Source organism: Pseudoalteromonas sp. NZS71 (assembly GCF_015864715.1).
In the GTDB taxonomy this organism is placed as follows: Bacteria; Pseudomonadota; Gammaproteobacteria; order Enterobacterales; family Alteromonadaceae; genus Pseudoalteromonas; species Pseudoalteromonas arctica.
Genome location: NZ_JADYWS010000028.1, coordinates 1 through 57,671, shown reverse-complemented (window position 1 = coordinate 57,671; position 57,671 = coordinate 1). Strand labels below are relative to the sequence as shown.

General features: G+C 38.7%; 46 protein-coding genes and 1 riboswitch (1 of these 47 running past the window's edge). Of the genes, 23 read left to right on the top strand and 23 right to left on the bottom strand.

Going from position 1 to position 57,671, the window contains the following annotated elements; translation table 11 throughout:
* The 3 genes from I6E85_RS16855 to I6E85_RS16845 form a co-directional block, all read right to left on the bottom strand.
* Nucleotides 1–448 carry the 5' portion of a glutathione peroxidase gene (locus I6E85_RS16855; protein WP_101216222.1) on the bottom strand. Its footprint begins 50 nt before the window's first position, so 448 of the gene's 498 nt are visible here — the first part of the coding sequence; its start codon is at nt 446–448; its stop codon lies beyond the left edge, outside the window.
* Nucleotides 449–521: 73 nt separating this feature from the next.
* Nucleotides 522–821 carry an AzlD domain-containing protein gene (locus I6E85_RS16850; protein WP_004335020.1) on the bottom strand — a complete coding sequence of 100 codons (300 nt, stop codon included), beginning with the start codon at nt 819–821 and terminating at the stop codon, nt 522–524.
* Nucleotides 818–1,522, bottom strand: a complete 705-nt coding sequence (locus tag I6E85_RS16845; protein WP_024589490.1) for an AzlC family ABC transporter permease — start codon at nt 1,520–1,522, stop codon at nt 818–820. The genes I6E85_RS16850 and I6E85_RS16845 overlap by 4 nt, the downstream gene beginning before the upstream one ends.
* A gap of 107 nt (nt 1,523–1,629) precedes the next feature.
* Here I6E85_RS16845 and I6E85_RS16840 point away from each other — a divergent pair, with 107 nt between their 5' ends.
* The 4 genes from I6E85_RS16840 (at nt 1,630) to I6E85_RS16825 (ending at nt 5,800) form a co-directional block, all read left to right on the top strand.
* Complete coding sequence (locus I6E85_RS16840; RefSeq protein ID WP_197237171.1) at nt 1,630–2,286, top strand: cytochrome b/b6 domain-containing protein; 657 nt, start codon at nt 1,630–1,632, stop codon at nt 2,284–2,286.
* Nucleotides 2,287–2,374: 88 nt separating this feature from the next.
* Nucleotides 2,375–2,463: riboswitch (cyclic di-GMP riboswitch) on the top strand.
* Nucleotides 2,464–2,559: 96 nt separating this feature from the next.
* Nucleotides 2,560–3,123, top strand: a complete 564-nt coding sequence (locus I6E85_RS16835; RefSeq protein ID WP_197237170.1) for a chitin-binding protein — start codon at nt 2,560–2,562, stop codon at nt 3,121–3,123.
* A gap of 142 nt (nt 3,124–3,265) precedes the next feature.
* A complete protein-coding gene (locus I6E85_RS16830) occupies nt 3,266–5,341 on the top strand; it encodes a S9 family peptidase (RefSeq protein WP_197237169.1) in 2,076 nt (691 codons plus the stop codon).
* A 60-nt stretch (nt 5,342–5,401) separates the two neighbouring features.
* Nucleotides 5,402–5,800 carry a hypothetical protein gene (locus I6E85_RS16825; RefSeq protein WP_007579808.1) on the top strand — a complete coding sequence of 133 codons (399 nt, stop codon included), beginning with the start codon at nt 5,402–5,404 and terminating at the stop codon, nt 5,798–5,800.
* Nucleotides 5,801–5,822: 22 nt separating this feature from the next.
* On the opposite strand, the gene I6E85_RS16820 is transcribed toward I6E85_RS16825, so the two are convergent.
* A complete protein-coding gene (locus I6E85_RS16820) occupies nt 5,823–6,575 on the bottom strand; it encodes a LytTR family DNA-binding domain-containing protein (protein ID WP_007579810.1) in 753 nt (250 codons plus the stop codon).
* Between the two features lie 238 nt (nt 6,576–6,813).
* Between I6E85_RS16820 and I6E85_RS16815 the strand changes: the two genes are divergently transcribed.
* On the top strand, nt 6,814–9,756 hold the full coding sequence (locus I6E85_RS16815) for a TonB-dependent receptor (RefSeq protein ID WP_165722827.1): 2,943 nt from the start codon (nt 6,814–6,816) through the stop codon (nt 9,754–9,756).
* A gap of 283 nt (nt 9,757–10,039) precedes the next feature.
* Here the strand turns inward: I6E85_RS16815 and I6E85_RS16810 are convergent, their stop codons facing one another.
* A complete protein-coding gene (locus I6E85_RS16810; protein ID WP_004334993.1) occupies nt 10,040–10,513 on the bottom strand; it encodes a Dps family protein in 474 nt (157 codons plus the stop codon).
* 334 nt (nt 10,514–10,847) lie between these two features.
* On the opposite strand from I6E85_RS16810, the gene I6E85_RS16805 reads away from it, so the two are divergent.
* On the top strand, nt 10,848–11,057 hold the full coding sequence (locus I6E85_RS16805; RefSeq protein ID WP_007579816.1) for a hypothetical protein: 210 nt from the start codon (nt 10,848–10,850) through the stop codon (nt 11,055–11,057).
* On the opposite strand, the gene I6E85_RS16800 is transcribed toward I6E85_RS16805, so the two are convergent.
* Both I6E85_RS16800 and I6E85_RS16795 read right to left on the bottom strand, forming a co-directional pair.
* Entirely contained in the window at nt 11,054–11,659 is a 606-nt protein-coding gene (locus I6E85_RS16800) for an alpha/beta fold hydrolase (RefSeq protein ID WP_010554854.1), read from the bottom strand. The genes I6E85_RS16805 and I6E85_RS16800 overlap by 4 nt on opposite strands.
* Nucleotides 11,660–11,842: 183 nt before the next feature.
* A complete protein-coding gene (locus I6E85_RS16795; RefSeq protein ID WP_024593828.1) occupies nt 11,843–12,379 on the bottom strand; it encodes a YaeQ family protein in 537 nt (178 codons plus the stop codon).
* A gap of 504 nt (nt 12,380–12,883) precedes the next feature.
* On the opposite strand from I6E85_RS16795, the gene I6E85_RS16790 reads away from it, so the two are divergent.
* Genes I6E85_RS16790 through I6E85_RS16760 form a run of 7 tightly spaced genes read left to right on the top strand, consistent with a single transcriptional unit; the run spans nt 12,884 to nt 20,611 of the window.
* Nucleotides 12,884–13,126 carry a type I restriction-modification enzyme R subunit C-terminal domain-containing protein gene (locus I6E85_RS16790; protein WP_197237168.1) on the top strand — a complete coding sequence of 81 codons (243 nt, stop codon included), beginning with the start codon at nt 12,884–12,886 and terminating at the stop codon, nt 13,124–13,126.
* Nucleotides 13,123–14,868 carry a restriction endonuclease subunit S gene (locus tag I6E85_RS16785; RefSeq protein ID WP_197237167.1) on the top strand — a complete coding sequence of 582 codons (1,746 nt, stop codon included), beginning with the start codon at nt 13,123–13,125 and terminating at the stop codon, nt 14,866–14,868. The genes I6E85_RS16790 and I6E85_RS16785 overlap by 4 nt, the downstream gene beginning before the upstream one ends.
* Nucleotides 14,868–16,559, top strand: coding sequence for an AAA family ATPase (locus I6E85_RS16780; RefSeq protein ID WP_197237166.1), 1,692 nt, complete (start codon nt 14,868–14,870; stop codon nt 16,557–16,559). Before I6E85_RS16785 ends, I6E85_RS16780 begins: the two co-directional genes overlap by 1 nt.
* On the top strand, nt 16,546–17,328 hold the full coding sequence (locus I6E85_RS16775; RefSeq protein ID WP_197237165.1) for an HNH endonuclease: 783 nt from the start codon (nt 16,546–16,548) through the stop codon (nt 17,326–17,328). The genes I6E85_RS16780 and I6E85_RS16775 overlap by 14 nt, the downstream gene beginning before the upstream one ends.
* Nucleotides 17,328–18,410, top strand: a complete 1,083-nt coding sequence (locus tag I6E85_RS16770) for a PDDEXK nuclease domain-containing protein (RefSeq protein WP_197237164.1) — start codon at nt 17,328–17,330, stop codon at nt 18,408–18,410. Before I6E85_RS16775 ends, I6E85_RS16770 begins: the two co-directional genes overlap by 1 nt.
* Nucleotides 18,407–19,951 carry a class I SAM-dependent DNA methyltransferase gene (locus I6E85_RS16765; protein ID WP_197237163.1) on the top strand — a complete coding sequence of 515 codons (1,545 nt, stop codon included), beginning with the start codon at nt 18,407–18,409 and terminating at the stop codon, nt 19,949–19,951. Before I6E85_RS16770 ends, I6E85_RS16765 begins: the two co-directional genes overlap by 4 nt.
* A 39-nt stretch (nt 19,952–19,990) precedes the next feature.
* Entirely contained in the window at nt 19,991–20,611 is a 621-nt protein-coding gene (locus I6E85_RS16760) for a hypothetical protein (RefSeq protein ID WP_231621084.1), read from the top strand.
* Nucleotides 20,612–20,694: 83 nt separating this feature from the next.
* On the opposite strand, the gene I6E85_RS16755 is transcribed toward I6E85_RS16760, so the two are convergent.
* Nucleotides 20,695–22,155 carry an ATPase gene (locus I6E85_RS16755; protein WP_197237162.1) on the bottom strand — a complete coding sequence of 487 codons (1,461 nt, stop codon included), beginning with the start codon at nt 22,153–22,155 and terminating at the stop codon, nt 20,695–20,697.
* A gap of 216 nt (nt 22,156–22,371) precedes the next feature.
* Between I6E85_RS16755 and ylqF the strand changes: the two genes are divergently transcribed.
* Nucleotides 22,372–23,325: a ribosome biogenesis GTPase YlqF gene (ylqF, locus tag I6E85_RS16750; protein WP_197237161.1), complete on the top strand. Its 954-nt coding sequence runs from the start codon at nt 22,372–22,374 to the stop codon at nt 23,323–23,325.
* Nucleotides 23,326–23,982: 657 nt separating this feature from the next.
* Here the strand turns inward: ylqF and I6E85_RS16745 are convergent.
* A complete protein-coding gene (locus I6E85_RS16745; protein ID WP_197237160.1) occupies nt 23,983–26,961 on the bottom strand; it encodes a DUF3857 domain-containing transglutaminase family protein in 2,979 nt (992 codons plus the stop codon).
* 499 nt (nt 26,962–27,460) lie between these two features.
* On the opposite strand from I6E85_RS16745, the gene I6E85_RS16740 reads away from it, so the two are divergent.
* The 7 genes from I6E85_RS16740 to fusA all read left to right on the top strand — a co-directional run bounded on the left by I6E85_RS16740 (nt 27,461) and on the right by fusA (nt 36,355).
* A complete protein-coding gene (locus tag I6E85_RS16740; RefSeq protein WP_101163938.1) occupies nt 27,461–28,702 on the top strand; it encodes an OprO/OprP family phosphate-selective porin in 1,242 nt (413 codons plus the stop codon).
* An 11-nt stretch (nt 28,703–28,713) separates the two neighbouring features.
* Nucleotides 28,714–29,685 carry a tripartite tricarboxylate transporter substrate binding protein gene (locus I6E85_RS16735; RefSeq protein ID WP_024589481.1) on the top strand — a complete coding sequence of 324 codons (972 nt, stop codon included), beginning with the start codon at nt 28,714–28,716 and terminating at the stop codon, nt 29,683–29,685.
* A gap of 13 nt (nt 29,686–29,698) precedes the next feature.
* Entirely contained in the window at nt 29,699–30,166 is a 468-nt protein-coding gene (locus I6E85_RS16730) for a tripartite tricarboxylate transporter TctB family protein (RefSeq protein ID WP_008136528.1), read from the top strand.
* A 3-nt stretch (nt 30,167–30,169) separates the two neighbouring features.
* Nucleotides 30,170–31,690 carry a tripartite tricarboxylate transporter permease gene (locus I6E85_RS16725; RefSeq protein WP_008136529.1) on the top strand — a complete coding sequence of 507 codons (1,521 nt, stop codon included), beginning with the start codon at nt 30,170–30,172 and terminating at the stop codon, nt 31,688–31,690.
* Between the two features lie 11 nt (nt 31,691–31,701).
* Nucleotides 31,702–33,324 (top strand): sensor histidine kinase, encoded by a 1,623-nt coding sequence (locus I6E85_RS16720; RefSeq protein WP_024589480.1) that lies wholly within the window; start codon nt 31,702–31,704, stop codon nt 33,322–33,324.
* A 14-nt stretch (nt 33,325–33,338) separates the two neighbouring features.
* Entirely contained in the window at nt 33,339–34,064 is a 726-nt protein-coding gene (locus I6E85_RS16715) for a response regulator (RefSeq protein ID WP_024589479.1), read from the top strand.
* 206 nt (nt 34,065–34,270) lie between these two features.
* Nucleotides 34,271–36,355 (top strand): elongation factor G, encoded by a 2,085-nt coding sequence (gene fusA, locus I6E85_RS16710; RefSeq protein ID WP_010554859.1) that lies wholly within the window; start codon nt 34,271–34,273, stop codon nt 36,353–36,355.
* Nucleotides 36,356–37,208: 853 nt separating this feature from the next.
* Here the strand turns inward: fusA and mdoH are convergent.
* From mdoH to I6E85_RS16640, 14 genes are all read right to left on the bottom strand, one after another.
* Nucleotides 37,209–39,170, bottom strand: coding sequence for a glucans biosynthesis glucosyltransferase MdoH (gene mdoH / locus I6E85_RS16705; protein WP_024609386.1), 1,962 nt, complete (start codon nt 39,168–39,170; stop codon nt 37,209–37,211).
* Nucleotides 39,142–40,761: a glucan biosynthesis protein G gene (locus I6E85_RS16700; RefSeq protein WP_024589477.1), complete on the bottom strand. Its 1,620-nt coding sequence runs from the start codon at nt 40,759–40,761 to the stop codon at nt 39,142–39,144. The genes mdoH and I6E85_RS16700 overlap by 29 nt, the downstream gene beginning before the upstream one ends.
* A gap of 329 nt (nt 40,762–41,090) precedes the next feature.
* Nucleotides 41,091–43,823 carry an ExeM/NucH family extracellular endonuclease gene (locus I6E85_RS16695; RefSeq protein WP_024589476.1) on the bottom strand — a complete coding sequence of 911 codons (2,733 nt, stop codon included), beginning with the start codon at nt 43,821–43,823 and terminating at the stop codon, nt 41,091–41,093.
* Nucleotides 43,824–43,951: 128 nt separating this feature from the next.
* Entirely contained in the window at nt 43,952–44,962 is a 1,011-nt protein-coding gene (gene hemB / locus I6E85_RS16690) for a porphobilinogen synthase (RefSeq protein ID WP_007579839.1), read from the bottom strand.
* Between the two features lie 12 nt (nt 44,963–44,974).
* Nucleotides 44,975–46,828, bottom strand: a complete 1,854-nt coding sequence (locus I6E85_RS16685; RefSeq protein ID WP_197237159.1) for a diguanylate cyclase — start codon at nt 46,826–46,828, stop codon at nt 44,975–44,977.
* Nucleotides 46,828–47,613 (bottom strand): TatD family hydrolase, encoded by a 786-nt coding sequence (locus tag I6E85_RS16680; RefSeq protein ID WP_024589474.1) that lies wholly within the window; start codon nt 47,611–47,613, stop codon nt 46,828–46,830. Before I6E85_RS16680 ends, I6E85_RS16685 begins: the two co-directional genes overlap by 1 nt.
* Nucleotides 47,613–48,131, bottom strand: coding sequence for a hypothetical protein (locus tag I6E85_RS16675; protein ID WP_024589473.1), 519 nt, complete (start codon nt 48,129–48,131; stop codon nt 47,613–47,615). Before I6E85_RS16675 ends, I6E85_RS16680 begins: the two co-directional genes overlap by 1 nt.
* A 1-nt stretch (nt 48,132) precedes the next feature.
* Nucleotides 48,133–48,873 (bottom strand): twin-arginine translocase subunit TatC, encoded by a 741-nt coding sequence (tatC, locus tag I6E85_RS16670; protein ID WP_024609388.1) that lies wholly within the window; start codon nt 48,871–48,873, stop codon nt 48,133–48,135.
* Between the two features lie 48 nt (nt 48,874–48,921).
* On the bottom strand, nt 48,922–49,254 hold the full coding sequence (tatB, locus tag I6E85_RS16665) for a Sec-independent protein translocase protein TatB (protein WP_024609389.1): 333 nt from the start codon (nt 49,252–49,254) through the stop codon (nt 48,922–48,924).
* A gap of 5 nt (nt 49,255–49,259) precedes the next feature.
* A complete protein-coding gene (tatA, locus tag I6E85_RS16660; protein WP_007579853.1) occupies nt 49,260–49,508 on the bottom strand; it encodes a Sec-independent protein translocase subunit TatA in 249 nt (82 codons plus the stop codon).
* Between the two features lie 80 nt (nt 49,509–49,588).
* Entirely contained in the window at nt 49,589–51,193 is a 1,605-nt protein-coding gene (gene ubiB, locus I6E85_RS16655; protein WP_024609390.1) for a ubiquinone biosynthesis regulatory protein kinase UbiB, read from the bottom strand.
* 9 nt (nt 51,194–51,202) lie between these two features.
* Entirely contained in the window at nt 51,203–51,886 is a 684-nt protein-coding gene (locus tag I6E85_RS16650) for an SCP2 domain-containing protein (protein WP_197237158.1), read from the bottom strand.
* Between the two features lie 11 nt (nt 51,887–51,897).
* Nucleotides 51,898–52,653: a bifunctional demethylmenaquinone methyltransferase/2-methoxy-6-polyprenyl-1,4-benzoquinol methylase UbiE gene (gene ubiE, locus I6E85_RS16645; protein WP_024589468.1), complete on the bottom strand. Its 756-nt coding sequence runs from the start codon at nt 52,651–52,653 to the stop codon at nt 51,898–51,900.
* Nucleotides 52,654–52,736: 83 nt separating this feature from the next.
* Nucleotides 52,737–53,723, bottom strand: coding sequence for a GGDEF domain-containing protein (locus I6E85_RS16640; RefSeq protein ID WP_024589467.1), 987 nt, complete (start codon nt 53,721–53,723; stop codon nt 52,737–52,739).
* Between the two features lie 358 nt (nt 53,724–54,081).
* On the opposite strand from I6E85_RS16640, the gene I6E85_RS16635 reads away from it, so the two are divergent.
* Entirely contained in the window at nt 54,082–55,863 is a 1,782-nt protein-coding gene (locus I6E85_RS16635) for a DUF885 family protein (RefSeq protein WP_197237157.1), read from the top strand.
* 180 nt (nt 55,864–56,043) lie between these two features.
* Nucleotides 56,044–57,525, top strand: a complete 1,482-nt coding sequence (locus I6E85_RS16630) for an FMN-binding glutamate synthase family protein (RefSeq protein ID WP_197237156.1) — start codon at nt 56,044–56,046, stop codon at nt 57,523–57,525.
* Nucleotides 57,526–57,671: the final 146 nt, after the last annotated feature.

Here is a 57,671-nt window from a genome sequence, read left to right as displayed (position 1 = left end):
GCTTTTCGGGCTTAGTAAAAGGTGCATAACGTTTAATTGGCGTACCATCTGCGGCAATTAAAAATTTAGTAAAATTCCACTTTATTTTACGTGTTAAAAAACCAGGTAAAGCCGATTTCAAGTGACGAAATACAGGATGTGCATGCTCACCGTTTACATCTACTTTGGCCGCCATTAAAAAGCTCACACCAAAATTAATTAAGCACCCTTGCTCTATTTGCGTTGCGTCGCCGGGTTCTTGTTGACCAAATTGATTGCACGGAAATCCCAGAATAACTAAACCTTGGCTAGCATACTTATTGTGCAAAGCTTGCAGTGACTCGTACTGGTAGGTAAATCCACATTTACTTGCGGTATTAACAATAAGCACAACCTTCCCTTCAAAATCATTAAAGTTGATCGGTTGACCCTGTAAGCTTGTTGCGCTTAATTGATGAAATTCGTGCATATTGGCGTCTTTTTTATTGTTGTTAGCCGCATTTTAACCTGAGTGCAGTATTTCATAAAGTATAAAGATCGCACTAATTTAAAATTAGAAATAGCCCCATACCGGCAAGCGTAGTGTAATAAATATTATGTGTTTTGTAGGCAACAATAATGGCGACTATTGCTGCGCTTAAATAAGGGTTTTGCCAGTTTAAGTTAATGCCATCTTCATTCAAAAACACGATAGGCACCCAAATTGCTGTAAGCACTGCTGGTGCGCTAAAGCTTAAAAATTGCTGCATTTTAGGGCCTACTTTAAACGGCAAAGCACGGTGTAAAAATAAATAACGCGTAAAAAATGTAATGCACGCCATGAGTAAAATAGTCGTCATCATGGCGTTACTTCCTTTTTAGTGGTTAGTCTTGCTGTGCTGTAACCTGCGGCCATTGCCAGCAGCGCTGAGCAAACAAGCCATAACTCAAATCCTGTGCTTTTTAAAAGCGTTGCGCTAATGCCTGCTACAATTACCGTAACGAGTGAGGCCAAATTTTTAATGCCCGGAATAACCAAAGCTATAAACGTGGCAGCAATGGCAAAGTCGAGCCCTAAATTAGTTAAGTCGGGCAGCATTGTGCCTGCTACAATGCCAATTAACGTCCAAATATTCCATGCAATATAAAAGCTAAAACCAGCGCTCAATGCGTATATTAAACGTGTTTTTGTTCTGTACGCTTTTCTATGGTGAGAAAATGCAAATAGCTCATCGGTTAATACAAAACTTACTGGTAAGCGCCAACGCATAGGTTGGTCAATTACCTTATGACGCACAGCTAAACCGTATAAAAAGTGCCGAGAGCTAATAATAAATGTTGTGAATAAAATTGTGAGCAATGGTGTGTTGCCCGCCATAAGTTCAATCGCAACAAGCTGTGCAGAGCCTGCAAAGACTAATAACGACATTGCTTGGGTTTCTAGTGCACTAAAGCCATTTTGAATCGCTAAAGAACCACATAAAATGCCCCAAGGAACAACAGCTAAACACAGTGGTAGCATATCTAAAAAGCCTTTTAAAATAGCTTTTTTAACTGGTTGCATGATATTTACTCGCACGGCTTGTAGAATGGCTCATAAGGATACCTTAATATTATGATGTTAAAGTAGTTAACGAATTAGATAATACTGTTTTTTTAAGGATAGGCGCAATGACGACGTTAAAAGTGTGGGATGGGTTTATTAGATGCTTTCATTGGTTTTTGGTTGTAAGTATTGCGGTGCTTTATTTTAGTATTGAAGAGGGCATGATTGAGCTTCATTTTGTTGCTGGGTTCTTTACTTTAGCACTCATCGTAACGCGTTTAATATGGGGCATTATCGGAAGTAAAACCGCGAGATTAAGTGGGTTGCTGCACTCTCCTCGTGCTATTTTAAAGGCACTAAAGACACCAAGCGACTCGCTAGGTCATTCAGCACCTGGCAGTTGTATGGTAATGGTATTTTTTATAATTATAATTACGCAGCTTATTACCGGGTTAATGAGTAGTGATGGCATTTTAACTGACGGCCCGCTTGCTCAATATGTGTCTAGCGATACGATTGATTTTGCAAATTGGCTACATGAGCTGAATTTTGACATTTTACTTTATGCTATTGGTCTACATGTATTAGCTATTATTGTTTATAGAATAAAAGGTAAGCCGCTAGTTAAGGCGATGATCACAGGCTCAAAAGAGTTAAAAGCGGATGACTCTGTGGCTAAAGTAACAAAAGCGTCTTGGCCTGCGTGGCTAATATTTATATCTTTATTGGTGTTGCTGATATTTACGTGGGCGAAAGAACCTTTAACTTATTTATTTAGTTAAAAACACATTAAACCAACCTTAAAGGGTTGGTTTTTATTTTTTGTTACATTCTTTTGTTTGATTTTTATGCGGGGCCTAATTATAATCGCCGCATTGCTGGCAAACTAATCGAAAGATTAGGGCGCAAAGTTTCCGGTCTAAGGCTTTTTATAAAGCTATGGTAGCGGGACTACTGCATAACGTGTTGTTATGTATCACTTGCCCTCAGTGTATTTTTTGTGTATCCATAGTGTATGGATAAGATTTTGTAACTCTTAAGGTGTTGCCGTGTTTATGCATACGTCGTTGGCCTGTGGAAAGTGGTCAACAATAGGTTGCTTAAATCATCATACCCAATTGTTTATTGGCGATGTGGTGAGTGTAACCTTTTATGACATGCAAGGAGAGCTAGTTAGTTTATCATTTGATTACAAAATCACCTCGCTTGAACAAGGTGAGCCTCACGCATGGCCACGTTTAATTGCCGAGCATATTAACGTGCATGTACCTCTTGTTAGCGCAGGTAAAATGACCGAACAAGGTTTAATTGTTGCCTATAGAAACAATGAAATTTTTGCTTTGCAAAGCAGTGGTATATGTAAAGCGCATGTCGATTTTCATTGTATTGCAAAATGCGATGAGCGTGTTGTTAATAACCTTGATACTTATGATTACGTGTACCCTGAAAATTGTGAAAACTATAATGCGGGTACAAAGGTATTGCAGCCAAAAACAGGGCATATTTATCAATGTAGGCCTTGGCCATTTAATGAGTTTTGCCGCGCGAGTGACGATAAAAAGTTTATGTTCGAGCCCGGTATTGGACAAAGTTGGGCTATGGCTTGGCAGCAAATATAAGGCTGTTAGTGAATTATCTTCCCAAAGGTATAGCGGTTTTAGTAATGAAGCGTTTACCGTTTTAGCCCATCCAACTATTGGATGGGCTTTTTTATTTTTATGATAAACTGTAAATCACGTTATTTTTTTAATTGGTTTTGTTGTGTCTCGTCCTGACTATTCTTTAAGTTTATTACCTAATTTCCCGATTGCTAAACAGCAAGCCCATACATTAAGTACTCATAATAAAATACGCACTGATAATTACTATTGGATGCGTGATGACGATCGTCAGGATGAGCAAGTACTTGCACATTTACATGCTGAAAATGCGTATTGCGATGAACAGTTAGCTGCAATGAAGCCACTCCAAAATACACTTTTTGAAGAGTTAAAAGCACGCATTGTAAAAGACGATAACTCGGTACCCGTTAAAGACGGGAAATACTGGTATCACTCAGAAGTTCGTGGTGATGATGAATACTCGCGTCATTATAGAAGTACGAGCATAAAGGCCGATAATAAAGAGCTTTTACTTGATGTGAATGTATTAGCTGAAGGATTTGAGTTTTTTGAGCTGGGCGAAGTCGCACTAAGCCCATGCGAGCAGCTTATGGCTTACTCTGAAGATACTGAAGGTCGTCGTATTTATAATGTTCGCTTTAAAAGCTTAACGACCGGTGAAATGCTACCTGATGTACTTGAAAATACAGAAGGGCAGGTTGTTTGGGCTAACGACAATAAAACTGTTTTTTATGTAAAAAAAGATTTAAAAACGCTACTAGGATACCAAGTATTTAGGCATGAACTTGGCAGCGAGCAAAGCCAAGATGTAATGGTTTACGAAGAGCAAGACAGCAGCTTTTTTATGGGGCTTGGTAAAAGCCGCGACGAAGGCTTAATTATTATTGATTTAGCATCGACAGAGACCAACGATACATGGGTGCTTGATGCTAATAAGCCCACTGACGAATTTAAAGCATTAATGCCGCGTGAAGATGGCCACGAGTTTGACGTAGATAAGCTAGGTGACACATTTTATATTGTGACTAACTGGCAAGCTAAAAACTTTAGATTAATGACAGCAACAAACGAAACGATTGCTGATAAAACACAATGGTTTGAGCATACAGCTCACAGAGAAAATGTACTGCTTGAAGGTGTAGAGTTATTTAATGACTTTTTGGTATTGAGTGAACGCGAGCAAGGGCAAGCTCGATTCGTAGTTGTTAATAGGTTAGGGGATCGTATGGCACTTGAGTTTGCCGATCCTTGTTATTATGCTGCAATAGCAATGAACCCAGAGCCAGACACTCGCACTGCGCGTATTTATTACTCAAGCTTAACAACACCAGGTTCTTTATATGATGTTGATTTAGCAACTGGCGAAAAAACACTACTTAAACAGCAAAAAGTACTCGGTAGTTTTAATGCCGATGACTATCAGTCGGAGCGATTAATGGTAACTGCTCGCGACGGAGTTAAAGTACCTGTGTCTGTTGTTTATCGAAAAGACAGCTTTAAAAAAGATGGCACAAATCCGTTATTTCAATACGGCTATGGCGCCTATGGCTATACGATTGATCCTAGTTTTTCTAGTTCGTCACTGAGCTTGCTCGATCGTGGCTTTGTTTATGTTATTGCGCATGTTCGAGGCTCTGAAATGCTAGGTCGCAAATGGTATGAGCAAGGTAAAAAAGAGCATAAACAAAATAGCTTTAGTGACTTTATTGATGTGACAAAAGCGCTTGTTGATCAAGGTTATTGTGATAGCAATAAGGTGTTTGCCTCAGGCGGCAGTGCCGGTGGCTTATTAATGGGAGCGGTTGTAAACCAGGCACCAGAGTTATATTGCGGTGTTGGCTGTCATGTACCATTTTTAGACGTATTAACCACAATGCTTGATGAGAGTATTCCGCTCACAACAAATGAATACGATGAATGGGGTAATCCAAATGAGCCTCAATTTTATGATGTGATAGAAGCTTACTCGCCTTATGACAATATTAGCGCACAAAACTACCCGAACATACTCGTTACTACCGGTCTTCATGACTCACAAGTACAGTATTGGGAGCCTATGAAGTGGGTTGCAAAAATGCGTGAACTTAAAACAGACAGTAATATTTTAGTATTTAAAACCGATATGGATGCAGGTCATGGCGGTGCATCAGGTCGTTTTAAAAGCTTAGAAGAAAAAGCCCTCGAAATGGCCTTTTTTATTGCGCTGTTAAATTAACTGCAAAATCGGAAAATTGTATTACTCTATATATAGACGTTGATATATATAAGGTAATTTATGTTTGGAGCACATGGCGAATTTCAGATTTGTTCACAGCCCCCTCATATGTATTTAAAATTGAAGGGGAGCTTTAACAATGAAGGTATAACATCATTAACTAATGGTGTTATTCAAGAATTGAGCACTCACCCTGAAAATACGATTAAGTTTGTGATTGTTAACTTAAAAGAGTTTGAACTGTTAACTTTAGATAGTCTTGATTCGTTAGAGGCCTATTTTGCGGGTGTAAAAGAACGTGGCTATCAACGAGTTGACTATATAAACATTAATATCATAGCTAAAAACATGTTTGAAAAAGTATGGAAAAATAGCGATGTAGAAGTTAATTTTTATAAAGATACCGAAAGCTATTTATTAGTGCATCCAAGTGATAGTTATATAAAACAGAACTGGTAATTAATATGAGTATTATAAACCGCTACTGAAGAGGGCTTATAATACTCTCTAAACACCCTTTATAGCGCCTTGAAAGGTTTAAGCACATATCGTTTTTAAGTCTGACTTTATAATCGCCACTGTCAGTAGGCATTAGTTCGCAGATAGCTTGTTTTCTTACCAGCGTTGAGCGATGAATACGAATAAACCCTTCTGGCTCTAGCTGCTGTTCAATATTTTTCATGGTTTCGCGGTGTAATACCGGTGTACTACCTTGGGTAAAATGCAGCTCTACATAATTGCCCGCACCATTAATCCAAATAATATCTTTTATATCAATTAGCCTTACCTTACCTACATCTTTAACTACGATATGTGATGATGGTTTTTCGGTTTGTGTGCTTTGTTGATATTGACGTTCGGCCGCGCTTGCAATCGGGCAAAGGTGAATTAGTTTATCAAAGCATTTATCAATACGTGGTGCAGTTGAATCTACTATTAAAAAATCAACAGCGCCAACTTCAAAAGCAAAACTCGCAAAATGACCCGACTGGGCAATAATGACTAACTTAAGCTTTTTAGCTAGCTCTGTTAAATGCACTATTTGCATAGGGTCTGCCAGATTAGTTAGTTCGTAAAACAGTACGTTGTATTGATCTGTATCTATCTGATCTAATCTGTTTGCCTGAATAAAAGATTGAGATTCAAAGTGTCGGTGCTCTTGCACGCGCTTTGTTAAAAATGTTGCAAACTTAGTGTTACTAACAAAAGTTAATGCATGAAAAGAAGCGACCATTATTTTATATCTCTTGCTGTATATAATAATAAAGACCGTGCTTAGCGGAAAAACTGTTATGAAAAGTACAATATATTTATAAAATAATTGTGACGTACTAATTCGTCCCATCAAACTAGCTATTCATACCAAAGATTACGCCTAATAAATAACGTACGTAGAGTGTTTAAATAAATCCCCTTACTGTAATCCGCGAAGTAACTATTTAGTTACAAAAATAACAATTCAGGGGAATTATATGACATTAACTAACAAAGGTAGCGCGCGATTATTTAAAAAATCGTCGTTAACAGTTGCGCTAAGCAGCGCGATACTTGCAAGCATTTCATTTCAAGGTGTGGCTGCAGAAGATGACGAAATTACTAAAATAGAACGTGTACAAGTTACAGGCTCTCGCATTCGTTCAGCTGAGGCGATGTCATCAGCGCCTATTCAAGTTGTAGATAGCACAGCAATCGACGCATCTGGTTCATTAAATATTCAAGATTTACTACTAGATAATCCAGCATTTGGTTCACCGGCAATCAGTCGTACTAACTCAAACTTTAGTACAGCGAGTGCAGGTGTTGCGACTGTAGATTTACGTAATTTAGGTTCTAACCGTACATTGGTATTAGTTAACGGTCGTCGTTATGTATCAGGTGTACCAGGTAGCTCTGCTGTCGATTTAAACACTATTCCGAGCCAATTTATTGAACGTGTTGAAATTATGACAGGTGGTGCTTCATCTGTTTATGGCTCTGACGCTGTTGCTGGTGTAGTTAACTTTGTTTTAAAAGATGACTTTGAAGGCGTTGAGTTTGATGGTCAGTACGGTGAATCGAGTGAAGGTGATGATGAGTCACGCCAATTTAACTTTACCTCAGGCTTATCAAGCTCAGATGGTAAAGGACACGCAATGTTTCACCTTGGTTACTCTGATCAAGGCGCTGTTTTCTCACGTGATCGTGATCGCTCAGCGGTAGACCAATTTTCAGGTATTTTCTTCGAAGATGATCCAGTAGCAAATCCAGGTTCTGTATTTGATGCAGTAAGCCCGTTTTTATCTTCATTTCCACCACAAGGTCGTTTTAGCGCTGGGGATGAAACATTTACATTTAATGATGCAAACAACCTACAAAACTCATTTAGTACTAATGGCGGCGATGGCGTAGCTGCAAATGGTTTTAACCGAAGCGGTGTACGTACAATAGCAATACCTACAGAGCGTTACTTATTCGCCTCAAATGGTAGCTACGAGTTAAGCGACAAGCATAGCTTTTTTTATGAAGGCACTTACGCTGCAACAACAACCGTTTCTGAATTAGAGCCATTTCCTTTTGCCTCTGACGACATTTATGCAAATGGCCAGGTACCAATTGAATTTAATGTAAACGGTGAGCTTTTACGTAACGCGTTTGTTCCAGACGATATATATAACGCAGCAACCGATACCGATGGTGATGGCGCACGAGATATCTTCTTTGCAAAACGTTTAAGTGATATCGGTAATCGTGGAGCACGAGCAGAGCGTGATACATTCCGTTTAGCACTTGGTTTTCAAGGTGAAATAGCCGATGGTTGGTTTTACGATACTTACTATGTATACGGTAAAACAAAAGAGCAACAAGTTTCAGGCGGTCTAGTTAATGTACAAAGCTTCCGTCAAGGTTTAGAAGCTGTGATCGATAGCCAAGATTTAGATGGTGATGGTATTACTGATGAGGCTATCTGTATCGATGCGACAGCACGTGGCTTTAATTGTGCACCAGTAGACATTTATGGTTTTAATTCGTTATCGCAAGGTGCTATTGATTTTGTAAGTGCACCTAGCTCACTTTCAACGTCGGTTGAGCAAGAAATCATTGGTGGTAATATTTCAGGTGATTTATTTGATTTACCAGCAGGTACGGTAGGTATTGCAGCTGGTTTTGAATACCGCGAAGAATTTTCACGCAGTGAATTTGATGCACTACAGCAAGCAGGTCTTAATGCGGGTAATGCAATCCCAGCAACAGAAGGCTCGTTTGATGTAACTGAGTATTATGTAGAAGCAAATATCCCTGTGCTTGATACTGTAACAATGAACGCAGCTGTTCGTTTATCTGACTATTCAACTGTAGGTAGCACTGAAAGTTGGAATGTGGGTGTTGATTGGGAAGTAATGGATAGCTTACGTTTACGTGCTACTCGTGCTCGTTCAACACGTGCTCCAAATATCGATGAACTATTTTCTCCGCCTTCACAAACTTTCCCAAGTGGCTTAAACGATCCATGTTTAGGTGTTACTAATAGTGGCGGTGGTGCTGCTGGTGATGCTTGTCGAACAGATGGTGGTGTTACAACTAATATCGCTTCAAATGGTGAGTTCACGCTTAACCAGTCTGACTTACAAGGCATTAGTGGCTTTAACCGTGGTAACCAAGATTTAAAAGAAGAAGTTGGTGACTCTGTAACAGTAGGTTTAGTATTTACACCAGAAAACCTAATATCAGGACTAGATATTACGCTTGATTACTTTGATATCGAAATTACAGATGCAATAGTATCAACACCTCGTCAGTTTATTCTTGACCAATGTTATGGCGGCGGCGATACAAGCTTTTGTGACTTTGTAACTCGTCGTAGTGCGCCATCAGGTAATAATAGTGCTGGTTCACTAGAATTTATCGACAGTGGTGTATCTAACAGTGGTGGTTTAGGTACAGAAGGTGTTGATTTAACACTAACGTACTCTGCTGATATTGGTCCTGGTGCGTTTAGAACTCGTCTTGCTTATACTTACCTAATCGATGGTTATAGCATTCCACTTCCAGGCGCTGATAAAGATGAGTTTGCTGGAGAAATTGGTGCATCAGAGCATAAAGCTAACTGGAACTTTGGTTATAAACTTAACGACTTTGATTTTAACTGGAGCTTAACTTACATTGGCGCTGCAGACTTTGATGATCAATTCTTAAGTGGTTTTGGTATTGCTCCAGGTGGAGTAGGGATTGGTTCAGTAACGTATCATGATGTTCAAGCAAGTTACCATATCAGCGATTCAACAGAGCTTTACGCTGGTGCAAGTAACTTATTTGATAAAGAGCCACCACGCATTTTATCGGGTGTGAGCGGTTCAAGTACTGGTACTGAAACTGATGCTGGTACGTACGACCCAATTGGTCAATCATTCTACATAGGTTTTAGAAGTAAATTCTAACCAACAATAACGACACTAATATAGTTACTTAATTAGTTACGTTCACAAAGCCTCAGTATCGCTGGGGCTTTTTTATTGGAAAAAATAATAAGAGCAGTAATGCTTATACATTGTTTATCCCAATATATGAGCATTGTGCCCACTTAAACCAAAAACAACGCCACTGGTAACAGGGGCGTTGTTTAGTATTGGGAGGAGACTAATATAGTAACCGAATCGCTTGATTATTTAACGATTTATCCCTATTTGTGGCCCTCTTCATTGAGGGCTTTTTTTTGCTGGTTTAGTCTAAGTAAGCCTTTAGCATCCAAACCAATTTTTCTTGCTCTGAGATGTAATCGCTCATTAGTGAGGCTGTACCTTCATCGTCTGCATCACCAGCTTGGCTTAAAATATCACGCTGCATGTGAATTAATGTGCTGTAACCAGCAAGTAGGTTTTCTACGGCTGTAACGCCATCACTAATACCTTTAGCTTCTTTAATTTTACTTACTTCAAGGTAATCAGAAAATGCATGTAGAGGTGCGCCATCTAACGTTAAAATACGTTCTGCAACTTCATCTACTTTTAGAAGTAGTAAGTTATAAATTTCTTCAAACTTAACGTGTAGTTCAAAAAAGTTACGGCCTTTAATATTCCAGTGAAAGCCACGCGCGTTCATGTATTGAATCTGGTAGCTACTCAATAATGTATTGAGTGACTTTATGATGTCTTCGCTTTTTGCGCTGTTTAGACCAATTGCGTTTACATGTGACATAACTTGCTCCTGAATAACCGTTTGTTTGTGAACTTGTGATAAGTATTACTAATTTCGATAAATTAGTAAAATCGTTTAAATGTATCTAGTTAATAGTTTTAACCTATTAGCTGTTTTTGATACCTATATTCACTTTAGACTATTAATAGAAGTGGGTCTGATTAATAAAAATACTACCCCTCAAAAGTAAATAAACCTCAAAAGTATATAAATCATGATCTAAAACAAACTTTATTCAAGGTAATAACTTAGCTATTTTTTTATTGATGCAGGTCAAAAATCATTCACCCTAACGGCGCATAATAATGTTGTCGAAATAATTAGGAGAGATAACATGCATGCAAAAACAGCGAAACAAAATAAAGCAGAGTTAATAGTGGTAGGAATTGCAGTCATCGCATTTGTACTTGGGTTAGTAGCGCACTTAGCGGGTGCAAGCTTTGCGAACTCAGATTTTTTTGGCTACATTGCGGCGCCGATTCCGCTTATATTGGCAGTGGTATTTTTAATTAGTTATAAAATAGCAGCCAATGCTGAGGATTAATCTTTCTCGTTTAAGCACTTTAAAATGTAATCGAGTACTTGGCGCGAGTAAATCATACTGGTATGGCTTAAATGAAACACTTTATGTTCGGCCATACCTTTAAGTTTGGTTTCATCTAGTAATACAGTGCCATCTGACTGGCTACCTTTGACTATTAAGGGCATAAGCCCAATAGGTAAATCGCCCGCAATACTGTAAAGCTTAGCTTTAAAAGGCCAATTACCATTTTTAGTGAGTAAAAATTCAACACTATTTTTTAAAAATGATTCAAACCCTTTTTGCTTCATTTTTTGCGCTATATGGCTGCCTTTATGTGGAGTACCCAGTGTAATTACCTTCGTAACATTCTGGCTAGCAGGGGAGTTTGCCTCTAGGTAAGCACGTGCAATAAGCCCTCCCATTGAGTGGCATACAAGCGCTGCAGGTTCGTTAGAAATACACTCATCAATTTGTGCAAATATGGTATCGCGGTGAGGGTCGAGCGTATTATAGGTAATGTTTAATACCGTCATCCCCGATTCTTCAAGTCGTGAACAAAGTGGGCGCATAACAAAGCCAGACATATACAAGCCATGTAAAACAATAACGTGTTTAACTTTCATATGCTCCCTAATACCAATTTTATTAAAAACATGATCATTCTAGCGTATTAAATAATCCGCTACCTGCGTTAAAAATTATTTATATAGAACAACTATATGTCATAATTTTCGCCTTGTTATCGACTTATTTATTTGTCGCTATAATAGATAACTAATTTAATGCAATTGGTATAACTACCGTAATTACATTAATTGCAGCGGTTTTATTTCAATATTGGTTGTATCGGTATTTACCCATACTTCACCATCTTGAATGGTAATGGCGAGCTTAATTCCACGATCAACCAAAGCAGCAAGTGCTTGTGTTGCTGCATAATCAAGGCTAAAAATACTTAGATTTTTAAATTCATACAATTTAGGTTGGTGTTTTTGCCACCAAATTGCTTGATTGTTTTCACCGTAAGTATATAGCACCACTTTTTTAGATTTATTACAGGCTTTTTTAAGGCGTTTTTCATCTGGTAAGCCAAGCTCAACCCATAGTTCTATTTCTTCACTATAGCTTACATGCCAAAGTTCAGGCTCATCATCAGCGCTTAATCCTTTAGTAAATTCTAAACCATCACAGCTATTTAGCGCAAAAGCGAGTAAGCGAATCATCAACCGTTGATCGGTTTCTGATGGGTGTTGAGCCAAGGTTAAATTAAAATCTTGATAAACGTGGCGGTCCATATCGCTAAGCGATAACTGCACTTTCATAATGGTGGATTTAAGAGCCATAACAACTAATCTGAAAAAATTTGCGTCAGTATAGCGCAATTACGACTAGCACTTGTAAAAATAGTACACATACCTAAATCACTTAAAATTTGCCACTATTTATATGGTGCGTTATGGGTTTAGTTTATTTATATGCGGTGAGTAAAGCCCAAACTAAACCGGTCATGCTTTTTTAAGCACTAAACGAAACAATATAAAACCCGGATTTCACTACCTGTGCTTCTATGTCGCACTTACTAAAAGCGATTTTATGTGTGTTTTGCAGCATTAAGTTGAATGTTCCGTAACTTTCTCATACTCTACTTTTATTCACCGTGAGAAATAAAGCAATGAGTGGCTAAATACTAACGAGCCAAGAGCTTGTTGAGTACTTAAAGCTTAATGAAATAACAGCTTGTTGATAGGCTGGACAGGGTAAACTGGTAAGCTTTAAACTCGCTGGCCTATAGCTTTCTAAGCTTAAAAATATAGAAACCTAGATAGAAAAAAGGACTTTACTTCATCATGCCAGCACCAGCATTCCACTGTATTTATGGAGCCGCAAATCCAATGCTACGTTTGATAAAAGATCATATTGCCGCCATGAGTGGCATTGAGCATGATGATTATAATTTCAGCCCCTTTTCTGAAGACGGCGGTTTACAAAAAGCTTGGGGCTTATTTTCCGTTAGCAATTCAATCAGCAGCGGCCAAAATAACGAATTAGATAGCCTATTGGCTGAAATAAATCAGGAATTAATTGCGTGAGTGAAATAGAAAAATTGCCTGTAAAATGGCGACAATTTGAGTTAGGTGAAGTCGTAGAAATTCATGATAATGAACGCAAGCCTATTAATAATTCCGAACGAAATACTCGAACAGAAAATAAAGATCACAGTTCTTTATATCCGTATTACGGTGCCACAGGTCAAGTGGGTTGGATTGACGATTTCTTATCAGACCAAGAATCTGTACTAGTGGGTGAAGATGCAGCACCATTTCTTGATCCTATAAAGAACAAAGCATATCTAGCTAACGGTAAGTTTTGGGTTAACAATCACGCGCATATTTTGCGTGGCTTAAATGGGTTGGTTGCTAATAAATTCATTTTGCATCAAATGAACCATGTTGATTATCGCGACTATGTATCAGGTTCAACACGGTTGAAGTTAACAAAATCTGCTTTATGTAAAATGCCATTTATTATCTGCTCATACAAAGAGCAAAATCGCATCGTCGACAAACTCGAAGAACTTTTCTCCGAGCTAGATGAAGGTGTTAAAGAGCTCAAAGCTGCACAAAACAAACTTAACCAATACCGTCAGTCGCTACTAAAAAGTGCAGTTGAAGGTTCGCTGACCCAGCAATGGCGCGCCGAAAATAGCGACCGAGTGCAAGAAACAGGCGAGCAACTGTTAGCACGCATTTTAAAGCAGCGCCGCGAACAGTGGCAGCAACAAAAGCTTACCGAGTTTGCCGAAAAAGGCAAAACGCCCCCTAAAAACTGGCAAGATAAATACCCCGAACCCGTACAGCCCGACACCACCGATTTGCCCAAATTGCCTGAAGGCTGGATGTGGGCGAGCTTATCTCAACTGGTTGACTTAATTCAGATTGGACCATTTGGTTCTTTGTTACATAAAAGTGATTATATTTCTGGTGGTATACCGTTAATTAATCCTACACATATTAAAAACCTAAAAATCGAGCCGGATTATAATCTTTCAATTACTGAAGATAAATTGTCTAGCTTGCAGAAATATGTTATGTCTGAAGGTGATATTGTCATCGGTCGAAGAGGTGAAATGGGTAGGTGCGCTCTGGTTTCTGATAAAGAAGATGGCTGGCTTTGTGGGACTGGTAGTTTATTCATTCGTGTCCTTAAAAGTCTAAATCCTGAGTTCTACACGTGGGTTCTCAGCTCAAAAAGAACCAAAGACTTTTTAGCCGAGTTTAGTGTTGGCACCACCATGCAAAACTTGAATCAAAAGATTCTGCATTCTATTCCAGTTCCACTTTTACCAGAAAGTGAGCAAACAGCTGCTTCCGATATTCTTCATTCAGAATATGATCGAATAGATAAGCAAATCGAAGATATAAAGGTTGCTTTAAAACAATCCGAAGCTCAACGAAAAAACATATTAAAGTCGGCTTTTTCTGGTCAGCTTGTACCGCAGGACTCTAATGATGAACCCGCTTCGGTATTGCTTAAAAAAATCAAACAAGAGCGTGAGGCTTTAGCCAAAATACCTAAACCCCGTAAGCCGAGAAAACCTAAAAAAGTTGATATCATGAATACTTTACTTGAAGTGTTAACCGCTGAAAACGATTGGATTGATGCCCAAAATGCCTTTCAAAAATGTGGCATTGCTGATGGTACTTCAACCGATCGTATCGAAGAAATTTACGCTGAACTGCGCAAACTAGAAAAAACTGGCAGAATCCAAATTCAGCGCCTCGGTGACTTCGACCAATTAAAATTGATCACGCAAAACGTTAAGGAAGACTAATGCGCCTAGCCTCATTTACAATCGGATCAGATCGCGAAGGTGAACGCCAGCGGTTTAAAAACCTCAAAAATGTCACTATCGACTTTGAAGAACAAGAATGGATCACCTTAGTCATCGGCTGGAATGGTACAGGTAAATCAAATGTACTTGAGGCATTGGCAACAGTATTCCTAGAACTAATAGGTAAACCGCAAAAAAAAGGAACCCATTCTAAACCAGAGAATCCAAGCTTTGCTTATGAAATTGAATATTTATGTTATGGAAAGAAGATAAGAATCAAAGCTGAACCCGATAATTCAGCATCTAAATACACCATTAGCTACTACAGCATTGATCAACAAGATGATATTACGAATAAAGAAAATTACGAAAAAATTTCATTAGCGGAGTTTACAAAGCAAAGGGATTATTTCCTTCCAAAATATATTTTTGGTTATTACTCTGGTCATAGTGAGCGTATGCATGATGTGTTTCTTCCTTATCTTGAGAAATATGATGAAAATCTCAGGAATGGTATAAACCCTGGATTACGAAAATTATTCTATGCCAAGCCCGTACATAGCCAATTTGCATTGCTTGCTTTTATGCTAAATCGTGATGATTTTATTACTGACTTTCTTGAAAACCACTTTGGTATAGACACTGAGGTTGGTATAGATTCGGTATTGTTTGTTTTAAATCAGCCTCCTTGGAAGTCCAATGCATCGGATGGAGATCCTAGATTTTGGATGTCTAGGGGGGTTGTTAGAGATTTTTTATCTGGCCTTTATGATATTGCAATGGCGCCAATTCGCATTAAGAGAAAAACTCAAAAAAGCCTTTGGAATACAACAGAACTTGAACACCTTTATCTCTATGTCAAAGACTTGAAATCTTTAGAGCGTTTGGTAGGGGATAAACCAACTAGTGAATTCTTTCAAGAATTAGAAAGCACTTATGTTTCTGAGCTTATCAGTGAGGTGCGTATTCGCGTTAAGCTGAAAAAGAACGATGGCAGCGTGACTTTTCGTGAGTTAAGCGAAGGTGAGCAGCAGCTATTAACCGTGCTAGGCCTACTGAGATTTACTGCAGAAGAAGAAAGCCTGTTTTTACTGGATGAGCCTGATACCCACTTAAACCCAAAGTGGAGTGTGGATTACATTGATTATCTCAATAAGTTTGTCACCTCGGGCTCTAAAGGCGAAAACAGCAGCCATATCGTTTTAACCACCCACAACCCGATTGCTATCGCCGAATTAACTCGCGATCAGGTACAAATATTAAGCCGCGATGATGAGACCCGCACCATTGAATCGCATAAGCCGAACTTTGACCCCAGAGGCATGGGCTACGCGGGTATTATTACCAGCGACATGTTTGGTTTGGCGACATCAGTTGATAGTTATACTGAAGATTTATTAGAGCGAAAAAGGCAAATTACCGCTAAAGATGAAACGTTATCTCCAGCTGAAAAGGCAGATCTGCAAGCCATCAACGTAGAGTTAGATAATCTCGGATTTAGATTCTCAAACCGCGATAGAGTGTTTGAAGAGTATCTGCGTGCACGTTATGAATTCGATTCGCGAGCTGAGGATAAACAAAAGATCGATAAATTACCTTCAGATGAAAAACGCGCTGTGAGTAAAAAATTAATCCAACAGGTTCTAGCAAAGCTTAAACAAGAAAGCGGTGGCGAAGATGAGAAGAATTGATTTGCGTAAACTTAATCCTTCTCAAGAGTGGCGGACTCGCGCATTAAGTAAGCAAACTGACATTGATAATGGTGTCATCGAGGCTAAAGCCGCTTCCGCCATTTGGTCTGAGTTAAAGCAGAAACTAAAGGATTTGTCTAATAATAAGTGTTGGTACTGTGAGTCTAGGGAAGATAGATCAGACAACGCGGTGGATCACTTTCGTCCCAAAAGCCTCTACCCTTGGTTTGCGCTTGATTATGAAAATTTTCGTTTTGCTTGCACTTTTTGTAACAGCATTAGAAAGAACCCTGAAACGGGTGAAAGTGAAGGCAAAGGAGATCATTTCCCTCTTGTTAGCGGTGCACGGGCGGCAAACAGAGTTCAACGCAATACTGAACAATATTTGCTAATTGATCCATGCAAAACAACAGATATTAGTTTGCTTGATTTTTATGATGATGGACGTCCACGAGCAAAATATCCAAATGTTCCGGTTAAAAATGAAAGAGTTGTACGCTCGATTAAATATTACCATTTAGATCACCCTGACTTAAATGAAGCCAGAAGGCAGTTAGCTTTAGATATTAGAGACTGGATAGAAACTGGTGATGAACTATATCCAGAGCTCAATACTGGGAAAGCAATTATAGCTAAAGCGTTTGAAACTAATCTTGATAACATTGCCAGAGCTGTTGCATCTGACGCGCCATTCTCTGTCTTTGCGAAGAAGATGGTAAAAGGTTATCAAGATAGAGAATGGATAGAAGATTTATTGGAGTGCGCTTAATGTCAAAACCTACCGTTGAGCCTGAACTGTTTTCAGATATCCAAGCTTTAATTTCCCAAGCTAAACAACAAGCTGCGGTTGCGGTTAATGCATCATTAACCATGTTATATTGGCAAATTGGCCAACGTATTCACCAAGCGGTGTTAAAGGGTGAGCGCGCTGAGTACGGTAAACAGGTTATTGCTAACTTATCGGCCCAACTTACCAGTGAGCTAGGCAAAGGCTGGGGCAAGCGTAATTTGCAATATATGGTGCAATTTTACGAAATATTCCCTGAGCAACAGATTGTGCACGCACTGCGTGCAAAATTGAGCTGGACGCATTTTAAACAAATAATTCATTTAAAAGACCCTTTACAACGTGAATTTTACGCGCAAATGTGTGCGGTAGAAGGTTGGAGCGCGCGTACCTTAGATGATCGTATTAATAGTATGTTATTTGAACGTACGGCCTTGTCTAAAAAGCCTGAAGAGCTAATAAAAATAGAGTTACAAAAATTAGCTACGCAACAACCTGTTTCAGAAGCGTTGCTACTTAAAGACCCATACGTGTTAGATTTTTTAGGACTGAATGACCATTACCTCGAAAAAGATTTAGAAGATGCCATTTTGCGCGAGCTTGAACAGTTTTTGCTTGAGCTTGGGGCTGGTTTTTCGTTTATTGCTCGGCAAAAACGTATTCAGCTTGATGGTGATGATTTTTATATCGATTTATTGTTTTATAACCGTCAACTAAAGCGTTTAGTGGCTATTGATTTAAAGCTAGGGAAATTTAAACCCCACTATAAAGGCCAAATGGAGTTGTACTTACGCTGGCTAGATAAATATGAACGCCAAGTGGGTGAGCAAGCACCGCTTGGTATTATTTTGTGTGCGCAAAAGAACCAAGAGCAAATCGAATTACTGGAAATGGATGACGCGGGTATTCACGTAGCTGAATACTTAGCAGTGTTACCGAAACGGGAAATATTGCATCAACGCTTACAAGATGCGATTAATTCTGCCAAAAGTCGGTATAATCCCGCTCTTTTAGACAGCAGTGATCCTGAATGCAGTCAATCAGGCTTGGATAGTAAAAAATGAATGCACCCGCATTAGTACAAAAAGTTTGGAATTATTGTCATACATTACGAGATGATGGTGTTGGCTACGGTGATTATTTAGAACAGTTAACCTACCTGCTATTTTTAAAAATGGCACATGAGTATGCGTTGCCGCCTTATTCACGCGATACTAAAGTGCCCGTTGAATTTAATTGGGGAACTTTACAAGGCTTAACGGGTGAAAAGCTAGAAGAGCAATACCGTAAAGTTTTAAAAAATCTGGCCAATGAAGACGGCATGATTGGCGCTATTTTTTATAAATCAGAAAATAAAATTCCCGATCCTGCAAAGCTAGCTCGTATTGTTAAGATGATTAATGATGAGAATTGGATCAGCTTAGATTCAGATGCAAAAGGTGACTTATACGAAGGCTTATTGCAAAAGAATGCTGAAGATACTAAAAGTGGTGCTGGCCAATACTTTACGCCTCGTGCATTAATAGATGCAATGCTGGCTTGTGTTCAACCAGAGCCGAAAAAAACCATTGCAGATCCTGCATGCGGTACAGGTGGCTTTTTCTTAACCGCAAGTGATTGGATCACATTCGGTGATGAACAATGGATAGAAAAAGACATGAGCCATTGGAATCCATCAAAGCATGATGAGAACACCATTGCAAAATCAAAATTGAATAAAGACCAAGTTCAATTTTTACGTGATAAAACTTTCAGTGGTAATGAAATCGTACCCTCTACTCGTCGCATGTGTTTAATGAACTTATTCTTACACAACATCGGCAGCATAGATGGTGAGCCTGACGTTGAACGCGCTGATGCTTTACTTACACAGGTAAAAGACGAGGATAAAGTAGATTACGTGTTAGCTAATCCACCATTTGGCAAGAAAAGCAGCATGACTATTACTAATGCTGAAGGTGGCGAAGATAAAGATGCGTTAACCTATGTACGACAAGATTTTTGGGCGACCACAACCAATAAACAGTTAAACTTTTTACAGCATATTGTTTCTAGCTTGAAGGATACGGGTAAAGCAGCGGTAGTTTTACCTGACAACGTTTTATTTGAAGGTGGAGCAGGAGAGCGCATTCGCCGCAAGTGGTTAAACAATTGTGATGTGCATACTATTTTAAGGCTACCAACAGGTATTTTCTACGCTAATGGTGTTAAAGCTAATGTTGTATTTTTTGACAATGCTGCCCATGATAAAAAAATTCATACTAAAGGTATTTGGTTTTATGATTTAAGAACCAATAAACATTTCACGCTAAAACAGCGTCCTATGACACTTAATGATTTAAAAGATTTCATTACTTGTTATAACCCAGAAAACCGTCATGTTCGCGAAGAAACTGAACGATTTAAATATTACAGTTATGACGAGCTAATTAACCGTGATAAAGCGAGTCTTGACGTATTTTGGCTTAAAGATGATAGTTTAGATAACCTTGATAACTTGCCAGCACCAGATATTTTACAGCAAGAGATTATCGACCATTTAGAAGCCGCACTAGTTGCTTTTAGGGATGTAGCTGCAGGGCTGCCTTCAAGTACTGAAAGTTAAACGTATAGAGCTTGGATTAGTTAATCAAAATGCAACAAAATGAATGAGCAGTGCACAAAGGCGATGCCTAATAAAACTAAAAGACCCAATATGACGCTGGGTAGAGCCGCCGTTTTAGGTTTGATGGAGCGTTATACCTCTACAGGGTTTGGTTATCGCTTATCGCTACTAGAAGTGCAAAAGCTTGTGTATTTTTTAACGGCAGCAGGTGAACCTTTAAATAAAGTGATATTTCAAAAGCATCATTATGGCCCTTATGCTGATGTGCTACGCCATGTACTAGATAAAATGGAAGGTCACTTTATTACCGGTTATGCAGACGGTATAAATAAGCCTGATACGCCTATAGAGCTTAAAGGTGATGCAGCTATCGAAGCACTGAATTATTTGCAAGAATGCCCAGATACAAAACAACGATTTGATAAAGTAGCTAGGCTAATAGAAGGCTTTGAGTCGCAAAACGGTATGGAACTACTTTCAACTGTGCATTGGGTTGCCACTAATGAGTTAGAAGGTAATAACATTACTGATGAAGAGCTTATAAATACAGTACATAGCTGGAATGCTAGAAAATCGCAAATGAAGCCAGCCCATATTCTTGCTGCTTGGAACAAGCTAAAACAAGAAGACTGGTTAAATTTAAAAGCACAAACAGCTTAAAACTATTTTAAAGGGAAGCGTATAGCTTCCCTTTTATGCCGTGCTTTTGATAGGGCTTTAAATATCAGATTAACTTACTTAGGTTACCCTTCAAAAAACTGATTGTTTTGTGGCTCTTTGTAGAAATACTTTAATTCTAAGTTTATATTCTTTTTGATTTCGCTGAACCATGTTAAATCTTCTGTGAGTGGGACATTCCCACCAATAATCCATATTTCACTACAAGCTTCAGTGCCTGGATATAAAGCATATCGAAGTAATTGACCAATAGCGGCTTCAATATCCTCTTTAGCATTTGATTTAAATTTTAGCTCAGCAACAATGTTTGCGTTCGTTTCTGTGTTCTTTAGAACTACATCACGAATGTGGGCACGCCCTAAGTCTTCGCTTTGCTTTGCAATCGTATTGTGACGATATTCTGAGTTATGCAACCACTGAATAAACTGCCCCTCTAATTCAGCTTCTCGATATTGAACCTCTATAGATTCAACTTGCTTTCTTATAGCTGTTTTTAGGGTTAAATCGTCTTCTTCTAATGCTAGATCGTTTAAGTGTTTTTCTTCGTAAATTACCCAAAGTATTATATTAATAAGTAACTCATCATATTCATGCTCTAAGTTATTGCGTATAAATTCTTTTAACCGAATATTAGCGTCGAACCAGTTAGAATATTTATATTTAAACCCCCATTTTTGGGTGAAATATGAGCATATGTACTCAAATGCATCTTTGGTAACGGTTGTGGAAAAATGTTGGGGAGCAGCGGCTGCAAAAACACGATTGAGTAGTGCTATATGTAAGTATTTTACTTTGCCATCGTCTTTCAGCTTTTGTAACTCCTCCTTACATTCTTGGTAAGTGACTAAAGATTGGCTATTAACTATTTTTTTAGTAATACTTTTTAAAGTACTTTTAGATAATTCAAATTCCTCTTTAGATAATGATCCCTGCTTTAAGCTTGAGATGTCGTTGTCTCGGCTATACCAAAGATCCCATAATAGCTGATCGCTTATATCAGTTTCATTTTTAGCATTTGATACAGCGCTAACAATTTTTTGATAGCCTATGTACCAATCATGACGCTCAAGTTTATATGAAGAAATCATTGCACTGAAAAAACTGTCAAGGTGTAGTGCTTCTGTATTGGCGTAATCAGTAGGGATATTCGGTGTGCGAGTGATATTAAATTTAGCTATGAAATTATTTAAATGCTCTAGCTCATTACGTCCTGAAAGTGTTTGCTCTGTAAGTTTACCCTTATCAGGCGCCAAGACCAAAGAGTTTACATTGAACTTAAACTTATACTCAATACCAGTATTGGTGAATCTAAAAACAATATAACTTCCAATAGCGCGACCAGCATCACGTTCTCTTCTGCCTACACATATTTCCCATTTATTGACGGGGTCGCGAAAATATATATCTAAACTTTTTTGATTATAAAGTTCTAACAACTTAAAAAAAGCAGGAGATACATCATCAGTCCAATTTACGGAATATTTTTTGTAGCTAGGGTGATCTTTTATAGAGGCTATGAGCGTCATATTAAGTTCCTTCTCTTATGATTAAAAGTAATTACATAATTTATAGTACATAGATTACGTTGGTTTCATTACTCTTTTTATTTTTAGAAGCACTATACCTCTCTTCTGTAGTAAACTTACTTATTATTACGAAAAGTACAAAAGCATAGTTTTACTTTTAGTACCCACATTAGTACCCATAGGCTGCGGCCTTTAATTAAAGGTCATATAAATCAAATGAGTAGAGCAGGAATACAGTGGTTCCCTGGGCACATGAATAAAGCCCGCAATGAAATTAAAGAAATAATGCCACAAATGGATGTGATCATTGAAGTGCTTGATGCGCGCATTCCCTACAGTAGTGAAAACCCGATGGTGGCAACTTTGCGTGAAGGTAAGCCGGTCATCAAAATTTTGAACAAAGCTGATTTAGCTGATCCTAAAATGACTCAAATCTGGAAAGATTATTTTGAGCAAGAAAACGGTGTTAAAGCGATTTCTTTTGGACATGATAAAGCCGCTGAAGTAAGTCGTATAAATGAGCTTTGTAAAAAGTTAGTGCCGCATAAAGTGGGTGCAGATAAGCAAATTAAAGCCATGATAATGGGTATTCCTAACGTGGGTAAATCTACGTTAATTAATGTACTGGCTGGACGCATAGTTGCAAAAACAGGTAATGAACCTGCGGTAACCAAAGCACAACAACGCATTAAGCTTGAAGACGGTATTATGCTTTACGATACGCCAGGTATGTTGTGGCCAAAAGTAGAGAATGAAAACTCAGGTTATCGCTTAGGCGCTACCGGTGCAATTCGTGATACGGCGCTTGAGTATGAAGAAGTAGCAAGTTACACCGCTGAGTACTTATTGCGTGCATACCCTGAGCTTTTAAAAGCGCGTTATAAAATTACCGAACTGCCTGAAAGTGACTGGGAGTTTGTTGAAATGGCAGGTAAAAAACGCGGCTGTATTCGTGGTGGTAATCAAATAGACACATATAAAATGTCTGAAATACTAATCAACGAATTACGCGACGGTATTATTGGCCGTATTACTATGGAAACTCCGCAAATGCGTGAGGAAGAAGAAGTAATGGTTGCTGGTTTACGCGCCGCTGCAGAAGCTAAAAAAGCAGCTAAAGAAGAAGAAAAGCTCCAACGCCGAGCGCGAGCTCGTAAAAACCGTCGTTAATATTTAACCAGAGTTCAGGTTATTTAATTAAAGAGATTTAGTTTTACTAAATTACAGACATAAAAAAAGCCCGTAAGGGCTTTTTTAGTTTCATATCTACCGTCACCGATATGAGCAATGTAGCAAGTAAAATAGTAGGGCGGTTACTCATCATCAACATCAAGGGGCGTTGCGGTTCATAACAAGTAACCATAGCTGTTTACGTGCGCCACACGTTGTTTCAGGGTCGAGAAACAAATCAATTCATTCCTTAACAAGTGGTATGCAATCCGTCTTGTTGATATTGATTATCAGTTAGATCTAACTATCTGTCAACACCTAAATGCAAATAATTCTTATTATTGTGGCGCTTGTTTTTTATTCATATATAAATCGGCTAGTTAGCACTGCCATTTCATAAAAATGTTTATCTTGGTTAAACAATTAAGAATAGATGTTTAATGCTTATTGAATAATTTGATATGGATTTTTATTATAAAAGTATTAATCTTTCGAAGTTAAAATAAATTCAAGCTAGGAATGATTTTATCGCCTTCCAAGACAGCGACTGCTTTGATATCAAATAAAATAGTCTCTTATAAAATCTTAACCCCCAAAGATCAACAGCCTTTAATTAGTGGCTAAAAATATTCGTACTTAATTGGATATTTTAAGCCACTAACGCACTTTATTTGCTGTTATACGTAAATTAATCTGCTCCACTAGTACTTTATCCTGCTTGTTTAGACGCCCTACAATGAGCAAGAAATCACTACCGTCAGTTTTTATTACTTTAATGCTTGTGTTATCAAGTTTGGTTTTACCGTAGGTGGTTTCTATTTTTTCTATGTCTTTAAAGTGACTAAGATCCGATTCAAGCCTGCCGTCATCGTTTTTGTAGTAACTAAAAATATAGTTCTCGGTTATTCCGTTACCGTCTTCTCGGTAATCAAATACTGCATCGCTATAAAAATAAAGTATTTCTTCGTTTTCAGGTGTTAGGCGATTACGTTTTAAAAAGTGTACTTGGTAAGACCATAAACTATCGCCTTTTATAATTGCGGCATTGGGTAAAATATTTACTTCTTGAAGTACGCCTAAAAATAATAGAGGTGCAAACGCAAGCGAGATTAAATACTGTCTAATTCGCCAGTACGAGTTGTAATGTAGGGCTTCTTTACTTGTATCGGTTTGTTCAATGTAACTAACTAGAGGCAACCATAAAAATGGCATTATACAAATCACTATGGTTGCGTATTCGTCCATACGATAAGCAAAGACGCTGGCGAGTACCATTAGCCAGAGTGTTAATGCAGTCCAGTTAGGCATTACTCTATTTTTGTTTAACTGTTGTTGGCTGTGCTCTGCAAGTGCGAGATACAAAGGGTAATACCATAAAAATGCAAATATACCTCGAGCAATAGGCATAATACTTGAGTTATCGCGCTCTTTAATGGCTTTAAAGTTACGATAACTCCAGTAGTTAACAAATATGCCTAAACTTAAAATACTGTAAATAATAAACTTACTTACAGATACTGCATAAAATGGACTATCTTCAAATTTCACTTTTTTTGCTGACTCTAATCGCCAATCGGCAAAAAAGAATATGAGTACTAAAATATAGCCAGCCAACACATATTTAAGCCAGCTATAACCAAAGCTATCTAGCACATCAGCTGTTGTTTGAGGTGTTTCGGTCGTTTCCGCGTATTTTAGAATAGGGTAATGGGTTGCTGATATTAACTTTTTACGCTGTGCTAAATAATCATCTATTTGAGCGGCTTTAATATGATCTTGTTTTGCGTAATAGTCATAACTCAGTGTTAAAACGTTATCATTAAATTCAGTAGTTGTTTTTAGATTGAAGTAGTCGTTATCAATTTCTTGTTGATCGCTATCAAATCCCCAACCTTTTTCTGCAAAATGTAGTTTTATTGTGGTGTTAATTATATTGGGGTAGCCAAAGTAGAGTGGGTCGGTGCGATTTACCTGCTTTGGTTCGTAAACGCTATTTTGTATTTCATTCGCGTAAAAACTAGCTTCGTAGCCTTCGTCTGTTTTTTCCCAAAATTCACTAATTAAATACGATTCTTTGGTTATTAGTTTACCCGTTTGTTCTTGTTCACTAATAGTCATTGCTTCATTGATTGATAGACCATTTAAAAAGCCTTGGTAATACTCGAAATAAGATTTAGCAACGCTATTTAGACCACTGCTGGCTATACTGCTTCTTCGGTTAATAGCTTCAAATTCAGCATAAGTGTACTGGGTTTCAAAACGTGATGGCTCAGATACTTTTTCAGCAATAAAAAAGTTATCTTCTACAGATACATTTGTATGTACAGGTTTTTGCGCCATTGAAGTTAAAGTGGTTTCACCTTTATCAATAATTAGGGCATAGCCATAATCAGGCTGTGCTAAATATTCGAGAGTACCTCGTTGGTAGCTAACCGTAGGATCGAGCCAGTAGCGTTTTCCGTTTTGTTTAAGCGTAACAATTACGTGATTAAATACACTTGCAGAAGGTGGAAGTTCTTTTAAACGTTTGGTTTCCTCTGTATCAACTAGCGCAGGGAAGGCCTCTATATCCATCGCTTTTAATAACGAGATAAGCAGTACTGTTTTATCTTTGCAATCGCCATATCGTAGCGAAAGCGTTTCTGAAGCTGACGTTGGTTGATGCGAGTTAGTTCCCATTTCAAGCCCTAAATATCGAACTTCGTCTTGGCTAAAGCGCAGTGCTGCTGCAATTTTGTCTGATGTTTTTGTGTGTTTTGCTTTTATTTCTTCAGCTACATCCAAAATGCTGTTTGGGGTTTCTATGGCTGACTGATAAAGTGGATATGCCCAGTTAACTACCTGACCCCAATCGTCAAACTCAGAAAAGTAAACTTGTGTATATGGGTCGTACCACGTTGGGGTTTGAGAATTTTGCTCGAGTAAGGGTTCTTCAAAAAGAGTTATAGAATAATCTTTGCCATATTTGTTAAGCGTTTCTTGAATATCTGCTGTGCCGTTTATTGTATTAATATGTAAAGGCGTTTGTTTACCCCAAAGTACACGCATATTTTGTTGCACTACGGGTACCGACCAGTTTAGCGTGCGTCTTGTACTAAATTTATTAGCATATATAGGGTTGCTACCTGCCACTGTGTAGCTGTAATCAAGTATGTCGCCACTGCGCATATCATCAATAATAATGTTGAGTGATAAGCTACCATTATAAATACGATCAGCTAACTCAGATTCACCTTGTATAACCGTCATTCTCGCGCTGCCAAGCTTATCAATACGCTCATTATTTCTAATAATCGTTAAGCTATTTAGTGTTAGCGACTCGTAACTTGGATCAAAATCAAGATTAAGCTGGCTTATATAATCAACACCACTTTGATTTAAAGCTTTCATAACCAAACGCGTATAGCGTTGCTGTTTTTGTCTGCTCGGTATATAGGATTGATTATCGAGTAACAAATAAAGTGTGCCGTCACGTACCTTGGTTATGTCGGAATGCTTGGGTTGCTCAATAATATGTGTATTAACCCAATTAGCTGGTTTATCTATTTTATATTGCTGCGCAAAAATATTATGAGAGAAAATTAATAAGGTAAGTGCAATTAGCCAAGAGCTGAGTCGAAGGAAGTTCCATTTCATTGTAGGGTCTTATAGTTGTTTTTATAAATACTATTGAAGGAATAATGTACCAAATTCAGGCTTTTTTGACAATGTGATGTTAACAAATTCATTGTTGAGCAGTTAATTAATAGTATATAAATAAACTGCTATGGTAAGTGCGAAACGCTTAACCCCCCTCAAATGTTCCTAAAATGATTTTCTAGTTGTATTGCTAAATCATAATTAGCTAAGCCTACTTTATTGTGGGCTTTATTAGAGCTGCAAAAATCCTATCTATTTATTCGTACGGTAATCATTCAAACCTTTAAAAGTGTTTATAAATCAAAATATAACAGTAACTGTTTTTGCTCTTTTTGTTCATGAACTTTATGAGCAAAAAGCATATAACGATCATCAATGCACCTTACCTTCTAAATATTTAGTTAATTTCACGTTAACAATAAGCTGCGAGTTAGATAGCAGTTTGTCGTCGCTTATCTACCTGACAATAAATACATACACAAGCGTGGAGAAAATAATGAAAGCAAGTAACACACAACTCGCTTTGGCAGTTGCTGCAGCATTAGCAAGTACATCCGTTTTAGCCGATAACGATACGCAAAAACTACAAGAGCAATTAGATGCGTTACAAAAAGAAGTAAGTGCATTAAAAACAACCAGTGGTTTTAATTTAGAGTTTGGTGGACGGGTTCAGCTCGACTACAACTATTTTGATGGTGCTTACAATGCTGATAACGAGGGCTCTGGCGGGAGCAATTTTTTCCCTCGTCGTATTCGTACTTACGTTGAAAGTGAGCACGGAAATTGGGATCACAAGTTGTTACTCGAGTTTGCCGAAGGCACTGCTGAAATAGTGATGGCGCGTGTTCGTTATGCGTTTGATAACGGACTTAAAGTTAAAGCAGGTAAAATTCGCGAAGATATATCGCTAAATGCATTAACCAGTTCAAAGCACATTAATACAATTGAGCGTAGTTCGCTTGCCAATACTTTCTCCCCATTTTTTCGTTGGGGCGCTTCTGCCTATCAATATTTTAAAGACTCTGGCTTTCGTTACGCGATAGGCGTTTATAAAAATGATGCATTTGGTGCAACAGGTAGCGATGAAAACGATAAGCTTACTCTTGCTATTACTGGGCGTGCTACATGGTCGAGTACATCACCTGGCGATGTAATTCATTTAGGCGTGTGGCATTCATATCGCGATATGGGTGGCAATGAATTAGGCGCACGTTTTGCGCGTGGTGAAGTGCGCGAGACTAATACTCGCCTTGTTGATTATGCTGCTGGTGGTGTAACAAGCCCACTTGATAGTTTATCGCAAACCGGTCTTGAGTTTGCTTATCAGGCGGATTCTTTAACACTTGAGGCTGAATATGCAAGCCGCTCACTTGATGCCGCTAATAGTGCTGATTTTTTAGATGGCGAGCGCTTTGATGGTTTTCATGTATCGGCAAGTTACTTTTTAGGTGGAGAACAGCGCCAATACAAAGCGAGCTCTGCATTATTTGTACAACCTAAAAATATTAAAGATGCATGGGAGTTGGTGGCACGTGTTTCAGAAGTAGATGCTACAAGTAGCTTACAAGGCACAAAAGCGACAACTTATACATTAGGTACATCTTATTACGTAAGTAGTGATATTAAGTTTATGGGTAATCTAATTTACAGCGATGTAGAAGGTGCCGGTACTACTGCGCTGGTTGGCGACGAAGACTCTGGTATGGGCTTTAGTGCACGTATGCAGTATTTATTTTAAAGGGACACACAATGAAATTATTTAAATCATTACAAACGACCATATTTGCAGCATCGTTAGTACTTAGTAGCCCAATGGCAATGGCCGACACTCACTTTTTAATCCCTGGCGGACCTGGTGGTGGTTGGGATACAACAGCCCGTGGTATAGGCGAAGGGTTAGTTAAGTCGGGCATTGAAAATAATGCATCTTTTCAAAATATGTCTGGTGGTGGAGGCGGTCGTGCTATTGCGTATTTAATTGAGTCGGGCACTAAAAAGGGCGATATTTTAATGGTTAACTCAACGCCTATCGTATTGCGCGCGTTAAGTGGCCGAATTCCTTATAGCTATCGCGATTTAACACCTGTAGCCAGTATGATTGCAGATTATGGCGCGTTTGTAGTGCGTAACGATTCTCCATTTAAAACTTGGGAGGATGTTATTAAATCAATAAAAGAAGATCCAAGTTCGGTAAAAGTAGCGGGCGGTTCTGCTCGCGGCAGTATGGATCACTTAGTGGCGGCTCAAGCAGTTAAAGCTGCGGGTATAGATGGTCGACGCCTACGTTATATTCCTTACGATGCAGGCGGTAAAGCTAAGGCTGGGTTGCTTTCAGGCGAAGTGAATTTACTTTCTACTGGCTTAAGTGAAGCGCTTGAAGTAGCTAACGGTGGTCAAGCACGTATTTTAGCGGTTACATCGGGTGAGCCCTTACCTGATTACCCAAAAATACCCACACTTAAGTCACTAGGTTACGATATGGAATTTGTTAATTGGCGTGGTCTTTTTGCTGCGCCTAATTTACCCGCTGAAAAGTTAGCACAGTACACAAAAAAACTACGTGAGTTGCAAAGTACACCTGAGTGGGAAGCTGTACGAGCTCGTAACGGTTGGCTAAATCTTTTTCAAGAAAAAGATGAGTTTATTAAGTCACTAGAAGCACAAGAAGTGCAGCTTAGAGCTGTAATGGAAGAGCTTGGCTTTATCCGCACATTGCCGTAATCGAGGTTTTAAAATGACGAATCGAGAATTAATAGGGCCAAGTTTATTCTTGGCGCTATTTACTTTATACGCTGTGGTTGCATGGCAAATTCCGCTACTACCGTTTGAAGAATACGAAACGGTTACCTCAGCGACACTTCCTAAAGTATATGCCGGGTTTGGTATTGTGGTGTGCTTACTTTCTATTGGTTCAACATTGCTTAAACCAAGAGAGAAAACTAATACTGATGATGTTCTTGAAAAGTCACACGTACTGCGCACCTTTGGTTTATTAATATTAATGGTAATTTATAGCGCGGCACTGGAGCCAATTGGTTTTTTAATTTCTACTAGTGCGTTTTTGCTTGCGGGCTTTTTTGTGATGGGCGAAAGACGTAAGGGAATTTTGCTATTTGCATCGATACCGGTTGCGGTGGTTTTTTGGTTTTTGATGACTCAAGTATTAGGTATTTACTTGGTTCCGGGCGATTTGTGGAGTTAAGTTATGTTTGATGGAATTATGCTTGGTTTGTCGACCGTGCTCGACTTTAATAATTTAATGTACGTTATAGCTGGCTGCTTGGTAGGTACTTTTATAGGTATGTTACCAGGATTGGGGCCAATTACCGCAATTGCCTTGATGATCCCAATTACTTACAGCATTGGCGCCGATTCGGGCATGATTTTAATGGCGGGTGTTTATTACGGCGCTATTTTTGGTGGCTCTACGTCATCTATTTTAATTAATGCGCCTGGCGTGGCGGGTACGGTAGCTTCCTCCTTTGATGGCTACCCGCTTGCTAAACAAGGGCACGCAGGTAAAGCATTGGCAATTGCTGCTTATTCCTCCTTTATAGGCGGAACGATTGGCGCCATATTATTAATGGTAGCTGCACCTTTATTAGCAAAAGTGTCATTGAGTTTTCAATCCCCTGATTATGTTGTGTTGATGTTTTTAGGCTTAACAGCTATTGCAGCATTTTCAAATAAAGGGCAATTTTTAAAAGCAATGATGATGACTGTGTTTGGCTTGATGCTAGCAACGGTTGGTATTGATCCATCATCAGGGACTGACCGATTTACCTTTGGGCAACCTGATTTACTCGACGGAATAAGCTTTTTACTGGTTGCTATGGCAACGTTTGCATTAGCCGAGGCGCTTGTAAATGTTGTAAAACCAGAGAAAAAAGATGCTAAAAACATTAATGACTCAGACACACCGCAAATAGGTTCAACCAAGTTAAGTAAAGCCGAGATTAAAGAGATAGCACCAGTGATTGGTCGCTCGTCTATTTTAGGTTTTATAGTGGGGGTGTTACCGGGTGCTGGTGCAACTATTGCAAGCTTTATGGCTTATGCAACAGAGCGAAATTTAGCGCCAAAAGGTTTGAAAGAAAAGTTTGGTAAAGGCTCATTACGTGGTTTAGCTGCGCCAGAGTCGGCAAATAATGCGGCGTGTACAGGATCGTTTGTTCCACTGTTAACGCTTGGTATTCCGGGCTCAGGTACTACGGCAATTATGCTAGGTGCTTTGATTGCTTACGGCATTCAACCAGGTCCAATGCTTATGCAAGAAAACCCAAGTGTATTTTGGGCGGTTATTGTAAGTATGTACTTTGGTAATATTGTACTGCTTATTTTAAATTTGCCGCTTATTCCTTACTTTGCAAAAGTATTAGCAATGCCTAAGTCGGTACTCACCGTGATGATATTGTTCTTTAGCTTAATTGGTGTTTACTTAGTGTCCTTCAATACCTTCGACTTATTTATGATGGTAGGATTTGCGGTGGTTGCGCTAGTATTGCGATTACTGTCATTTCCTATGGCACCATTATTATTAGGTTTTATATTAGGAGATATGATTGAGCGAAACTTCCGTCGTTCAATGATGATTTCTGATGGCTCATTAAGCTTTTTATGGGATCGTCCGCTAACATTGAGCATATTTGTAATTTCAATTTTAGTGCTGTTGTTTCCGTTAAAAGATTATTTAATGCAACGCCGTGCAGACAAAGTAAATGCATAATTGAGAATGAAATGAAAAACACCAACAAGCTAAATCCATTGCAAAACATGGCCATAAAACCTAAGCGATTAGAAACACGATTAATTATTTGGGTAACAGGATTGTGTGTATTGCAGGCTTTATTATTTGGCGCGTTGGTGTATCAACTTACAGCGCAAAGCTTACATAACCATATTGGTGATAAAGCATTAGCTGTAGCAAGCAGTATTGCCACACGTGCTGATGTAATTAATGCACTGAAAATACCTAATGACTTAACCGCTATTAACATGCAAATTGAAGATTTACGACAGCTTGTAGGTGCTGATTTTATTGTTGTTGGCGATGAAAATGCGCTTCGTATTGTGCATCCAGATGAAGATAAAATTGGCAAAAAAATGGTCGGAGGCGATAGCCAAGCTGCATTAAAAGGTGAACGCTATATTTCGGTGGCCCATGGTAGCTTAGGTGAATCAATTCGTGGCAAAGTGCCGGTGTACGCAGGTAATAATGAAATAATAGGCGTTGTATCGGTTGGTTTTTTAGTACAATCAATCGATCCGCTTATTCTCTCTCGCAGTAGTGAAATTTTAATATGGGGCTTAATACTTGTAGGTTTAAGTATACTGGCGGCTATTTATATTGGACAGCGTGTCAGAAATGCTATTTTTGGCCTGCAGCCAGATGAAATTGCACGTTTGTTTTCAGAACAAGATGCAATTTTAAATACGGTACGCAGCGGTATTATTGCACTCGACCCGGACGGAAAAGTACGAAAACTCAATCAACGCGCCTGCGAAATATTAGATAAACCAACTTCAATTATTAATCAGAACCTCAGCTTAAACGATTTATTACCTGAACATGCAGAATTTTTATTGCGTAATCAGCGACGTAAAATAGTGGGTTTTGAATTATTTGCCGCCGATAAACGCCTTATATTATCGAGATTTTCTTTGCAAGTGCAAGGGCAGGCGGATGGTATTTTACTGAGTATGCGCCCCTCTGATGAACTTGAGTATTTAAGCCAACAACTTACTAAAGTTCAGGCTTTTGCAGAGCTTTTAAGGGTACAAACTCATGACTATTCTAATAAGCTCAACTTAATTGGTGCGTTAGTGCAAATGGGCAAAAACGAACAAGCTATAGAAATAATAGGGCAAGAAAGCCAGGGCTCTCAGGCACAAATTCATAACTTGTTAGAGCGCATACAAGACCCTGTGCTTGCTGGTTTGTTGGTGGGTAAATATCATAAAGCAAGAGAATTAAATGTTGCGCTTGAGCTTAACCCCGACAGCCTACTTGGTGTTATTGCACGTAAAGATATGCTCGAGCGAGTTGTATCTATTTTAGGTAACCTTATAGATAATGCGATTGAGGCTGCTATTAGGTCATCGAACTCTCGCTCTGCAAAAGTACGGGTAACCGTTGATGAAACCAGCCAAACTCTCTTATTTGATGTAGAAGATACAGGCTTTGGGTTAGGTTCTGACCATGATGTTATTTTTACCCCTCAGTACAGCTCTAAATCAGGAGCAGAGCATGGTATTGGTTTATATTTAGTAAAAACAAATTTAGACTCATGCGGTGGCACGTTAGAAATTGGTGAGTCAGACCTACTTGGTGCAAGACTAAGTGTTTACATTCCAAAATAATAAGAGCATTAAACATGACGTATTCAGTAGTAATAATTGAAGACGAAGTAGAGGTAGCACAGCTATTAGCGCAGTACTTGTTATTACCAAATGGTGTCGCAGGTAGTCAAACGCCAAAGCAAAGTTTAAGGCAAGCACAGTATCAGGTAGTGGGCATTGCAGGTAATTTAAGCACGGCAACAGCCTTACTGCATGCAATTGAACCCGATTTGATTTTACTCGATATACATTTACCTGATGGTAACGGACTTGATTTATTGACCGACTTACGACGTCGAACGATTAAAAGTGAGGTTATGCTGCTCACTGCTGCAAAAGAGGTCGAAACCCTTGAAAAAGCAATGCAGTTAGGCGCATGCGACTTTTTAGTAAAACCATTAATGTTAAACCGACTTGATCAAGCACTCGCACGTTTTGAATCACGTCAGCAATGTTTTTCTGATGCAAGTGAAGTAACGCAGTCAATGGTTGATACGTTATTTGGTTCAAAGCAGCAAACCAACACGTCTGTTCGTTTACCAAAAGGGGTCGATCAACTTACCCTGCAAAAAATACATGATGCTTTTGTAGAGCACGCAACCACTGCATTTACCGCTCAGCAAATGGGCGATTTGGTTGGTGTTAGTCGCTCTACAGCACGCCGTTACTTGGAGTATTTGCTTGAATCAGGTAAGTTAACAGCGGATCAAAGTTATGGCAGTATTGGCCGCCCTGAACGTTGCTATAAAATAGCGAAGTAACTTTTTGTACCTAAGGCTTAAATATTAAATTTCATTTATTTCAATGCCTTACGTTTTTTTTGTTATGTTTGATATTTAATAGATTCTGACGATAAAAAAAATATGTTGAATTGATTGCATTTTAAGCGGCTTGTATGGTGATGTTCGCTTTAAGTGATGTTATACTCCTGCGGAATAATTTATCGACTTTATTAAGAGCAAAATTAATGGCAGATTTATCGAAGTACAGAAACATTGGTATTTTCGCGCACGTTGATGCGGGTAAGACCACGACTACTGAGCGTATCCTAAAGCTTACTGGTCAAATCCATAAAACTGGTGAGGTTCATGATGGTGAATCTACTACTGACTTCATGGAACAAGAAGCTGAGCGCGGTATTACTATTCAGTCTGCGGCTGTAAGCTGTTTCTGGAAAGATCACCGTTTTAACGTTATCGATACTCCTGGACACGTTGACTTCACAGTTGAAGTTTACCGTTCACTTAAAGTACTAGATGGCGGCATCGGTGTGTTCTGTGGTTCTGGTGGTGTTGAACCACAATCAGAAACTAACTGGCGTTATGCTAATGATTCAGAAGTTGCACGTATTATCTTCGTAAATAAATTAGACCGTATGGGTGCTGATTTTTACCGTGTAACTGAGCAAGTACGTAAAGTACTTGGCGCAACTCCACTAATCATGACTTTACCAATTGGTATTGAAGATGAGTTTGTTGGTGTTGTAGATGTTTTAACTAAAAAAGCATACGTTTGGGATGACACTGGTCTTCCTGAAAACTACGAAATCACAGACATTCCTGCAGACATGGTAGATAAAACTGACGAGTATTATGAAATGCTTGTTGAAACTGCCCTTGAGCAAGACGATGCACTACTTGAAGCTTACATGGAAGGTGAAGCACCTTCTTTAGAAGACATCAAACGTTGTATCCGTAAAGGTACTCGTGACCTTGCTTTCTTCCCAACATACTGTGGTTCTGCGTTTAAGAACAAAGGTATGCAGCTTATTCTTGACGCTGTTGTTGATTACTTACCATGTCCTACAGAAGTTGATCCTCAACCTCTTATGGATGAAGAAGGTAACGAAAATGGCGAGTTCGCAGTAGTATCTACTGACGAACCTTTCAAAGCGTTAGCATTCAAAATAATGGATGACCGTTTTGGTGCATTAACATTCGTACGTATTTACTCAGGTAAACTAAACAAGGGTGACACTATCCTTAACTCGTTTACTGGTAAAACTGAGCGTGTTGGCCGTATGGTTGAGATGCAAGCAGATGATCGTAACGAATTAACTAGCGCGCAAGCTGGTGACATCATTGCTATCGTAGGTATGAAAAACGTGCAAACTGGTCACACTCTATGTGATCCTAAGCACCCAGTAACACTTGAGCCAATGGTATTCCCAACTCCAGTAATCTCGATTGCTGTACAGCCTAAAGATAAAGGCGGTAATGAGAAAATGGGTGTTGCTATCGGTAAAATGGTTGCAGAAGATCCATCTTTCCAAGTTGAGACTGATGAAGATTCAGGCGAGACTATCCTTAAAGGTATGGGTGAGCTTCACTTAGATATCAAAGTAGATATTCTTAAGCGTACTTACGGCGTAGACCTTATTGTTGGTCAACCACAAGTTGCTTACCGTGAAACTATCACTAAAGAAATTGAAGATAGCTACACGCATAAGAAACAATCTGGTGGTTCTGGTCAGTTCGGTAAAATCGACTACCGCATCAAGCCAGGCGAAGTTGCTTCAGGTTTCACGTTTAAATCATCAGTTGTTGGTGGTAACGTACCTAAAGAATTCTGGCCTGCAGTTGAGAAAGGCTTCAAGTCAATGATGGGTACTGGTGTTCTAGCTGGCTTCCCTGTACTTGACGTTGAAATTGAACTTTTCGACGGTGGTTTCCATGCCGTGGATTCATCTGCAATCGCGTTCGAAATCGCTGCTAAAGGCGCTTTCCGTCAATCGATCCCTAAAGCGGGCGCACAACTTCTTGAGCCAATCATGAATGTTGACGTGTTCACTCCAGAAGATCACGTTGGTGACGTAATCGGTGACCTTAACCGTCGTCGTGGTATGATGAAAGACCAAGAAGCTGGTTTAACAGGCAGCCGTATTAAAGCTGACGTACCGTTATCAGAAATGTTCGGTTACATCGGTACACTACGTACAATGACATCTGGTCGTGGTCAGTTCTCTATGGAGTTCTCACACTACGCTGCATGTCCGCAAAACGTTGCTGATACAGTAATCGCTGCAGAAAAAGAGAAAAAAGCTGCTAAGTAATTAGCTCTTTAACTCTTAAAAAAACCCGCACATGTTGCGGGTTTTTTATTGCCTATAATTTGGTTTTATTTTTTTAGTTGTTTATAACTACTTTTTATTATTAATTAGTCCTATGTTACTAATTAATAAAAAGGTACTAGAGAGCAATTTATTTGCCTCAATTACTTAATTGGTTGGTTTATAAGAGGTTAATTGTAAGTTAAATGTAACTGCATGAATTTTAAGAACTTCTATTGATGCATCTAAATACGTAATGTAGAATACTAGCACTTTTAGACTAGAGCTCTAAAGTCAGATAAGGAAGTCTCCGCAGCAGAGACGTTTGCTATTAATTCTATATAAGACGTAACGATCATGAAATCTATTAAATTAGCACCAAACTGGTGGCTACAATTTACAAAATGCGTTTTAGCATTCAGCTTAATATTTTTAATTCATATTATATTTTCTGTGAACCTAAAAATTGTTTTTCTCACTGTAATGCCAGCTCTACTGATTATTACTACTTTTAATATTCCTCATCTTCGTTTTTTACATTGTTATAAAGCAGGCATTTGTTATACGCGTTTATGCACAAAGCGTTATATCAATAGCGAGGAAATTAGTTGCGTATCATTTAGTTCGTTTTTTCTTTTCACCATTTTTAAGGTGGAGTTAGATAATGGTAAAACGTTCCATTTTTATAACTGGCAACTTGATGATGAAACGCAATCAGCTATTTGTAAAATGTACTGCAATAAGTTAGCTAACAAAATTGAAAATATTAGCGATAAATGCAATGCTTGATCTTTAATTTAGATAGCAAAAAGGAGCGATTAATCGCTCCTTTTTTGTTTTTGTATTTTATAACGCGCTAATTAAACTTTTTTATAGCCTTAGCTTTTAGCGCTTTCATCTTTAGCCTGCGTGGCTTCTTAAAAGACTGGATAGGCATTGTTACCAACTGCTCTTGTGGTAGTGCCGGTATTGTTTGTGGATAAGCACCTTCCTTTGGTACCGAAATTTCTTTTAGATGTATTTTAAGTGCTTCTAGAGTTGAGTCGTTATCAACTTCACTAGGGCAAATAAATATACCTAATTTTCTTAGTTGTACACCGAGTTTAATGCTACTGGTATAACGGATAATCGGAGCGCCTAATACTAAGCCCAGCAATATAGGTGATAACCACCAAAAGAATACTGGCGTGAAGTAGTAAGCCGTACAACCCCATGCAATAGCCACAATAGTTGAGAATAACGTATAACCAAACGCCTCTTTCCACGGAACCATACGACCTTCGCGCGGTTGTGCATCCCACTTCACTTTTTTACCTAAAAACACACAAAGTACAAAGTAAGCATGAAATACCATCATTAATGGGGCAACAATAATAGCAAATACGGTTTCAATGATTGAACCTAGTATGAGCTTAATTGAACCACCAAAGCGTTTGCTTCTATGTATTAAGGTTACTATTATGCCCATTAGTTTAGGCATTAATAAAATAACAATAGTTAAATACAAGAGTGAATCAATCAGATCGGTTTTAGCTATTTGCCATGTAGGGAATAATTGATAAACACGGTTAAAGTACACATCACTATTTAATGCGCGCGTTACTGCATCAATAGTACTTAGCGCTAGCATTGAGAGCCAAATTAGTGATGAAATATAGGCTGTCGCACCAAGTAAAAAGTGCAGCTTACTCATTAATTTTAATTTTGATGATGACAATAAACCTAAGTGCTGAATATTACCTTGCACCCAGCGTCTATCGCGTACAGCGTAGTCTAGAATGTTACTTGGTACTTCTTCATAGCTGCCTTCAATATCTGATAGCAACAATACATCCCAACCAGCACTGTGAAGTAGTGAAGCTTCTACAAAGTCATGACTTAAAATTTCGCCGCCAAAAGGTGCATTACCTTTTAGTGTTGGCAAGCCACAGCACGTTATAAATGCTTCAACTCTAATGATTGCATTATGACCCCAGTAGTTGGCTTTATCAGTTTGCCAAAAAGCAGAGCCAGTAGCGAGCATTGGGCTATATAGCACTGACGCAAACTGTAAAAAACGGCCAAAAAAGGTATCTTGACGAACAGGGATCGGAATAGTTTGGATCAGGCCTGCTTGTGGGTTGTTGAGCATACTTGTAGTAAGCTCTAACATACATTTTCCGGTCATTACGCTATCTGCATCAAGCACAATCATATGGTCGTACTGGCTGCCCCAGCGCTCACAAAAGTCGGTTAGGTTACCTACCTTACGGTGTTTGTTATCTTCGCGACGACGATAAAAAACGTTTTTAGTCGTATCACCTAAACGTTCACACAATGCATGCCATGCACTTAGCTCGTTTTTAGCTATTTCTGGGTCTTGCGTGTCGCTTAATAGATAAAAATCGAAGTTTGCAAGTTGACCTGTTTCTTTTAACGATTGCAGACTAACTTCAAAGCCCGCGATAACACGGTGGGTGTCTTCGTTGTAAATAGGCATTACAACGGCGGTTTTTTGGGCGTTAATTGCCTCACTATTGAACTCAATTGGTTTAATACGCTTTAGCGTAAGTGGGTCAATTCGTAATAGCTGTAATACAAAGCCGATTGTTCCACTACAAAATGCCGTTACAATCCAGGCAAAAGTGATTGAGAATAATACTAAAAGAGCATACTCAAGTAATGTCATACCGTTTGAGCTTAAAATCTCAAACATAATAGATATGCCGTAGCCAGATGTGCCAAGCGCTGCAATAGCAAATAGCCAAACTCTTAATGTTTTGAATGGCATTGGAGTGCCCTTACCTTTATTACTTGATGTCATTTGGGTACCAAACATAACTCCATACCTCGCTAATTTCTTTATCACGTAGTTTTAACGATAAACGCATATCAACGGGTTGATCGTCCTGTGGTGCAATTTTAAAGGCTACACGCCATCCTCGTGAATCAGGCAGTTTTTGTACATTCACGTCGGTTACTTCGCCTGTTGTAAGTTGAATGTCGGCATCTAGCTTTAACTGTTCAGAGAGTTGATTTATTTCTGACCCAGTAAAATCAACAGTAAATTGGCGATGGCTTTTTGGTGGTGGATTGTCTTCACCTGGTAAAGCGGCGCTACCGATCCTTGTGCGCAGTACTCTCGCTTTCTCGTGCTGAGTTAAAACTGCATTAAAGGTCGTCATTTTGTAGCTTAGCTTTAATGAATCACCGGCTTTCATTGGCTTTTCTGGTACCCAGTAACTTACGATATTGTCGTTAGTTTCTGTATCAGTAGGTATTTCTACAAGTTCTACACGGCCACTTCCCCATTCACCTTGTGGTTCGATCCATAGGCTAGGGCGGTTGTGGTAATGTGCTTCTGTGTCCAGGTAGTTATTAAAGTCTCGGTCTCGTTGAGCTAACCCAAAACCTTTTGGATTATTATATGAAAACGAAGTTACACTTAGCTGTGAAGGGTTGTTAAGAGGGCGCCATACCCATTTATCATCAGCTGATTGAGTTAATAGGCCATCTGAGTCATGAACTTCAGGGCGATAGTCATCAAAAAATTTGGTACTGTTTTCACCGTGGTAAAACATACTCGTTAGTGGAGCTACACCTAGCTTTTTAATATCTTTACGCGCAAATATCTGCATATCAACATCAACTAGCATATTAGTTGTAGGGTCAACACTAAACTTGTATGCACCCGATATAGATGGGCTATCTAATAATGCAAAAATGGTGATTTGGGTTTGGTCGGCCTTTGGTTTAACTAACCAGAATTCTTTGAACATTGGAAATTCTTCACCCGAATTTTCTGCTGTATCAATGGCAAGGCCTCTAGCTGATAATCCATAAACTTGCTGAGGGCCAACGACTCTAAAATACGATGCTCCCTGAAATACCATTACTTCGTCTTTATACTCGTTAGTATTTAACGGGTAATGTAAGCGAAATCCAGCATGGCCTAGTTGAGTATCCGCAACACTTTTAGCTATTTCTTCTTGTAGTGGTGCAGCAGTGCCATCGTATTGGTAAAAGTCGGTACTGAAAGGTAAGCGACTGCGTTTAGAGTCGCTATCAACGGTATTTATTGTCACAGGTGTTTTATATAAAAAACCAGGATGGAATAATTGCAGCTCGTACAGGCCTTCATCTTTCCATACTGCTTTGTCTTTTTTAAATCGAATTGAACGGTAATCTTGATAATCAATATTGTTAAGTGCTTCAAGCTCAATGTTTTTAGGCGCCACGTATTCTTCGCTTGCTAACTTTTTAGCGCGGGCGCTAATTACGTCAAATAAGCTACTTTGTGGGATTGCTACATCAACGGTTGCAGCAATCGCTTGGTTGCTATTGCCCCAAGTCGAAAAAATAATAAGTAGACCCAGTAGTGGTGCTGACTTCTTTTGCCATTTAGGCAGATTTTGGGTTAGTTGTTTCATTCTCATTCCTTTATAAAAACACGACTTATTTTTACGTTTAGGGTAAATATTGATTTTATTTTGTAAGTATCTTCTAAATAACTTAGAGCAAAATTTAAACCTTAATAAAAGTTCATATTTTTCAATAGGTAATATTTATATACATAATTCACTGAGGTTTTGTTGTGTAAAATTCACTCAAATGTATGTAGTTGTTACTGATTAATTACTAGAAGATTCACAGATCGTCTGAACATATTACGGGGGGTTTAATGAAGCTTGTCTGAATTACATTTGTATAAAATAAAAAAGCCGCAAGAGCGGCTTTCAAATGTTTAGATTTAACTTAGTTATTTCTTTTTAAATCGACGCACTATTGATAGTGGTGCTAAAAGAAGTGATAACCATAATAATGAACCTGCATCATTATCATCATCTGAGCGTAAGTTATTTACTTTCACGGCTACTTTTTCAACGTTAGATAAGTTACCCACGCTATCCTGAGCTTGCACTGTTAAAGTAATACGATTTTCAAATTCGTAATCAATCTCTCCAGCAACAATTAGCTGCCCCTGATTGTTAATAGAAACGCTGTCATTATCAGATGTAATAAATTTAACAACTGGTGATTCATCGGCATTTGGATCACTAAAATCGAGTGTGCCGATAATTGTTCCAATTGCGCTGTTTTCATCGACTGCAAAAACTTGATCAGCTTTAATAACTGGCGTTTGTTCTTCAGGTGTTAAAGTGATTTCAGATTTAATATCAATAATTACAGGGTCGTGATCTGATGCGCGGTATGCACTTTCAGAATACAAACTAGATTGTTGACCTTCGCTTTTAAACTCTACATTGTAATCAAGAGAAATAGGTTCATCTGCGTTGATGTGCCAATCTGTTGCTGCGACAATTTTGCTAAGTAGTGATTGGGTAGCTACTGCATGATCTAAACTACCTGCGCGACCAGAAAAACTGTAAGAATAACCAAGCGTATCACCATCAATTTCTGCAACTACATTTTTGTAGCCTTTATCAGCAAATGCACGTATGGGATCTTCCATTGCGTAAGCATTCATATCGCCGACTAAAATAGTATCTTCGTCGTCAACACCGGTTGGTTTGCTATCAAGCCAATTTGCGAATGCATTAGCACCTTCTGTGCGTATTTCATTCCAACAGCCTTGTCCATCACCTGAATCTGCATTGTTTCCAGAAGCACTACCACAGCTTTTAGATTTAAGGTGTGACACAGCAACAGTAAATACTTCATCAGTTTCTAATGATTTAAAGCTTTGTGCAATTGGAGCACGGTTACTAAAATCAAATGGAGCCTCAGTCGTAATAGCAGCAGTACCTATTTCTTCTACTTTGTTAGCACGATAGATAAGTGCGGTAGTAATTGCATCGGTACCAATTTGATCTACGTTAAAATCAACAAATGCATAGTTGTTAGCACTATCAGCGTCATTTAATGCATCTACTAAGCTTGCAATTGCACTAAATTCGCCAAAACCATCATTTTCAATTTCCATTAAACCAACAACATCGGCCTGGATAGCGCTAATGGCACTTACAATTTTAGCTTCTTGGCGAGTAAATTCAGCTTCTGAATCTGCACCTCGGGCTGTCGGGAACCCTCCGCCTTGGCCATCACCATTAAAGTAATTAAGTACGTTAAAGCTAGCTACACGTAAATCTGCTTCAGCATTAAGTTCAGGCGCATTTTCACGTGCATTTGTTGCAATAAACGAAGGTGCTACAGTTGGGTGGATTCTGTAAAGGCTAAAGCTATAAGCAAGTGCCCCCGTAACCGTATTAACTGTATCGCCAGTACGTAATGTATTTTCTGCTGATAAGCCTGGAGTTGGGTAGGCTGTAGGGTCTAAGTTTTGTACTGTAGAGCCATCATCTAGTAAAATCTTTTTAAGTAGATTTTCAGTTTCAACTGCATTAGCTGCATCTCCAGGTAATGCAACTTGGGTACCTTGATACAAGCGTTCTGTTGCTAATTCAACTTCACCATATCGACCAAGGCCAAAGTTATTAGTTACTACTAATGGTTGTTCTAATGTAACTAACATACCTTCAAAAGCTTCTAAATCAGTTGTATCAGCTAAAGGTAAAGTGATTTTTGTAGCTGCTGCAGCTAAACCAGTGCCACATACGGCAACTTGGCTAACACTGCCGATTTGTGTTGCATCAAAATATTCTTCTACAGTACCTTGTACACGTACATGGTCGCCTACGTTTACGTCAATATCTGCAAAATAAACAAATACACCTTCAGAGGTGAGAGGATTTGCATCTATGTCAGCAGCAAGTGAGCTAACGAAAAAGCCTTTTAATTGATCATCATCTTGGAAGTCTGCGGTTACAATACCCTCAAACTCTACTAAAGTATTAACAAGCGGGCTTGCAGAGCTATCGCCTTGTATAGCGTTAATTAGTACTTTTTCTGCGCCACAAACAAGTGGTTCAAGTGGTTCTGGTTCTGGAATTGGTTCAGGAGCACTGCCTTCAGAACCAGAATGAGAACCTAATCCATCGAATGTATCTATATCAAATTGAACCCATTCATCGCTAGGGCTAAACGCTGATGTTGAATCAGTGCGGCCTGTTGTAATACTGTCTTTTCTACGGAGTGTTTTGTTTTGCGTTTGTGCTGAGGCATCAGACCAAAATGACCCTGGATCTACACCCACTTGACCAAAGCTATCGACTACAATACCATCTTTTGTTAACACAAGAGCATCGTCACCGTTGTAAAATGTAACAGTGCTAGTAGTATCGGAAATACTTAGTATGTCTTCAATTGCGCCGGAGTTGGCAATTACGTATGTTGTATTTGCAGCTAATTCACCTGTTAAAGCAATAGAATTTCCTACAGTATCGCTACCGTTTGAATACAGTCCTAATGTGTATCCATCAAGTACTATTGAGGTAGGTGCATTATTATAAAGCTCAATTGCTTTATTATTACTGCTTCCCTCTATATATTCTGAAATGATTAGATCAGCGGATGCTGGTGCACTGAGACTTGCTATAACAAGTGCGAGTGGTGTTATTTTTGTTTTAAACATTTTTTTATTATTCCCGTGTATTAATCCCAAAATGGGACACCAGTTTAGAGAATAAATATGACGAAAATAATACAAAAATGTAAATGAATGTAAACAAAAGGCGATTTAACCGCCTTTTTATAAAAACCTTACTTTTTAGCTAGGTATTGTGCGGCTTGCTTAGCAAAATAGGTCAATATTCCATCGGCGCCTGCACGCTTAAATGCAAGTAAAGACTCCATTATAGTAGCTTCCTCACTTAACCAACCGTTATCAATAGCTGCTTTGTGCATTGCATACTCGCCACTTACCTGATATGCGAAAGTAGGTACACCAAACTCGTCTTTAACACGACGTACAATATCTAAATAAGGCATGCCAGGCTTAACCATGACCATATCAGCGCCTTCTTGTAAGTCTAATGCGACCTCACGTATTGCTTCATCAGAGTTTGCAGGGTCCATTTGGTAGGTTTTTTTATCGGCACCTTTTAAGTTTCCAGCAGAACCTATTGCATCTCTAAATGGGCCATAGTAGCTAGATGCGTATTTAGCTGAGTAGGCCATAATACGGGTATGCACAAACCCATCAGCTTCAAGTGCTTCACGAATTGCAGCAATACGGCCATCCATCATGTCCGAAGGGGCAATTACATCAGCGCCCGCTTCTGCATGCGAGAGTGCTTGTTTAACTAAAATTTCGGTGGTTACGTCGTTTATTACATAGCCTGTGTCATCAATAATGCCGTCTTGACCGTGCGTCGTGAATGGATCAAGTGCACCATCAGTAATTACACCCAACTCAGGAAAGGCTTCTTTTAAAGCGCGAACAGTACGTTGCACTAAGCCATCGTCATTATATGCTTCTTCGGCAAATAGTGATTTTTTGTCCGCAGGGGTTACCGGAAAAATAGCAACGGCAGGTACGCCAAGTTCAACAAGTTCTTTTGCCTCAAGCAATAGTAAATCTATCGATAGACGTTCAATACCAGGCATTGATTCAATTGCTTCGCGGCGATTTTTACCTTCAAGTACAAATACAGGGTAAATTAAATCGTTTACGCTAAGTTGGTTTTCGGCCATTAAGCGGCGAGAAAAGTCGCTGCGGCGCATTCTGCGCATGCGAGTATACGGGAAAAGGTCTAATCCTGATTGGGCCATATTAATATGCTCCTACTGTGGTAATGGAAAAGTGATTACTTGATTACGGCCATGTTGCTTTGCGTAATAAAGTGCTTTGTCGGCGCACTCAGTAAAAATTTGAGGATTGCTAACATCATCAGCAATGCTGGTGTATACACCAGCGCTAATTGTAAATTGAATATCATTATTGGCAACCGTTACTGTACTGGCTGAGATAGCTGCTCGTATTTTTTCAGCTATGTCTTGTGCACCTTCGCTGGGGGTATTAGGTAATAGCACCACAAACTCTTCACCGCCATAACGAGCAACTTCATCGAGTGGTCGCTTTAAATGATCTTTTATAAGGTCAGATACAGCTTTAATAACTTGATCGCCAATTATGTGTCCGTATGTATCGTTAATGCTTTTGAATCGGTCTATATCAAGCATAACAATACTAAGCGGCGTTTGTTCACGGCGAGACCGACGAAGCTCCATTATTAGCTTTTTATCAAAAAAGCGTCTGTTTTTTATTCCGGTTAAAGCGTCTTCGGTATTGAGTAACTCAAGTGAGCGGTTTTTTTCTTCAAGTTCTCTGAGTGTAATTTGTAATTCAAAGGTGCGTTCGTCGACTTGTGATTCGAGTTCTTGGCGTGTTTTTTCTTGTAACTTTAAGCGCTCTTTAAGTAGCGTATCTTGAGCCGCATTTTCAGCAATCAAGGTTTGCTGAGCAATTACTTCTTCATCACGTTGCAAAATAAATAACTTCATTACACTGTAGCATAGACTAAATGTGCAGCTAAAAAAGCATGTAAATACAAATGCTAATGTACTTCTGTCAAAGGCGTATAGCCCTATTACTGCAACAATAAAATAAAGCATCACCACCAAGAAAAAAACTAATACGAGCAGTAGCGCTTTATTAGGTTTAGAAGGTGATAAACGTATGCACATAAGTGTAGTTGCAATATAAAAGCCTAAAACGATTGGGATAGTAGTTAAGCAAAATAGTGTCACTATATGGTTTGGAAATAGCCAAATAAACAATAACGAGACACCTAATGCGTTAACTATCACTTTTTGAACCGTAAGTAAAAAAGAGGGCTTTGGATGGCAAATTTGCTTTTGTAAAGGCAAAAACATTAAAGCAATAAGCATAAGTAATACAGGGATCATAACTTGCTGTAATGCTGGCAAATTAGGATGAATATATTTTAGGCCAAAGCCACAAATGTAGGCTAATAAACTACCTAATGTGAGGGTAATTAAACCAGCATAAACAAAATAACGTTTACGTGAAAAACTATATAAAACTAAGCAACTCACACCTAAAGAAAATATAAAACCAATCAATAAGCCATAGAGTAAATTAAGTTTACCTTTATGTGCCAAATAAGCTTCTGGTTGCCACAGCGTTAAAGGGACTCGCAAGCCGGAGCTATTCGTCACTCTCATAATAATAATGGTTTCGCTATTTGCAGGGCTAATTAATTTAACTAATAAAGATTCACTCTTAATCGCACGTTTATCAAGGGGGTATGCATCGCCAATTTGGGTGTGAGAAATTAATTGCGAGTTATGTAACTGATATACTTGAACGTCGTTTAGCAGAGGGTTGTTTAGTGACAACAGTTGTTCGGTATTATAACTAAGCGTGTTTTTTATTTTAAATTTTATCCACACAGAACGCTGCTCTAGTCCTAAATTAAGAGGTTTTCCTGTGTTTTTTAGCCACTGTATATGGCCACTTTGTTGTGCACTTAATAGCGATGTTGGTTCAAAAGAGTAATACAGATTATTGATGTTTTGAGAGTTAAAATCGTGTTTTATTATTACCGGGTTTGCGAAAGAGCAAAAAGTGCAAAGGAATACCAATAGGCTTAAAAGTGCCTTTGCATAGGCCATTAACGATCTTCTAAACCAAAAACACGGTGAAAATTTTCTGTAGTTTTACGGGCTACAACTTCTTCATCTATTTGATAAAGTTGTGCAACCGTTTGACAGATATAAGGAAGCAGGGCAGGTTCATTTTTACGCGATTTAGGTTTTGGCTTAACTGTTCGTGGAATTAAAAATGGCGCGTCAGTTTCTATTAATAATCGATCTAGAGGAATACTAGGCACTAGTTGTTGTAAATCTTTACCACGCCTTTCATCACATACCCAACCTGTTATACCAATATACAGACCTAAATCTAAATATTGCTTAAGAGCTACTGAGTTACCCGTAAAGCAATGAAGCACACCGCGAATATTAAACTCTTTTAGAATGCTCAACATATCGTCACTTGCATCACGTTCATGTAAGTAAACAGGTAAATCTAATTTTTCGGCAAGCACTAGGTGGCGTCTAAAAACACTACGCTGTACATCGCGAGGTGAAAAGTCACGGTTATAATCAAGGCCGCATTCACCAATCGCTATGACTTGCTTATTGTTTGCAAGTGCAGTTAATTGTACTTCTAATTCATTCGTCGCCGATTTAGCATCATGCGGGTGGACACCCGCCGTAGAATATTGAAGATGTTTTATCGCAAGTTCAAGTGATTGCTGACTACTTGCAATATCACAACCTATAATAAGCATATTTGTAACCCCGGCTTCGCTTGCGCGGGTAATTACATCACGATGCTGGTCATCAAATTGATGATTAGTTAAGTTAACCCCAGCATCAATTAACGTATATGACATTACTTAGTACGTTTAACGCGAATAGAGCGGTTTTTACCGTCTTTTTTCAGTAAGAAAGAGCTGAATGCACCGCGACTAATTATAATTGTATCATTTTCTTTTAAACGCATGCTGTCAGAGCCAATTTGGCGCCATTGTTGGCCGTTATCTAGTGAAATAATTAACTCGCCATAAGCAGCTTCATCAATTGATGTAATCATGGCTTTTATTTCAGTTTCTTTCTCTACTTGCTCTTCTATTTTATGCTCTAAACCAAAATTGTCAGCTTTTGCCTTTGCTTGAATTGGTGCTGCAGCTACGACCTGAGGCACATTGTTAGCCGTTGGTGGAGTGAGCGTTTTTGTTATTGTTGGCTTTGTTAGTGATTTACCAGCAATTGTATTGTCATAGCAAAGTAATCGGTTAAAGTCATTTTCAATAAAGCTACATGCTTGCAGGGCCTGAGTATTAAATTCAGTTTGCGCAGCAAAAGTAGGCGCACTTAATAAAACCAATAGTGAGAGTAGTTGTTTTTTCATTTTATTCCTCAGATTCTTTTTGTGGTTTGGCGGTATAAAATTTTGCTAAAATTAAACCTAGTTCAAACAAAAGAAGCATCGGAAATGCTAATAATGTTTGTGATAAAACATCAGGCGGTGTTAAAAACATTGCCACTACAAATACACCCACCACGATATAAGGGCGCTTTTCTTTTAAGCTTGTTGTTGTTGTTGCGCCACTCCAGCATAGCAACATAATTGCCACTGGAATTTCGAAAGCGACACCGAATGCAAAAAATAGTTTTAATACGAATCCTAAATAGCTAGCGATATCGGGTGCTAGAGTCATCATTTCGGGACCTGTACTTGTAAAAAAACCTAATATAATTGGTAGCACTGCAAAATAGCAAAAAGCGATACCTCCATAAAACAAGACAACGCTTGAGATTAGTATAGGTATTAGCATTTTTTTTTCATTTTGGTACAAGCCAGGAGCTATAAACCCCCAAATTTGATGAAGTATCCATGGAGTAGATAATAAAGCCGCAACAAAAAAAGTAAGCATCATAGGGACTATAAAAGGGTCACTCACATTTATAGCTATCATGGTCGCGCCATTAGGTAAATGAACCACTAATGGTGCAGCTATAAGTTCGTAAATATCATCTTTAAAATAAAACAGCGCGATAAAAAATAATAAAATGCTCAATAGCGCTTTTATTAGTCGATCACGTAACTCAATTAAATGAGATACAAACCCCGATTTTACTTCCTCAACCATTATTTTTTATACCATGTAGTAAGTTGACCACAAAGTGAGAGATAAATTTCACTTTTTTTCATCAAGTTGTTGGCTATTTGATGTATCAGGTTGTGTTTTTTTGTAGCTGTGAGTAACTGACTCAGCCGCTTTTTGTAGCTCCGTTAATGAACTTTGTAGCTCAGGGCTTAAGTCTTTTAGTTCTTGTTGTTCTGCTTTTTTAAGGTTTTCGTGAAGTTCATGAATACGCAGTTCTTCACTTACTTCGGCTTTTACCGAGTTGGCAAGTGATTTAGCGGTTTTAACCCATTTACTCACTGTTCTAATAGCAACAGGTAAGCGCTCAGGGCCGAGCACCACTAAGCCAACAATAAAAACAACAACAAGTTCCCACATCCCCATACTAATTAAACCTTATTGCTATCTTTGTTTTTTTCAGTATTGGTTGAGTCGTCAACGGTGCTTTTTTCTGATTGTTGAATTTGCTCTGATTTTTCTTGCTCACTCGCTGTGTCGTCCGACATTGCTTTTTTGAAGCCTTTAACAGCGCCTCCAATATCACCACCCATACCGCGTAGCTTTTTTGTGCCGAAAAGTAAAACTATGATTGCTAAAACAATTAATAATTGCCAAATACTAATACCACCAAAACCCATGGTTTTCTCCAATATATAAAACGGTTAAATGTATATTTTAAATACTAATTATACGCCCAATAGCGCAAATAGCACTCAGTTTATGCGTTGCGCCATGCTGCAATAAAGCTAATAGCGGATAAGGCTATTGCAATGCTTGCAGCTACTAAATCGTGCTGTAAATAACAAAGTGTTGCCATAATCATTGTAGCACTACCAAATAAACTCAATATTAAAGGTTTATGAGATACCTTTTGTTCTTGAGGTTGATGAGCGTATGGTGCACGCTTTAAATTTTGGTAAATTAGATCAGGTAGTTCAGGCATTTTTTCAGCCCAAAATGGCAAGTTAGCATACATTTGCTTCAGTACTGATAGCGGTCCAACTTGCTGCTTCACCCAATCTTCTAAAAAGGGTTTGGCTGTTTTCCATAAGTCGAGTTGCGGGTAAAGCTGACGCCCTAATCCTTCAACGTATAATAAGGTTTTTTGTAGCAATACTAATTGCGGTTGTACCTGCATGTTAAAACGACGTGCAGTATTAAATAGATTTACGAGCACGTGACCAAATGAAATTTCAGCCAAAGGTTTATTAAATATAGGCTCACAAACTGTGCGAATCGCAAATTCAAATTCTTCAATGCTAGTATCTGGTGGTACCCAACCTGAATCAACGTGTAGCTGTGCAACTTGGCGATAATCACGATTAAAAAAGGCAATAAAGTTTTCAGCTAAATAGCGTTTATCTTCTTTGCTTAACGTACCAACTATACCGCAATCAATACCGATATACATTGGATTTTCAGGATGCTCGCGAGAGACGAATATATTACCAGGGTGCATGTCGGCATGAAAAAAGCTGTCTCTAAACACCTGCGTAAAAAACACTTCTACGCCGCGCTCAGCAAGTAATTTCATATTAGTGTTTTGCGCCAGTAATGCATTCGTATCAGACACAGGTATACCGTAAATACGCTCCATTACCAGCACATTGCTACGGCTATAATCACTGTAAACTGCAGGGATATATAATGAATCAGAGCCTTCAAAATTGCGTTTTAGTTGAATGCCGTTGGCACCTTCTCGCATTAAATCGAGCTCGTCTAGGAGTGTTTTTTTGTATTCTTTAACCACTTCAACGGGGCGTAGACGTTTTGATTCGTTATGGACTTTTGCAAGTACCTTAGCGAGCTTTTCCATTAACGCTAAATCGGCATTAATTTGCTCGTAAATATTGGGTCTAATAACCTTAATGACTACATCTTGTTCAATGCTTTGCTCATCAATAAGCTTTGCTGTATGTACTTGCGCTATAGATGCAGAGGCCAGTGGAGTTTGTGAAAACTCACTAAACAATTCACTTATATCGTTAATTTCTAGCGCTTTTTCTATGATTTTTTGTGCAAGTTCGCCTTCAAATGGCTGAACTTGATCTTGTAAAAATGCAAGCTCTAAAGCGATATCATGAGGGAGTAAGTCACGACGAGTTGAGAGCATTTGGCCAAACTTAATCCAAACAGGACCAAGCTCTTGTAGTGCCAAACGTAAGCGTAGCCCTGCAGGTTTTTCTTTGTGCTGATTACGCAGCCAAAACAAACTGCCACGAGCTACTCTACCAAACCAAGGGATCTTATGTTTTGGAATTAGCTCGTCTAGCCCATAGCTAAGTAAAGTTTTGGTGATGTTATATAAACGTGCAGTCGACACAAAAAATCCTTAGCGGGTGTTTGAAGGTGAAAAAGAGTTTAACAGGGTATTTATACGCTGCTCAACAGCAGCGACTTGGCCTTTGAGTTCTCTATTTTCTTGTTTAAATTGCCCAAGTTCTAATGGGTGAATAGTAATTGCGAGCTCATCTTGGCATAAACTTGTAAGCATTGTACTTATTTTAGTGTTGGTTTTGCTGCTCTTTTGTTTTAGTTTTTTTAAGTGCAGATATAACTGCTGGGCGGGAGTATCACCAATGTATCTAGAGAGCTGTTCAGGCCAATCAATATCAATGCCTGAAAACGCATTACTATAAGTTTGCGCAATATTTAAATCGCCTTGTAAGTCGAGCTTATCTTGGCGAATTAACTGGGTAAGCATAGCTGGGTTTTTAAGCGCTAAAAGCGTGTCTATGTCTGCGCTGATCATACAATCTGCGTTTTCATTATTTTGAGCACTGTATAAGTGTAATTGCTCAGCGCTATAAACAAGTTGGATGCTTTGTTGCCAATCTCTTACTTCAACCACTAAGCGCTGATGTTTAACTGCGCTTAGCTTTTGAGATAATTGTGGGTCAAGGCTAAGTGCTTGATTTAGTACACGCTCAATAAGCGAGAGTACAAAACTAGGTAACATAAAAAATTCAGATGGCATTGCATCATTATTATTTTTTGTTATTTTCTCAAGCGCCATAACTGCTAGCCTTAATATTTAAAACCACGATGCAGCGCAACAATTCCGCCTGTGAGGTTTTGGTATGTTGTTTGCTCAAAGCCTGCATCTTCCATCATGGCTTTTAGCGTGTCTTGATCTGGATGCATACGAATAGATTCAGCTAAATACTTATACGATTCACTGTCGTTAGCAACTAGCTTACCCATTGTAGGCAATAAATTAAATGAGTAAAAATCGTAAGCTTTACTAAGTACGTCATGCTCTGGTTTTGAAAACTCTAAAACAAGTAAACGACCACCTGGCTTTAAAATGCGGTACATAGAGCGTAATGCTTTGTCTTTATCGGTAACGTTACGTAAGCCAAAGGCAATAGTGATCACATCAAAGCTATTATCTGGGAACGGTAGCATTTCTGCATTCATTTGTACGTAGTCGATATTGCCCACTAATCCAAGATTATGCAGTTTTTCACGACCAACTTTAAGCATAGATGAGTTTATATCACCCAAAACAACTTGACCCGTTTCGCCCACTAATTGGCTAAACTTTGCCGTTAAGTCGCCAGTGCCGCCGGCTAAATCGAGTACATGATGGCCTTTACGAACACCTGAGCTTGCAATAGTTTGACGTTTCCATAAACGATGCACACCAAAAGACATTAAATCATTCATTACATCGTATTTTGCAGCTACTGAGTGAAATACATCAGCAACCATAGAAGCTTTGTCGTTCTCGGCTACTGTTTTATAACCAAAATGCGTGGTCTTTTGTTCGGTTTCGTTCATGATTAATCTCTATCGTGACAATAGAGGTTAGTGTACTTTATTGTACGCAGTAGGTGCAATTTGAATATGATTTATCAGGTAATTTATTGCCCTGCAGTGTAACTACTTTGCCCTAATGAACGTGCTTTAAAAGCCGCATGAGATGCTTTTTTTGCTAACTGATTAAAATCATCTTCTTGTTGATGCTGTGCAATTCCTAGTGATAAGCCAATACTTGGTAGCTTGATACCTGTTTTTGAACTAACAAAGCGTAGCTTTTCGACCCCATTTCGTACTTTCTCGGCTATCACATTGGCCGTATCTGGGTCGATGTCGGCGAGCAAAACAGTAAATTGATCTTTAGCTGTGCGACCAGGTAAGCCACTTTGAAAAACATATTTTTGCACTTGCTTAGCTACCTTACTCAAAATGACTTCACCAATAATATCACCATAATTTTTAGTAAAGTGGTCAAGGTTGTCTATTTGAATCGCTATTGCGCAAATAGATTTTTGTTGATTAGTCCACACTTGGGTTTGTTGCGTTAAATAATGGCGCTTATAAAGCCCTGTTTGGCTATCAATAATATGCTGTTTACGAAGTTGAGTTAGGTGCTTTTGTGTTTTTTCGTGTAGTTGTTTGGCTTTGCTTAGTTCTTGCTTAAATTGCTTATGTTGGTTGAGTAATTCGGCGGTTTGATTATGAAGTACTTCAAGCGCTTGACGGCTTTGTTCTATGTTGTTCTCATCTAGCGAATGTACGCATTCGCTTACTTGACCCGCAAAGCGAATTATTTGCTTTTCAGTAGCTTGAGAATTTTGAGAAAGTGAGTTTATAACACCATCAACATTTTGAATCATGTTAACTTGCGCTTTGTGCCCAGTATTTAAAAACTCAGAATGTAGCTGTTCAATTAAAACGCTATCTATATTGTCTTCAACAGCAATAGCACGGTCTAAAGCTTTATTTAGCTTGAGATTAGTTTGACTGGTATAAGCATAAATAACTTGATAATTCAGCGGCGTAGGTGGGAGCGCATAACGCTCTAAAAAAACACACACTTTGGTCATTTTTTCTTGTGCAATAGCCATGGAATCATGGAACATCATTTTTTAAATACCAACTAAGTACGCATAAGTGCAAATTCGAATATCTCATTCCATGAGGCGGTTATGCGTCCGAGCTTTTTATTATTTTTTACTACAGTAATCGTTATGTGCGTTATTTAAAAGTAAAAACAGATGTTAGGGAACTTAAATTTTACTTTAGCAGCTTGATAGCTGTTTTTCTCATCAATTGAGCTTATTATTAACTCTGTTAGTGTCGCTTTTCACTTTAATACACTTGTTTTTAGTAAGGTTTATTAATTAAAGTTGGTCTCATTTACTTGCTATTTATTTACCCTACGATAGCTTTATGAAATTAATAACACTGCTAAGTTACATTATAATGAATCATTTTTTAATTAAGCCACTTCGCCAATCTTTATTTGGTATCACGGTTTTGTGCTCATTAAGTGCATGCCAAATGACCATGCAAAATTCAGATCAACAATTTACTAAAGTAGCGCAAAGTATTGTTGATTATAGAGAAAGCATTAACCCTTACGATAGTGTAGGTGGTGTTGAAGGTTATTTATTACCAAATTTATCCCCTGAATTTTTAGCGCAAGAATATAAAAATAAAACGCGATTACTTGCTGAATTAGACACTATTAATATTGAAAAGCTAAGCGATGAAAATCAAATTAACTTCGATATTATTCGAGCTCAAGTACAAAACAGTGTCGATGAATATGTATTTAATGCGCACTATATGCCGCTCACCTCTGAATATGGGTTTCATTCTGGTTTGTCGTACATAATAAATAGCTCTCAATATAAAAACCCGGAAGATTACCAAGTGTATCTTGCACGATTGGCGCAAGTTCCGCGCTTTTTTGAGCAAAACATGTATTGGATGAAAAAAGGGCTTGAGACTGGGCTTACTCAACCTAAAGCTGTATTGGAAGGTTATGAAGATTCAATTAATGCTTACATTGTTGACGATGTAACTACATCTGAGTTTTATAAACCTTTTTTAACTAATACAGCGGGTTTGAGCGACAGTGAATTTAAAGCACTACAACAAAAAGCCAAAATCATTATAAAAAAAGAGGTTATAAAATCTTATAAAGGTTACTTAGTGTTTTTTACGCAGCAGTATCGACCTTTTGCACGTACAAGTATTGGCATATCAGAAACACCTAATGGCGAAGCGTTTTATAAAAATAGAGCTAAGTACTACACCACCACCGACATGACACCTAAAGAGATTCACGAACTTGGCTTAAAAGAAGTTGAGCGAATTCGTAGTGAAATGGAAAACGTAATAGCAGAGGTAGGTTTTAAAGGCACGTTTGCTGAATTTATCCACTTTTTACGCACTGATCCACAATTTTACGCTACAACACCAGAGCAGCTTTTAAAAGAAGCATCTTATATTGCTAAAAAAATGGATGCACAACTGCCTAAGTTATTTCATACCTTACCGCGCAAACCTTATGGTGTAGCACCTGTACCGGCCAGTATTGCACCTAAATACACAACCGGTCGATATTCAGGCTCTAATCGAGATGATGAAGCAGGGTATTATTGGGTAAATACTTACGCTTTAGATAAGCGTCCTTTGTATGTTTTGGAAGCATTAACGCTGCACGAAGCAGTGCCAGGTCATCATTTACAGATATCACTTAATGCAGAGCTTGAAAATCTGCCGAGCTATCGTCGTGATGCTTACCTTTCGGCATTTGGCGAAGGTTGGGGGCTTTACTCTGAATATTTAGGTTTAGAAGCAGGCTTTTACCAAGACCCATATAGCCGTTTTGGTCGTTTGACGTATGAAATGTGGCGAGCAGCGCGTTTAGTTGTTGATACAGGTATGCATACGTATGGCTGGAGTCGCGAGCGTGCCATGAACTTTATGAGCGAAAATACAGCGCTTTCGTTGCATAACGTTAAAACCGAAACCGATCGTTATATTACATGGCCTGCACAGGCGCTTTCGTACAAAATAGGTGAGCTAACTATTAAGCGTTTACGCGCTGAGGCAGAGCAAGCGCTAGGAAAAAACTTTGATATTCGTGAATTTCATCATCAAATATTACGTCATGGTTCAGTGCCTTTATCAGTGCTAGAAACACAAGTACGCATGTATATAAAAAATGAATCAGTTAAGCTGGAAAGTAAATAAGTATAATTTTAAAAAATGGGTACTGAGTTGTTTTTATAGCTATTTAAGTTACTAGTTTGTTGGTAAGTGTTTGTATTTGTTATTTTAAGCAAGCAAGTTAGTAAATATAATGAGCCATTTAGTTCATTAAAACGGTCAGTATTTATTAGGTATTATTTTAAAAATCACCAAGGGTCATAAATGAGCAATTTTATAATGTTTAGTATCGATATATTTGCAAGTATGTTTATAGTTGTACTCGGGTTCGTTGTGCTTACTGTTATTATTTTTTATATTCGAGATGTAACGCAAACAAAGCATGCTATTAGACGTAATTACCCTGTTATTGGTCGCTTTCGATATTTTTTTGAACGCCAAGGGGAGTTTTTTAGACAGTACTTTTTTGCTCAAGATAGAGAAGAAATGCCGTTTAACCGCGCAGAGCGAAGCTGGGTTTATCGTGCAGCAAAAGATGTTGACCGTACAGCTGCGTTTGGTTCTACGCAAAGCTTAGAAGTAACAGGTACGGTTATGTTTATGAACTGTGCTTTTCCTACTTTAGATGAAGAAGCACTCGACCCGAGCAATGTTACTTTGGGTCCATACTGTAAAGCACCTTACACAACCAACTCGTTATTCAATGTATCTGGTATGAGTTTTGGTGCGCTTTCAAAGCCAGCTGTACGAGCCTTATCAAAAGGGGCAAAACTAGCAGGTTGTTGGATGAACACCGGTGAAGGGGGGTTAAGCCCTTATCACTTAGAAGGGGGGGCTGATATTGTTTTCCAAATTGGTACCGCTAAATATGGTGCACGAGACGAGCACGGTAATTTAAGTACTGAAAAACTTAAAGAAATAGCGGCTCACGAACAAGTAAAAATGTTTGAACTTAAAATGAGCCAAGGCGCAAAACCAGGTAAAGGTGGTATGTTACCAGGGCGCAAAGTCAACGCCGAAATAGCTAAAATTAGGGGTATACCAGAAGGGCAAGATTCTATTAGCCCCAATGGTCATCCTGAAATTAAAAACCCAGCCGATATTCTCGATATGATTGCCACTGTACGTAACGCGACAGGAAAGCCTACAGGCTTTAAAGCGGTAATTGGTGCTTACGGATGGTTAGAAACGTTGTTCGCTGAAATAAACCACCGTGGTATAGAGTCTGCACCTGACTTTATTACCATAGATAGTGCTGATGGTGGTACGGGCGCAGCACCACAACCGCTTATGGATTCGGTGGGTTTACCACTGCGCGAAAGTTTACCGCTTGTAGTTAACATGCTTGAAAAACATGGGCTGCGAGATCGTATTAAAATAATCGCCTCAGGTAAATTAATTGTTCCTTCAAAGGTTGCTTGGGCGTTAGCGCTCGGTGCTGATTTTGTTGTATCGGCTCGGGGGCATATGTTTGCACTGGGCTGTATTCAGGCAATGCAATGTAATAAAGATACCTGTCCGACGGGTATCACTACGCATAACGAGCGTTTGCAACGTGGTTTAAATGTAGCTGATAAAGCGCAGCGAGTAGCTAACTATAATAAATACATTCATTACGGAGCTGGGCTAATAGCTCATTCTTGTGGTGTGACTAGTGCACGCGAATTAAAACGTGAACATGTACGTATAGTGCAAGAAAGTGGTTTATCAGAACCGCTCGATAAAATTTACGAAAACTATAAGTAAGTTTTTAACTAACTAAAAAAGGCGCTAATAGCTGTCTCTTATACACAAATCCCTGCTAAGAAATTAGCGGGGATTTTTTTGAACTAAATCTCAATGTCATGATCAGATCTTCAAATCTTGTTTGAGGGCACATTATGATTAACGAA

Coding starts and splice junctions, on each gene's coding strand:
- tatB (WP_024609389.1), bottom strand. CDS start 49,254: ATGGGGATGTGGGAACTTGTTGTTGTTTTTATTGTTGGCTTAGTGGTG.
- hemB (WP_007579839.1), bottom strand. CDS start 44,962: ATGGCCCAATCAGGATTAGACCTTTTCCCGTATACTCGCATGCGCAGA.
- I6E85_RS16835 (WP_197237170.1), top strand. CDS start 2,560: ATGCATACGTCGTTGGCCTGTGGAAAGTGGTCAACAATAGGTTGCTTA.
- I6E85_RS16685 (WP_197237159.1), bottom strand. CDS start 46,828: ATGGCCTATGCAAAGGCACTTTTAAGCCTATTGGTATTCCTTTGCACT.
- I6E85_RS16630 (WP_197237156.1), top strand. CDS start 56,044: ATGAGCAATTTTATAATGTTTAGTATCGATATATTTGCAAGTATGTTT.
- I6E85_RS16730 (WP_008136528.1), top strand. CDS start 29,699: ATGACGAATCGAGAATTAATAGGGCCAAGTTTATTCTTGGCGCTATTT.
- I6E85_RS16700 (WP_024589477.1), bottom strand. CDS start 40,761: ATGAAACAACTAACCCAAAATCTGCCTAAATGGCAAAAGAAGTCAGCA.
- tatA (WP_007579853.1), bottom strand. CDS start 49,508: ATGGGTTTTGGTGGTATTAGTATTTGGCAATTATTAATTGTTTTAGCA.
- I6E85_RS16815 (WP_165722827.1), top strand. CDS start 6,814: ATGACATTAACTAACAAAGGTAGCGCGCGATTATTTAAAAAATCGTCG.
- I6E85_RS16755 (WP_197237162.1), bottom strand. CDS start 22,155: ATGACGCTCATAGCCTCTATAAAAGATCACCCTAGCTACAAAAAATAT.
- I6E85_RS16740 (WP_101163938.1), top strand. CDS start 27,461: ATGAAAGCAAGTAACACACAACTCGCTTTGGCAGTTGCTGCAGCATTA.
- I6E85_RS16765 (WP_197237163.1), top strand. CDS start 18,407: ATGAATGCACCCGCATTAGTACAAAAAGTTTGGAATTATTGTCATACA.
- I6E85_RS16775 (WP_197237165.1), top strand. CDS start 16,546: ATGAGAAGAATTGATTTGCGTAAACTTAATCCTTCTCAAGAGTGGCGG.
- I6E85_RS16675 (WP_024589473.1), bottom strand. CDS start 48,131: ATGAAAAAACAACTACTCTCACTATTGGTTTTATTAAGTGCGCCTACT.
- I6E85_RS16795 (WP_024593828.1), bottom strand. CDS start 12,379: ATGGCTCTTAAATCCACCATTATGAAAGTGCAGTTATCGCTTAGCGAT.
- I6E85_RS16760 (WP_231621084.1), top strand. CDS start 19,991: ATGAATGAGCAGTGCACAAAGGCGATGCCTAATAAAACTAAAAGACCC.
- I6E85_RS16720 (WP_024589480.1), top strand. CDS start 31,702: ATGAAAAACACCAACAAGCTAAATCCATTGCAAAACATGGCCATAAAA.
- I6E85_RS16725 (WP_008136529.1), top strand. CDS start 30,170: ATGTTTGATGGAATTATGCTTGGTTTGTCGACCGTGCTCGACTTTAAT.
- I6E85_RS16715 (WP_024589479.1), top strand. CDS start 33,339: ATGACGTATTCAGTAGTAATAATTGAAGACGAAGTAGAGGTAGCACAG.
- I6E85_RS16745 (WP_197237160.1), bottom strand. CDS start 26,961: ATGAAATGGAACTTCCTTCGACTCAGCTCTTGGCTAATTGCACTTACC.
- I6E85_RS16825 (WP_007579808.1), top strand. CDS start 5,402: ATGTTTGGAGCACATGGCGAATTTCAGATTTGTTCACAGCCCCCTCAT.
- I6E85_RS16635 (WP_197237157.1), top strand. CDS start 54,082: ATGAATCATTTTTTAATTAAGCCACTTCGCCAATCTTTATTTGGTATC.
- I6E85_RS16790 (WP_197237168.1), top strand. CDS start 12,884: ATGCCAGCACCAGCATTCCACTGTATTTATGGAGCCGCAAATCCAATG.
- mdoH (WP_024609386.1), bottom strand. CDS start 39,170: ATGTTTGGTACCCAAATGACATCAAGTAATAAAGGTAAGGGCACTCCA.
- I6E85_RS16840 (WP_197237171.1), top strand. CDS start 1,630: ATGACGACGTTAAAAGTGTGGGATGGGTTTATTAGATGCTTTCATTGG.
- fusA (WP_010554859.1), top strand. CDS start 34,271: ATGGCAGATTTATCGAAGTACAGAAACATTGGTATTTTCGCGCACGTT.
- I6E85_RS16735 (WP_024589481.1), top strand. CDS start 28,714: ATGAAATTATTTAAATCATTACAAACGACCATATTTGCAGCATCGTTA.
- I6E85_RS16820 (WP_007579810.1), bottom strand. CDS start 6,575: ATGGTCGCTTCTTTTCATGCATTAACTTTTGTTAGTAACACTAAGTTT.
- I6E85_RS16640 (WP_024589467.1), bottom strand. CDS start 53,723: ATGGCTATTGCACAAGAAAAAATGACCAAAGTGTGTGTTTTTTTAGAG.
- I6E85_RS16695 (WP_024589476.1), bottom strand. CDS start 43,823: ATGTTTAAAACAAAAATAACACCACTCGCACTTGTTATAGCAAGTCTC.
- I6E85_RS16845 (WP_024589490.1), bottom strand. CDS start 1,522: ATGCAACCAGTTAAAAAAGCTATTTTAAAAGGCTTTTTAGATATGCTA.
- I6E85_RS16810 (WP_004334993.1), bottom strand. CDS start 10,513: ATGTCACATGTAAACGCAATTGGTCTAAACAGCGCAAAAAGCGAAGAC.
- I6E85_RS16800 (WP_010554854.1), bottom strand. CDS start 11,659: ATGAAAGTTAAACACGTTATTGTTTTACATGGCTTGTATATGTCTGGC.
- ylqF (WP_197237161.1), top strand. CDS start 22,372: ATGAGTAGAGCAGGAATACAGTGGTTCCCTGGGCACATGAATAAAGCC.
- ubiE (WP_024589468.1), bottom strand. CDS start 52,653: ATGAACGAAACCGAACAAAAGACCACGCATTTTGGTTATAAAACAGTA.
- I6E85_RS16650 (WP_197237158.1), bottom strand. CDS start 51,886: ATGGCGCTTGAGAAAATAACAAAAAATAATAATGATGCAATGCCATCT.
- tatC (WP_024609388.1), bottom strand. CDS start 48,873: ATGGTTGAGGAAGTAAAATCGGGGTTTGTATCTCATTTAATTGAGTTA.
- I6E85_RS16770 (WP_197237164.1), top strand. CDS start 17,328: ATGTCAAAACCTACCGTTGAGCCTGAACTGTTTTCAGATATCCAAGCT.
- I6E85_RS16680 (WP_024589474.1), bottom strand. CDS start 47,613: ATGTCATATACGTTAATTGATGCTGGGGTTAACTTAACTAATCATCAA.
- I6E85_RS16780 (WP_197237166.1), top strand. CDS start 14,868: ATGCGCCTAGCCTCATTTACAATCGGATCAGATCGCGAAGGTGAACGC.
- I6E85_RS16805 (WP_007579816.1), top strand. CDS start 10,848: ATGCATGCAAAAACAGCGAAACAAAATAAAGCAGAGTTAATAGTGGTA.
- I6E85_RS16850 (WP_004335020.1), bottom strand. CDS start 821: ATGATGACGACTATTTTACTCATGGCGTGCATTACATTTTTTACGCGT.